Source organism: uncultured Sulfitobacter sp. (assembly GCF_964021855.1).
Taxonomy (GTDB): domain Bacteria; phylum Pseudomonadota; class Alphaproteobacteria; order Rhodobacterales; family Rhodobacteraceae; genus Sulfitobacter.
The window spans coordinates 740,264-794,986 of the sequence record NZ_CAXHZD010000001.1; the positions used below are offsets into that span (position 1 = coordinate 740,264).

Consider the following 54,723-nt stretch of genomic DNA (forward strand, 5'->3'; position numbering starts at 1 on the left):
CCGTATGGGGCAGATCGACGAGGAACCCTTGATCGCGGGTGGTCGTCAGACGTTTGCGGCGCAAGAAACGGTCATCATAGGTTAGAATGCAACTGTCATCTGCGTCGTCCCAATGGCCGCTGCGTTTGATACTATGGGCGGGGGAAAGATCGGTCATATCTGGGCCTTAAAACATGAAATAGCGTTGTGCCATCGGCAGGGTTTCGGCGGGTTCGCAGGTTAGCAATTCGCCATCCGCGCGCACCTCGTAGGTTTCCGGGTTCACCTCGACCTTGGGAGTGGCAGAGTTGTGGATCAGGTCAGACTTGCCGATGTTACGGGTGTTTTTGACGGCGATGGTTTGCTTGGACAGGCCAAGGCTGTCGCGCAGTCCGTTTGATTGTGCGGCTTCGGAAATGAACGTGACTGCACAATGCTGAAGCGCGCTGCCATAGGCCCCGAACATGGGGCGCGTGTACACGGGTTGCGGCGTCGGGATCGACGCATTCGGATCGCCCATCTGCGCCACAACGATCATGCCCGACATTAGCACCATTTCGGGTTTAACGCCAAAGAAGGCAGGGCTCCACAGCACCAGATCGGCCTTTTTACCAACCTCTATCGACCCGATCTCGCGGCTGACGCCATGGGCAATCGCGGGGTTGATCGTGTATTTCGCAATATAGCGTTTGACGCGGAAGTTGTCGTTGTCGCCGGTTTCCTCGGGCAGACGTCCGCGCTGTTTGCGCATTTTATCGGCGGTTTGCCATGTGCGGATCAACACCTCGCCCACGCGGCCCATCGCCTGACTGTCGGATGCGATGATCGAAAACGCGCCAATGTCGTGCAGGATATCTTCGGCGGCAATCGTCTCGCGCCTAATCCGGCTTTCGGCAAAGGCGACATCCTCTGGGATGGATTTATCAAGGTGGTGACAGACCATGAGCATGTCCAGATGCTCTTCCAAAGTGTTCACAGTGAAGGGGCGCGTCGGGTTGGTGGACGACGGCAAGACATGCTCTTCGCCGCAAATCTTGATGATGTCCGGCGCGTGACCGCCGCCTGCGCCCTCGGTATGGAAGGCGTGGATGGTACGGCCTTTCATGGCGGCCAATGTGTGTTCGACAAAACCGGATTCGTTCAGCGTATCGGTGTGGATCATCACCTGCACGTCCATGTCATCGGCGACACTTAGGCAGCAATCAATGGCGGCAGGTGTGGTGCCCCAATCCTCGTGCAGTTTCAGCGAACAGGCCCCGCCGTTCACCATCTCGACCAGCGCGCCGGGCTGGCTGGCGTTGCCTTTGCCCGACAGGCCGATGTTCATCACCACACCGTCCATCGCCTGCAACATGCGCCCGATATGCCAAGGGCCGGGGGTGCAGGTGGTGGCCAGCGTGCCATGGGCAGGGCCGGTGCCGCCGCCAAAACAGGTGGTCACGCCGGAATGCAGCGAATCCTCCATCTGCTGGGGCGCGATAAAGTGGATGTGGCTGTCGAACCCGCCTGCGGTCAGGATGCGCCCTTCGCCCGCGATAATCTCGGTCCCCGGTCCGATGATAATATCGACATTGGGCTGGGTGTCAGGGTTGCCCGCCTTGCCGATCCCTGCGATGCGCCCGTCTTTCAGCGCGACGTCGGCTTTGTAGATGCCGGAATGATCCACGATCAGCGCATTGGTGATCACGGTATCGACCGCCCCATTCGCCCGCGTAACCTGCGACTGCCCCATCCCGTCGCGGATTACCTTGCCACCGCCGAATTTAACCTCTTCGCCATAGGTCGTCAGGTCGCGCTCGACCTCGATAATCAGATCGGTATCGGCAAGACGCAGACGGTCGCCCGTGGTCGGGCCATACATGGCAGCATATTCAGAGCGGGGCAGTTTGGTGGTCATGGTGGATATCTTTCCTTGTTGCGCGTTAAAGCGCGCCCATCACAGCGGCGTTGAAACCGAAAACTTTGCGGTCGCCTGCTAGCGGGATCAGGTTCACTTCGCGGCGCTGGCCGGGCTCGAACCGGACGGCGGTGCCAGCAGCGATGTCCAGTCGGCAGCCGTGAGCGGCGGTGCGGTCGAAATCCAGCGCGGGGTTGGTTTCAGCGAAATGGTAGTGGCTGCCGACTTGCACGGGGCGGTCGCCGGTGTTGGCCACCATCAGGGTGATTGCGTCGCGCCCGTCGTTCAGGGTGATGTCCCCCTCGGCGCAGAAAACTTCGCCGGGGATCATTTGCGGGCCGCCGTTTTGGCTTTGACGCGGGCGCGCAGGGCGACTGCGGCGGCGGTGCCGATTACGGCAAGCCCCATGAATACCGGCATCCATTCGGCACCGTGCGGGGCGACGTGCAAACCGGAATGCGCCACCGCGGGAGAGGCCAAAAGCAAAGCGGGCAGGATCATCAGTTTCTTCATATCGGGGCCTTTCTAGCGGATAGGGTTGTGGACGGTGACCAGCTTGGTGCCGTCGGGAAATGTGGCTTCGACTTGAACGTCGTGGATCATCTCGGGGATGCCTTCCATACAGTCGTCGCGGGTGATGACTTGGGCACCCGCCTGCATCATGTCGGCAACGCTGCGGCCATCGCGCGCGCCTTCGACCACGGTGTCGGTGATCAGGGCGATCGCTTCGGGGTGGTTCAGCTTTACACCACGGGCAAGGCGCTTGCGCGCAACCTCGGCTGCCATTGCGATCAGCAGTTTGTCTTTTTCACGGGGGGTTAGCTGCATGTCAAAGCATCCATGTTTTAGGTGGGGCCGCGCCGTGCAGGCGGGCAATAATAGGCACCAGTGACTGGCGCAGGATGTAGCTGTCGGGGGAGAGAATACGCGCATAAAGCACGCCGGGCCGGATCAGGCTGGCACCGGCGGTCGCGGGTAACAGCGCACGCAACGGGCCAAGCAGACCTTCGGCATCGGCGGCGGCATAGATCACGCTGGCCATGGCGAACTGGCCCGCTGCGGTGGCAGGGCCGGACATTTGCGCGGCGATATCACCGGACAGGCGTACGGCATCTGCAAAGATCGGGTGTCCGTCGCGGCGGATGGTGATGTTGTCGGCAAAATGGCCCTTGGTCAGGGTTTCACCCATCGACACGCGCCCGAACACGAGCGGTTCAACCCCAAAGAAGGTGGCATCTGGTGCCAGATCAACCTCAAGCCGGCGCTTCAGGGCGGCACCGTTGAACAGGATTGTTTCTTGGGGCAGCCAGTCAATACGCGCCGCGTCAGCGACGCGCAGGGTTGTGGTGAACTGCGCGGGCGGGCCGGGTTGGGCAAGGTACACACGCTCTGCTGCTTGGGATGTCAGGGTTAACCGGCTATTTGGCCCGGCATCGGCGCGGATCGTCAGGCGATCGCCGCCTGTCATCCCGCCGGATGTGTTCAGAAAAACGCCCGTAAGACCCGCCGCGTTGGCACGCGGGAACAGCGCTTTGAGGCATCCGGATTGATACAAGTCGCCCAGCACCGACGCATCACCATATGTCTTGCTGGCCACAGACAGATCACCCAAGGCGCGGGGTTGTGACGGTGCATTTGGCACAAGGTCGATATGTGTCGCGATGTTAATGGGCCCCTCCCGTCGTGGCGCTAAAAGCCTGAACATGGATAGCGGGATTCGCGGCCGGAGCGATGGCAAACGGCCCGTTTCGGGCAAATATCAGGCTGAGTTTCTGCCTACTGCCCAATTTTTAAGCAAGAGAGCGAGCTATGACTGGGTGACAAATCGCTGACGATAGACTGACGGCGTTTCTTGTTGGACAGCCCGAAACCGCCGCGAGAAATAGGATGGGTCGGCAAATCCCAGCCTATATCCGACCTCGGCCACGGAAAGCTGGGTAAAGGCCAGCAGGCGGCATGCCTCTTGGATGATATGTGCCTCGATATAGGCCGAGGCGGACAACCCGTTTGCGGCGCGGCACAGACGGCTAAGGTGTCCCGTGCTCAACCCCATTTCTGCGGCGTATTCCTGTACGCGCCATCCGGCGGTTTGCGGATCGCTGATCAGCTGATCAAGGCGCGTAAGCCTGCGATCCCGCTTGGTGCCAGCACCCCCTTGGGGGGTGGGGTTCAGGGTGGCGGTCATTGATAGAACCGCATGCGCCAGGCCCAGGGCCGTTTGCGCTCGGTACGGGCTGCCATCCTCCAATGCGGCATCCAGCATTGCCATCAATGTCAGCAATTTTTGGTCAGGCGTCGTGACAAATGGCACCGACAGCGCGCGTGCAACATCATCAGTGGCGGGCGCAATGCTGCGCAGCACAGAGAGGGGAAAGGATTGCACCATCCCTTGGGTGTTCGGGGCGAAAGCAAAACTGTGAACGGCCTGCGCCGGCACATAGAACAGTTGGTTATCGGCAAGCTCGAATTCCTGCCCGTCAACGACTGACGTCGCATGGCCCGTTTGGATAAAGAACACCTGCGCCAATTGGGCATGCCGATGTGGCGCGATCCGCCAGCCATGATCGGGCGCGCGGTCCTTGATATGTTCGCAATGTACCACATCGGGAAAGGCGTCTGTTTCGCCATATAGCATGTAATCAGGGATGCGGGATAGATGCGTCATGCACGGATAGTACCAGCGAATGCGCTGCCGGTCCATTCACGCAATGCCCCAAGCCCCCTAGTTTCCCATCAACATCACGAAGGGAATTAGGCACGTTATGAAAACAGAGGTCGTCATCGTCGGGGGTGGTCCTTCGGGTTTGCTGTTGTCGCAACTGCTGAACCGCGCGTGCGTCGACACCATTATTATCGAACGGACATCGCGCAAGCGTGTGTTGAACCGAATCCGGGCAGGCGTGCTGGAGAGTGGCACCGTGCAGTTGCTGCGCGAGGCAGGCGTTGGTGACCGCATGGACCGCGAAGGTATCCCCCACGAAGGCTGTTACCTGACCGATGATGATCTGATGGTGCGGATCAACTTTCACGAACTGACGGGCAAAAAAGTCATGGTTTACGGCCAGACCGAAGTGACCGCCGATCTGTATAACGCCCAAGACGCGATGGGCACGCGTATCATTCACAACACCGAAGATGTGGTGATCAATGATGTCACGACGGATGCGCCTTATGTGGAATACACGGTCGATGGCGAACGCCAGCGCATTGACTGCCAGTTTGTGGCGGGGTGCGACGGGTTTCACGGTGTCAGCCGCCAGACGATACCCGCCGATAAACGCGAGGAGTTCGAACGGGTGTATCCCTTTGGGTGGCTGGGCATTCTGTCGCGCACCCCGCCCGCCAATCACGAACTGATCTATGCCAATTCGCGCCACGGCTTTGCACTGGCGTCGATGCGCAATGAAAACCTGTCGCGTTATTACGTTCAGGCCCCGCTGACCGACAAGGTCGAGGATTGGAGCGATGACCGTTTTTGGGAGGCCTTGAAGATGCGCCTGCCCAAAGAAACCGCTGATGCATTGGTGACCGGCCCGTCGATTGAAAAATCAATTGCGCCATTGCGGTCCTTTGTCAGTGAACCCTTGCGGTGGGGCCGCCTGTTTTTGGTCGGCGATTCCGCCCATATCGTGCCGCCGACCGGGGCCAAGGGGCTGAACCTTGCTGTGTCAGACGTGTATTATCTGCATGACGCGCTGATTGCCGCGCTGAAAAAGGGGGATCACGCGGGTGTTGATAGTTATGCAGATCGCGCCTTGGCGCGGATCTGGAAGGCTATGCGATTTAGCTGGCAGATGACCACAATGCTGCATCAGTTTGACGGCGAAGACAGCTTTGCCGCGCAGATGCGCAAGGCCACCCTGAGGCATCTTTCTCAAAGCGAAACGGCGCGGCGTGACTTGGCGGAAAACTATATCGGCCTGCCTCTTTAGTCAGGCGGCGATCCTCATGAAAAAGCCCGGCCTTTGATGAACTCAAGGGCCGGGTTTTGCGTGTTTTTGGCGTGGCAGATTAGCCGCGGATCATGACTTTGCCCGCGCGGCCCGGCGTCAGCGCCGCTTTCATCGCTTTGGCAACGTCATCCAGCGCAAAGACGCCGCCGTCTTCCAGCACCAGTTCGCCCTTGGCGACCAATGTCACCAGTTCAGTGATCAGGCGCTTACGCTCTTCGGGGTCCATATCTGCGCTGACGCGCGAGCCCCAGAAACCTTTTACGGTGATGTGCTTCATGATCAACGCACCCGAAGACAGCGGCATTGGTGCGCCTGTCGCGGTCCCGAACACGACCAGTTCGCCGTCCAAGCCCAGCAATTCAACCAGATCGGCGGATACGTCGCCGCCCACAGAATCGATTGCCGATGCGGCGCCGGCCTCACCAACGATATCACGGGCCTTTTGCACCCAATCAGCGTCGGATGTCGACAGCACATTTTCGATGCCCATGTCCGTCAGCTCTTTCACCGCTTCACCGCGGCGTACGAGGTTCAGCAGGTTGATGCCGCGCGCCTTGGCCAGCGTCACCATGATCTTGCCCACGGCACCGTTGGCGGCGGTTTGAATGATCCAATCGCCCTTTTTCGCCTTAAGCGTTTCGAGCAGTGAAATGGCGCTGAACGGCATCGCGATCAACTGTGCGCCCGCAACGTCGGAAATCATGTCGGGCAGGGGCAGCACGCCTGCGGCTGGGGCCACGAAATATTCGGCCCACGTGCCGTGAACACCTGCGATAGAGACGCGTTTACCGACCATTGCATCGTCAACGCCTTCGCCAACCGCCTCGACCGTGCCCAAGGCTTCCGAGCCGCCAATCGCGCCGGGCAATTCGGGCTTGTAGCCATAGTTGCCACGGATGGTCCACAGATCGTGGTTGTGGATCGGTGACAGGGTCATCTTGACCAACACTTCGCCCGCACGAGCGGTGGGTTTGTCGATCTCAACAGCGTTCAAAACGTCGATGGGTTCGCCGAATGTATCGTGAATTGCAGCTTTCATGTGTATTCTCTTCTTTGGGTTATGGTGTTGAAAGGGTTTTCTTTGTTTCGGAAAGGGCCTGCCTAAGCGGGGTTTCATTGCGTGCAAGTTTTGACAGAATCGCCGCACCTAACCATTTCGCATAGAGCATCTGTGCCGTGGCCTGCGGATCGTCGATGGTCACGATCGACCCGTCCTTGGCCCCTTGCACCAGCAATGCTGCGATGCGGTCGACCAGCGCGCCCACACCGGCATCAAGCACTTGGCGCATGTCTTCCGATAGGTCGGCCACTTCTGCGCCCAGCTTGACGACCAGACATTGGCTGGCAATGCCTTCGGCCTCTGCATGTGTCAGCCAAGCCGACCAAAAGGCGATCAATTTATCATGGGCAGACCCCGGACCATTTGAAAGGGCATCGACCCGGCCAAGATAGTCGGTGACGTAATCCGCCAGCAGTGCTTGGCCAAAAGCCTCCTTTGACGGGAAGTAGTAGTAGAACGATCCTTTCGGAACGTCGCTTTCCTTAAGAATACGCGCCAAGCCCACTGCGCCAAAACCATGCTGGCTGACCAGGCTACGCCCTGCTTGCAGGATTTTTTGACGTGTCAGGTCTGATTTCTTTTGCTCTGTCATGAGGGGTAGATAGGAAGTAATAGACCAGTCGTCTAGTGGCGGTCGCGAAATAGTTTATTGAGAAACGGCCCGGCGATACTTGCAGCACGGTTCAAAGTCGGAAGGAAAGCACACACGTGAAGGCCAAGTAACTTGGCGCTTGGGCGGTGCTGGAAAAAAGGGGGGTGGTTTGGTGGAGCCTAGCGGGATCGAACCGCTGACCTCCTGCATGCCATGCAGGCGCTCTCCCAGCTGAGCTAAGGCCCCATCGTGGATCAATGATCCGGTCGTCGTCGCAACCCGGGATGGCTGCTGCGCCGCTGAATAGGCGCAAGCGAAGGCGGGATCAAGGGGAAAATCCACTCCCGCCTTCGAAACTTCAATCAGTCGTCGTCGTTGGCCGCTACGTCCGCGATTTCTTCCAGCGGAACTGTATCTTCATCGTCGTCGTCATCGTCCAGAATATCGTCATCCAGATCCACATCAACGTCGTCGTCATCTACCAATACGTCGTCCTCAACATCACCTTTTTTGGCTTTTGCTGTGACGGCATCTTCGGCGTCGGCGGCGATCATACGGGATTTGGAGTTGTCGACCTCGACAACCTCACCGCTGTACGGGCTGATGATCGGGTTTTTGTTCAGGTCGTAGAACCGCTTGCCCGTTGTGGGGCACAGGCGCTTGGTTCCCCATTCTTCATTGGGCATCGAAGTCCCCTTTTTGAAAGTGTTGTTGCGTATAGATGATTCAGGCCAAGTGCCATATGAGATAGGAACTGTCAAAGGCAATCGCCACCCCGTATTCGCCCGAAAGCCCGAAATGCCCGATCCGTTCCTGCCCGGCAATCCGCCAATCCCGCTAATCCTGCGCCGTTCAGCGCAGGCCAAGCGTATATCTTTGCGCATTTCGCAGCTGGATGGCCGCGTCACCCTGACCCTGCCCAAACGCCTGAAAGAGGCCGAGGGCATCGCATTCGCGCGCGAGAAAGAGGAATGGATTCGCAAGCATTTGGAGGCGCGCGGCGCGGATATTCCCATTGGCATCGGTGCGGAGTTCCCCTTGGGCGGGCGCATGGTGCAGGTCATTCAGGGGCAGGGACGCCGCGTTCAACTGGGCGTTGATACAATCGCCGTGCCGGGGCGCGAAGACCGCGTGCCGGTTAGGCTTGCCGCGCATTTGAAAGAGCTTGCGCGGGACCGGCTGGCGGGGGCCTGCGATGACTACGCCGCCGCTTTGGGGCGTCCCTATAGCAAGCTGACCCTGCGCGATACGCGGTCCCGGTGGGGGTCGTGCACATCCGATGGCGGGCTGATGTTTTCGTGGCGCCTGATACTGACCCCGCCCGAGGTGCTGGATTATGTCGCCGCCCACGAGGTCGCCCATCTGGCGCAGATGAATCATTCGCCCGCCTTCTGGGCCGAGGTCGAACGAATCTATGGCCCCTACAAAGACGCACGCCGCTGGCTGCGCCAAAACGGCAGCGATCTGCACCGTTACCGATTTAACTAGAATAGTAGGTATCGGAGTTCTTGATACAGGATCTGGACGGCTATCTGCTTCGGTTCAGCCAGTTGATTGGCGATTGACCTGTCGCACCCGATCAAGCTTGACGTTGACGCGACCCAGTTTTGTGATCACAACGGTAATATGAACCTGAACCCTCGCCCCCTAGACGCAAATCCGCTTGCCCATGACCGAGTGTATCGGCAATTGCGCAGCCGTATTATGCATGGCGATTTGCCGCCGGGCCATGCCCTGACCCTACGGGGGATCGGTAAGGAATACGAAGTCTCCATGACCCCCGCCCGCGAGGCTGTGCGCCGTCTGGTTGCTGAAGGGGCGCTGACGATGTCAGCCTCGGGTCGTATCTCAACCCCGGAACTCAGCAACGAGCGGATCGAGGAGCTTGCGGCATTGCGCGCCTTGATCGAGGTGGAACTGGCCAGCCGCGCGCTGCCCCGTGCGCATTTCGCACTGATCGATCGGCTTCAGACCATAAACAACGCAGTGTCCGAAGCTGTCGCCCACCGCGATGCCGTCAGCTACATTCGCACCAATCTGGAGTTTCACCGCACGTTGTACTTGCGCGCGCAGGCCCCTGCGATGCTGGCAATGGCAGAAACCGTCTGGCTGCAAATGGGGCCAACCATGCGGGCGCTGTATGGCCGTTTACGCCGGACTGAACCACCACATTTCCACCGGTTGATTATCGCAGCGCTGCGTGCAGGTGACGAGCCGGGCCTGCGCCTTGCGGTCAGAACCGACGTCACCCAAGGGTTGCGCATGCTCGCGACCTGAGGCTGGATGTCAAAAAAGCACGACCCGTTTTCTTGCTAATAAAGGTTAGTCGCCTCGGCTTACGCCGCCAGACCTTTTGACCCCAAATCCATGAATTTGGCCCGCCGGTCAGCGATCAGCGCCTTGCTGTTCTTACCGCTCAAGTCCTTGAGCATGCCTTCAATCGTTTTGCCGACAGATTTGATGGCGCTGGCCGGATCACGATGCGCGCCGCCGCGTGGTTCGGGGATGATGCGGTCATTAACGCCCAGCTGTTTCAAATCTTGTGCCGTCAGACGCAGCGCCTCGGCAGCTTCGCGCATTTTTTCGGCGTCTTTCCACAGGATCGATGCGCAGCCTTCGGGGGAAATCACCGAATAAACGGAATGCTCAAGCATCGCGAGCCGGTTCGCCGTTGCAAATGCCACAGCCCCGCCAGAGCCGCCTTCGCCAATAACAACCGATACAAGCGGCACGCCGATTTGCAGGCATTTTTCGGTGGCGCGGGCGATGGCCTCGGATTGGCCACGCTCCTCTGCCCCTTTGCCGGGATAGGCACCGGGGGTGTCGACCAAGGTAATGACAGGCAAACCGAATTTACCGGCCAGATCCATCAACCGCACGGCTTTGCGGTATCCTTCGGGGCGCGCCATGCCGAAATTCCGTTCAATCCGCGACTTGGTGTCGTTACCCTTTTCATGGCCGATCACCACGACGGGCATGTCATTAAATCGGGCAAGACCGCCCATCACCGCCAAATCATCTGCAAAATTGCGATCGCCGGCCAGCGGTGTGTAGTCGGTGAACAAGGCCTCGATATAGTCCTTGCAATGCGGGCGGTTGGGGTGCCGCGCCACTTGGCATTTCCGCCATGGGGTCAGGGATTTGTACAAATCATCCAGCATCTGGTGGGCTTTTTGATCCAGCGCTTTTGCTTCGGCGCTGACGTCCATTCCTTCCGAAGACCGTGCAAGGGCGCGCAATTCTTCTGCTTTGCCTTCAATCTCGGCGAGTGGTTTTTCAAAATCCAGATACTGTGTCATCACATGCTCCGCGTTAGGTTATGCGCTATATGGCGTTGATTTGCAGCCTTTGCAACGCGGGCCTTTTAGCCCGCTGGCCAAAGTACCGGCAGCAAGGATGCAACCAGCAAAATTGCCATCGTCCAGTTAAATACCCGCAAACGCCGCGGGTTGGTCAAGAAACGCGCCATTTCCTTGCCCATCACGGTCCATAGTGTCACCGATGGAAACGCTGTCAGCGCCACGACACAAGCCGTAATCAGCAATGGGCCGAAATCCGCTGCGGGCACGTAAATCGTGATGATACTCAACCCAAAGGCCCAGGCCTTGGGGTTAACCCACTGAAACCCGGCCGCCTGAAGAAAGCTCATCGGGCGACCCGCTGCCGCTGTTTGCTGGGCAGGGCCAGCGGTTGCTATCTTATAGGCAAGGTAGAGCAGGTAAATAACGCTCAATACCTTGAGGATGATATAGATCACCGGAAACGCATTAAAAACGCGGATCAATCCAAGCCCGACCAGCAACAGCATGATCATAAAGCCAATCGTGACCCCCAGCATATGCGGGACCGTTCTGGCAAAACCGTAATTTGCCCCCGATGCCATCAGCATCAGGTTGTTCGGCCCCGGTGTGATGGATGTAATAAAGACAAATAGCGCAAGGGCCGAGAGTAGATCAAAAGTCATCCCCAACTGATGCCCGAACTCGGCACCCGCGCCAAGCCCCCCTTTTCTCTGGCTTGCAAATATCCTGGGGGGTGCGGGGGGCTGGCCCCCCGCGTGGTATGGTTAAATTAACGCGCCGCGATCATTTCCGACTGACGGACGATAACTTCGGCCTGTTTGATGCTGGCAATATCGACCAAGCGGCCTTTGTAAACGGTGGCACCCTCACCATTTGCCTTTGCGGTTTCCATCGCGGCGAGAATTTCGCGCGCTTCGGCAACGGCTTCCTCGGAGGGGGTAAAGACTTCGTTCGCAACGGCGATCTGCTTGGGGTGGATCGCCCATTTGCCGACCATGCCCAAAGTGGCGGAGCGACGCGCCTGCGCACGGAAACCGTCGTCGTCTGAAAAGTCGCCGAACGGGCCATCGACTGGGAGCACACCGTGGGTACGGCAGGCGGCAACAATGGCTGTTTGCGCCCAGTGCCACGGATCAGACCAATGTTTCACGCCATCATGAAGCATATAATAGTTTTCCTGCGTCCCACCGATGCCGGTGGTTTGCATGCCCATGGATGCTGCGAAATCCGCGGCACCTAGGCTCATCGCCTCAAGGCGCGGGCTGGACGCGGCGATCTCTTCGACATGGGCGATGCCCGCCGCCGATTCGATGATTACTTCGAACGCGATGGGCTTTGACCGGCCCTTGGCTGTTTCGATCGCAGTCACCAATGCATCCACGGCATAGACATCCGCAGCACAGCCAACTTTCGGGATCATGATCTGGTCCAGACGGTCGCCAGCTTGTTCCAGCAAATCAACGACGTCGCGGTACCAATAGGGGGTATCGAGCCCGTTGATCCGCACGGACAATGTCTTGTTGCCCCAATCAATATCATTGATGGCCCCGATGATGTTGGCGCGGGCGGTGTCCTTGTCTGACGGTGCGACGCTGTCTTCTAGATCAAGGTTGATCACATCAGCGGCCGAGCTGGCCATTTTTTCAAACAAGGCAGGGCGGGACCCGGGCCCAAACAGCTGGCAGCGGTTGGGGCGTGCGGGCGGCGTTGGCTGAATGCGAAAGCTCATGATCGGGTTTCCTTGGGTAATAATGTTACAAGTGGGTTGCTTGAGTTGGTATTAAATTACACAGCGGGTCGCAAGCCAGATTTCGCAGGTGCAGCATTGGCTCCCGTGGCGTCTTGCACAAATATTCGACGAAAAGATGAATATGCACATTAATCTCTCGCAATGACTTGTCATGGGGGCAGACTTGCAATCCCCTTGTCGCTAGAAACAGCGAAAATGACGCAAACCTATTTTGCCGGAGCACGTAGCGATGATTGAAACACCATATCTTCTTTTCCTGGGCGACGCGCCTGATCAACTGGCTGTTAAAGTCGCACAAGGCATCAAGGACTGGCGCCCGGACAATGCCGTGGCTCAGTTCCGTATGGACGGATGCAAGGCCGATCTGGGTCTGGCCGATATGACCTTGGCCGAGGCCAAAGAGGCTGGCGCAAAGACCTTGGTAATCGGTGTGGCCAACCGCGGCGGTGTGATCAGTGCCGCGTGGAAATCAGTGCTGCTTGAGGCACTGGATATGGGCTTTGATCTGGCATCTGGATTGCACAACCTTCTGCGCGACGAGGCCGATCTGGCCAGCGCGGCGGAAAAGAACGGCCGCGCCTTGCACGACGTGCGTATTGCGTCCGAACCATATCCCATTGCAACGGGCGTGAAGCGCAGCGGCAAGCGGGTGCTGGCGGTCGGGACTGATTGCTCTGTCGGCAAGATGTATACCGCTTTGGCGCTGGACGCAGCGATGCAGAAGAAGGGTATGAAAAGCACCTTCCGCGCGACCGGACAAACCGGCATCTTGATCACGGGCGAAGGTGTGCCCTTGGATGCTGTTGTCGCCGATTTTATGGCCGGATCGATCGAGCATCTGACGCCGGATAATGACGATGACCACTGGGACGTGATCGAAGGGCAGGGCAGCCTGTTCCACGTGTCCTTCTCTGGTGTGACCCTAGCCTTGATCCACGGCGGCCAGCCTGATGCGTTGATCTTGTGCCACGAGCCGACGCGCAAAACCATGCGCGGTTTGCCGGACTACACCTTGCCAAGCCTCGAAGCGGTTCGCGATACTGCGTTGGCGCTGGCAAAGGTGGCGAACGCTGGTTGCAAGGTCGTTGGCATTTCGATCAACACGCAGCACATGTCGGAAGCGGAGGCTGAGGCCTATCTCGCTGAGGTGGAAACACGGCTTGGCTTGCCCGCTGTTGATCCCTTCCGCCAAGGGGGCCATAGATTGGCAGACGCTTTGGCAGCTCTCTGACCGGCCCTTCGGGGAGAGTTTATTTGGCAAAATGAAGGAACGGGTATGCGTATTGAGGTAAGCCGTGATGTGTTTCGGCTGGCGCAGGTATTCACGATCTCACGCGGGTCGCGCACCGAGGCGCAGGTGCTGACCGTGCGGATTTCGGATGGCGGCGTGACGGGTTGGGGCGAATGTGTGCCCTATGCCCGTTATGACGAGACGCTTGAGAGCGTGACCGCCGAGATCAAGGGGTTGCCGTCATCGTTCGGGCGAGCAGATCTGTATGATCTTTTGCCAGCGGGTGCTGCGCGCAATGCGATCGATTGTGCGTGGTGGGATCTTGAGGCCAAGCAGACCGGCAAGCGGGTTTGGGAATTGGCCAGTTTGTCAGCGCCGGGACCCGAGATTACGGCCTATACCCTATCGCTGGATACGCCAGAAAAGATGCAGGCGCAGGCGGCACTGCATGCGCATCGGCCCTTGCTTAAGATCAAGCTGGGCACGCCAGACGATATGCCCCGGCTTGAGGCCGTGCGCGCCGGGGCCCCTGATGCGCAAATTATAATTGATGCGAATGAGGGCTGGTCCGCGCAGGTGTATGCCGATCTGGCACCGCATCTGGTGCGGCTGGGTGTGTCGCTTGTCGAGCAGCCGTTGCCCGCAGGTGAGGATGATGCGCTGATCGGGATGGACCGGCCGGTGCCGGTTTGTGCCGACGAAAGCTGCCATGATCGGGCCAGCCTGCCCAAGTTGAAGGGTAAGTATGATGTGGTGAACATCAAGCTGGACAAGACCGGTGGGCTGACAGAGGCGCTTGCCCTGCGCGATGCGGCGCTGGCCGAGGGCTATGACGTGATGGTTGGCTGCATGGTTGGATCGTCTTTGGCGATGGCCCCGGCCACCCTGGTGGCGCAGGGTGCAAAGGTTGTTGATCTTGACGGCCCGCTTCTTCTGGCCGAAGACCGTCAAAATGCTTTGATATTTGACGCAGCCGGGGTGCATCCGCCCACGGCCAAGCTTTGGGGATAAGACATGCGGACTGTTTACGTGAACGGCGAATACCTGCCTGAGGATGAAGCCAAGATTTCGATCTTTGATCGCGGGTTTCTGATGGCAGACGGGGTGTACGAGGTAACCTCGGTTCTGGATGGCAAGTTGATTGATTTTGAAGGCCACGCCATCCGTCTAAGCCGTTCGCTGAACGAGTTGGAGATGCGCAACCCGATCTCGAAAGATGATCTGCTTGAGGTTCACCGCGAGTTGGTGCGCTTGAACGAGATCGAGGAGGGGCTGATCTATTTGCAGGTCACGCGCGGGTCTGACGGCGACCGCGACTTTGCCTTTCCTGACCCCGAGACGACCGAGCCGACGATCGTGTTGTTCACGCAGTCCAAGCCCGGTTTGGCCGACAGCCCTGCCGCGAAAAAAGGTGCCAAGATCATCAGCATCGAAGATATCCGCTGGGGCCGTCGCGACATCAAAACGGTGCAATTGCTGTACCCGTCGATGGGCAAGATGATGGCCAAGAAAGCCGGTTGCGATGATGCGTGGATGGTCGAGGATGGTTTCGTCACCGAAGGCACCAGCAACAACGCCTATATCGTCAAGGGTAACAAGATCATCACCCGCGCGCTAAGCAACGATATTTTGCACGGTATCACCCGCGCCGCCGTTCTGCGTTTCGCCAAAGAGGCGCAGATGGAAGTGGAAGAACGCAACTTTACCATCGACGAGGCGAAGGCTGCAGACGAGGCGTTTACCACATCCGCCAGCGCGTTCGTGATGCCTGTGGTCGAGATTGACGGCGTTATGCTGGGCGACGGCACGCCGGGGCGGATCGCGCCACGCCTGCGCGAGATTTATCTGGACGAGATGCGCAAGGCGGCTGTTTAGGTAGGACCGGCGGAACGGGGCGTATAATGCGCTGAGCATTGCGCCCCCCCCCCTTTCACCCTCAAAATCAGCATTTAAAACTTAATGCGGCATCAATCAGGTGCCGCAATTGGCGACTGTGCATCTTTGCGTCGGCATTGGCCATTCCCGGCACCTGTAGTGAGTATCGGGTGATGGACGCCCCGACGATGACAGCGATGAACATGGCCAGACGCTCTTTGACGTGGGTGCCGTCCATTCGGGCCTCAAGCGGGTCAATCAATTTATCGAACAGGGCGGTGCGCACGCGTTCGCCGACAATGGGGTCATCCGCGTTTAGGATAATCATCCGCGTCGTGGAGAATTTGTGATCCTCCGACGTGGGGTCGGTGAATTTTTCAATGGCTGTTTCAATTGGGTCCTTGGCTGGGTCAAGCAGCTCTGGCCAATTAAGGCATTCTTTGAGGCTTGCATCAAACAGGCCCAGCTTGCCGCCGAAGTAGCGCGAGATTAGCGCGACATCGACACCGGCCTGCCCGGCGATTTGACGTAAGGATGCATTGGAATAGCCGAACTCCCCAAACTGCCGAGTGGCGGATTGTAAAAGCGCGCTGCGTGTATGTTCTGACTTGCTCATGATTTCCTATAGGTCGCTCAACATTTGTCAACAAGTGTTGACATGAGGCGCATGCGTCCCTACCTCCATTGTCAACGATTGTTGACTTATGGGGAAAACACATGTCCAACACGGCACTTATCACAGGCGCATCTTCTGGCATTGGTCGCGAATTTGCGCGGTATCATGCGGCGAAGGGGGGTGATTTGATCATCACAGCACGTCGGGGGAACAAGCTTAACGAACTAAAGGACGAACTTGAGAACAAGCACGGCATTAAGGTGAAAACGATACCGCTTGATTTAGGGGCGCACGGGGCAGCCAAGGCGCTTTATGATGCCACACAGGGTGCGCAGATTGATATCTTGATCAATAATGCCGGTTTTGGCGGGCATGGTACATTCTTGGACCGCGGACCTGAGGCAGACATGAGCATGCTTGATCTCAACGTCGCGGCGTTGGTGCAGCTGTGTCACTTGGTTGGCAAGGATATGGTCGCGCGCGGCAGTGGCAAAGTTCTGAACGTCAGTTCGACCGGGGCGTATCAACCCGGACCATTACAGGCGACGTATTTTGCGACCAAAGCTTTTGTGAGTACCCTTTCCCCCGCGCTTGATTTTGAATGGCGTCCCTACGGGGTGACCGTCACGACGCTAGAGCCCGGATTCGTTGATACGGAGTTTGCACAATCGGCCGCGATGGATCAGCTGTCGATGACACAGGATAATCCCGCAGCGCCCGAAAATGTCGCCAAGTTCGGCTATGATGCCATGCTGAAAGGTAAACTGCGGGTTATTAATGATCGGAAAATGCGGTTCATGTTGAACTGGCTCGTTCCACTTTTGCCGCGCCGCATGGTGATGAAAATGGTTTATGACATGCAGACGAAATAAGGCGTTATGGGCGGCGGATATTTCGCGTCGGCGAACAAGATGCGACGTATATAGATGCCGCAATGGCCCTGCATAGGTGGCCATTGCGGCATTGTATCAGAGCGTGCTGATTGGCAGAGCCTAAGGCGAGGTTACGCTAGACCGCTTAGCAAGAGCGCTTCTACCCCTTCCCGACATTCTCCTCGAACGCGACCTTGAACGCCTCTTGCTGGTCGGGCTTGGCGTCTGTCTGATAGTTGGCTTTCCACTCATCCATAGTCATGCCGTAAAACAGCTCGCGGGCTTCTTCTTTGCCCATCTCGATGCCGCGTTCATTTGCGGCTTCTTGATACCAGCGTGACAGGCAGTTCCGGCAAAAACCGGCGAGGTTCATCATGTCGATGTTCTGCACATCGGTGCGGTCTTGCATCAGGTGGTGTTGCAGGCGGCGAAATGCGGCGGCTTGCAATTCGATCTCGGTCTGTGTGGGCATGATGTCTCTCCTGTTTGAGATCAAATTTGGGTTCGGGCCAGCATGGTGTCAAGGATAGGCCCTGCGGCACCGGCGGTCAGATCATGGCGCAGTTCGCTGGAAAAGGCGATGCCGGTCATATTGCTGAAACCATTTGCCGTATAATTCCGGGTGTTGGGTATGCTGGCCCGCGTCGTGCGATTGATGTTATCGCTAACGCATTTACTATCCACTCTGAGCGATACCCGTGCTAAAGAGGGGTAAGTTTGGATGAATTTGGGGCCGATGACCGGCCCAACTGACGAAGGAAGACGTAGAGTATGAAACGCACACGCAATGTAAAAGTAGTCGCTACTTTGGGGCCTGCCTCTGATACCCACGAGATGATCTCGGCTTTGCATGCGGCGGGTGCGGATGTGTTTCGCCTGAACATGAGCCACGGCAGCCATGATGAAATTCGGGTCAAGCACGACATTATCCGCCAGATCGAAAAGGAAACCGGATCGACCATCGGTATTCTCGCCGATCTTCAGGGCCCAAAGCTGCGCGTTGGTGTGTTTGCAGGCGACAGTGAGCTGTTGGTCGAAGGCGCACCCTTCCGGTTGGACCTGGACGAGGCCGAAGGCAATGCAAGCCGCGTATGTCTGCCCCACCCCGAGATTTTCGCGGCGCTGGAACCCGGCGCGAGCCTTTTGGTTAATGACGGCAAAATCCGTCTTAAGGTAAAAGACTGCGGTCCCGATTTCGCCAACTGCGAAGTGGTGATCGGGGGCGTGATTTCGAACCGCAAAGGTGTGAACGTGCCGGATGTGGTGCTGCCCCTTGCCGCGCTTTCCGACAAAGACCGGGCCGATCTTGAGTTTGTTTGCGATCTGGGTGTCGACTGGCTTGCGCTTAGCTTTGTGCAGCGCCCCGAAGATGTTCTTGAGGCGCGCGAGCTGGCCAAGGGGCGGGCGGCGCTATTGTCCAAGATCGAAAAACCATCTGCCGTTGCCCGTTTTGAGGATATTCTTGAGGTCAGCGACGGCATTATGGTCGCGCGCGGTGATCTGGGGGTCGAACTGCCGATCCAGAACGTGCCACCGATCCAGAAACGTCTGGTTCGCAAATGTCGCGCGGCAGCAAAGCCGGTGATCGTCGCAACGCAGATGTTGGAATCGATGATCGAAAGCCCCATGCCCACCCGCGCCGAAGTGTCGGACGTGGCGACCGCGATCTATGAAGGGGCCGATGCGGTCATGTTGTCGGCAGAATCCGCGGCTGGATCGTATCCAATTGAAGCGGTCCGCACGATGGACAACGTCGCCACCGAGGTCGAGCTTGACCCGACATATACGCAAATCATCGAAGCATCGCGTGCCGCTGACCGTATGACCGTCGCGGATGGTATCGTTGCCGCCGCCCGAGAGATTGCGGAAACCACAAATATCAAGGCGATCTGCTGCTTTACCCAAAGCGGCACAACTGCCCTGCTGATTGCCCGCGAACGTCCACGGGTTCCAATCATCGCGCTCACGCCGCTGGCCAAGACTGCGGGCCGGCTCACGCTCAGCTGGGGCACCAATTGTATCGTTACCGAACGGCTTGACCGGTTCAAAAAGGCTGTGGTCAGCGCCGTGCGTGCCGCCCGGGACGAGGGCTATGCCAAGCCGGAAGATATGGTGGTTGTGGTGGCGGGCGTGCCATTCAACGTCGAGGGGAGCACAAACATCCTGCGCGTCGCGCCTTGCGATGAAAGTTTGATTTTCAGCGCTGATCCGGACTAATCTGCGCCATCAGGTGAAACGAATTCGGTAAGGGCAACTATTCCATGGACACCGATCTTGCTTTGGTTCTGGGTCTTGCCCTTGCTGTGCTGTCGATCCCATCCATCGTATCGGCGTTTGCCGACAGCCGTCCGCCGCGCGTTTCGATCGTAACGGTGGTCATCGCGGCGGGTTTGGTTGTATACGCTTTCCTTGCCCACCCCGACGGGTACAGCCTGAGCGATATTCCCAATGCGATCGTGAACGTGATCGCCCGGTATAAATTCTGGTAACGCTTTTCTGCTTGCCATATTTCCCGGTCCGACCTATACGCCAGCTTCGTTCCGCGCGTCCGGCCCACGTGGCATGCCGAGTCGCGCATCTACCGAACTCAAGTCAAGGAGACGGAAATGCCCAAGATGAAGACCAAGTCGAGCGCTAAGAAGCGCTTTAAAGTATCGGCGACCGGTAAGGTCATCGGCAGTCAGGCCGGCAAACAGCACGGCATGATCAAGCGGAGCAACAAGTTCCTGCGCAACGCACGTGGCACGACAGCATTGTCTGCGCCAGATGCAAAGATCATCAAGGGCTTCATGCCCTACGACCGCTAAGATAGGAGAGCCGATATGTCCCGTACAAAAGGTGGTGTCGTCACCCACGCCCGTCACAAAAAGGTAATTAAAGCAGCCAAAGGTTACTATGGCCGCCGCAAGAATACCTTTAAGGTCGCGCGTCAAGCCGTCGACAAAGCAAACCAATATGCAACCCGCGACCGTAAGAATCGCAAGCGCAACTTCCGCGCATTGTGGATCCAACGGATCAACGCTGCTGTGCGCAGCTATGACGAAGCGCTGACATACAGCCGCTTTATCAATGGTCTGTCCCTTGCAGGCGTCGAAGTAGACCGTAAGGTTCTGGCCGATCTGGCCGTGAATGAACCAGACGCGTTCGGTGCAATTGTTAAGCAAGCACAAGACGCACTGGCCGCGTAAGCGCCTTTCGCCTCTTAGGAATACCAAAACGCCGCTCCGGTCTCGGGGCGGCGTTTTACGTTGTGGGGCTGGGGTTTTTGCCGCGCCGCCTTGTATTCGGGCGCAATTCTGGTAGCACCAGCTCGAACATAAGACATGAGGCCGATATGGACGACCTGAAAGCGAAATATCTGGGCCAGATCGCTGGTGCCGCCGACGAAGCAGGGCTGGAAGACATCCGTCTGGCCGCCGTGGGTAAAAAGGGCGAAGTCGCGTTGAAAATGCGCGAGCTGGGCAAAATGACCCCGGAAGAACGCCAGACCGTTGGCCCCGCGCTGAATGCCCTCAAGGACGAGATCAACTCGGCCATTGCTGCCAAAAAGGCCGCCTTGGGCGATGCCGCGCTGGATGAACGTCTGCGCAGCGAATGGCTGGACGTGACATTGCCGAGCCGTGGCACGCGTCAAGGCACTATCCACCCCGTCAGTCAGGTGACGGAAGAAGTGACCGCGATCTTTGCTAACTTGGGTTTCTCGGTCGCCGAAGGGCCGCGCATTGATACCGATTGGTATAACTTTGACGCGCTGAATATCCCCGGCCACCACCCCGCCCGCGCCGAGATGGACACATTTTACATGGCCCGCGCCGAGGGCGACAACCGCCCGCCGCATGTGTTGCGCACGCATACCAGCCCCGTGCAAATCCGCACGATGGAGGCCCAAGGCGCGCCCCTGCGCATCATCTGCCCCGGAGGTGTGTACCGCGCCGATTACGACCAGACCCACACGCCGATGTTTCATCAGGTCGAAGGTCTGGCGATCGACAAAGACATCTCGATGGCGAACCTGAAATGGACGCTGGAAGAATTCTTTGCCGCGTTCTTTGAGGTCGACGGCATCAAAACCCGTTTCCGCGCCTCGCACTTCCCCTTCACCGAACCATCGGCCGAAGTCGACATCCAGTGTTCATGGGTCGACGGTCAGCTGCGCATTGGCGAAGGTGACGATTGGATGGAAGTTCTGGGCTCCGGCATGGTCCACCCCAAGGTGCTGCAAGCAGGCGGGATCGATCCGGCTGAATGGCAGGGATTTGCCTTTGGCATGGGCATAGACCGCATCGCGATGCTGAAATACGGCATCCCCGACCTGCGCGCGTTCTTTGATTCAGATCTACGCTGGCTGCGCCACTACGGCTTCGCCAGCTTGGATCAGCCTAACTTGCATGGTGGCTTGAGCAGGTAAGCAACACCCGCGTTATTGGAGACCTTGAAGTGAAGCTTTTTCGTCATAGTAACCGCGAGTCATCAGATGCCAGCCGAACCGTCTATGCGCGGTTCGAACTGGTCTACACCTTCGTTGATTTCATGGCTGCGTTTTGCTTCATTATCGGCTCTATTCTGTTCTTTTTCGAGACAGAGCAGATTCCCGCAACGTGGTTTTTTCTGATCGGGTCATTTCTGTTCGCGGCCAAGCCGACATTGCGGTTGATGCGTGAAATCAAGCTGTATCGGATGGGCGATGTCAAAGACCTTGCCAAGCGAGCCGAGTAAGACCGCCGCAGATTTGACGGGTTTGGTGATTTTCAAAATTGGGCTGCTTTCATGATCCGCTGGCTGTTGTGTGTCTTCCTTTTACTGCAAACTCCCACTGCCCCCGCCACCGCCCAAACCTGCGGCGGCGACATCCCCTGCAAACTCGACAATCGCGAATATAACATCCTGCTGCCCGATGATTGGGACGGCACTTCCCCCCTTCCGGTGATGATGCATTTCCACGCCTTCCTGCGGCGCGGCAAGACGGTGGTGAACCATCCGCGTATCGGTATTGAAACCAGACCGCGTGGGGTCATGCTCATCGCGCCCACCGCCCAAAATCGGGCGTGGCGGTTTTGGCAGGATGATCCTGCCGACATCGACTTTGCAGATGCGGTGTTGGCCGATGTGGCGGCGCGCTATCCGGTGGACCAAAGCCAGATATACATCTCGGGGTTTTCATTCGGGGCGGCGATGGCGTGGCGTTATGCCTGTGCGCGGGGCGACCGGATTGCCGGGTTGATGACCATGTCGGGCACAATCCCGCAAGCGACCCCGTGTCCTAACCCGCCCGATCAAGTGCGCCATGTGCATGGGTTGAAAGACATCTGGATGAGCTTGCCGCGCGGTCCCGGCCATGATGCCACCAACGCGGTTGCCCTGTGGCGCAAAACCTTTCGCTGCGGGCAGGGCCGGATAACCCAACATTGGCTGATCCGCGCCAATACCGAAGCGACGAACATCGTCTGGGATCAGTGCAGCCAGGGCCGCAAGGTGACGCTGGATGTGCATACCGGCGGGCATTTTATTCCCGAACATTGGCTGGGCACGCAATTGGATGATCTGATGGCGCGTGAATGACGCGCTAACCGCATTGAACCCGCGCAGATTAAGCGGTACGCCCTAGCCCAAGCATTTGCACGAGGATTGACCCGATGAAATTCACACTCTCTTGGCTAAAGGATCATCTCGACACCACGGCGTCGGTTGATGAAATCACCTATGCGCTGACCGATCTGGGCCTTGAAGTTGAAGGCGTTGAAGATCGTGGTGCCAAGCTGGCGGATTTTACCTTGGGCTATGTGAAGTCAGCGGAAAAGCACCCCGATGCCGACCGTCTGCGCGTGTGTCAGGTTGAAACCGACGAGGGCGTTCAGCAGATCATTTGCGGTGCCCCCAACGCCCGCGAAGGCATCACCGTGGTTGTGGCCAAGCCGGGCGTTTATGTGCCGGGTATTGATACAACGATTGGTGTTGGCAAAATCCGTGGCATCGAAAGCTTTGGCATGATGGCGTCCGAGCGCGAGCTGGAGCTGTCCGAAGAACATGACGGCATTATCGAATTGCCATCGGGCAATGTCGGCGATCGCTTTGTCGATTGGCTGGCTGAAAATGACCCGGCCAAGGTTGATCCTGTGATCGAAATCGCGATTACCCCGAACCGCCCTGATGCCTTGGGCGTGCGTGGCATTGCGCGCGATCTGGCGGCTCGTGGTTTGGGCACGCTGAAAAAACGCGACACCCCCGCGGTCGAGGGGACATTTCCCTGCCCGGTCACAGTGTCCATCGACGAAGATACGTTGGATCAATGCCCCGTCTTTTACGGTCGTGTGATCCGCGGCGTTAATAACGGCCCGTCGCCCGAGTGGCTGCAAGACGCGTTGCGCGCCATTGGCTTGCGCCCGATCTCGTTCCTTGTCGATGTGACCAACTTTTTCACTTATGACCGCAACCGGCCTTTGCACGTCTTTGACGCCGATAAAATCGCGGGCAACACATTGCGCGTTCACCGTGCCAAGGGTGGCGAGACTTTGATGGGTCTGGACGACAAAGAATACACATTTACCGAAGGCATGACGCTGATTTCTGACGCTGAAAAGGTCGAAAGTATTGGCGGTGTCATGGGCGGTGCCGAAACCGGCTGTTCCATGGACACCGTGAATGTGTTTGTCGAGGCGGCTTATTTCGATCCGGTCCGCACGGCGTATACGGGCCGCGCGCTCAAGATCAATTCGGATGCGCGGTACCGGTTTGAACGCGGGATCGACCCTGAATGGACACCCTACGGGATCGAACATGCCACGCGGATGATCCTTGATATCGCGGGCGGCGAAGCGTCCGAGGTCGTGGTGGCAGGCAAGGTGCCTGACTTCTCGCGCGCCTATAAGCTGGATGCCGCGCGGGTGCAGTCGCTGGTGGGGATGACCATTTCCGAGGCAGATCAACGCAAGACGCTGACCGCGCTTGGCTTCCGTCTGGAAGGGAACATGGCGCACGTGCCCAGCTGGCGCCCCGATGTTCAGGGCGAGGCTGATCTGGTCGAGGAAGTCGCACGCATTGCGTCGCTGACCAAGCTTGAAGGACGCCCCTTGCCGCGTCTGACAACTGGCATCCCGAAACCGATCTTGTCGCCTATGCAGCGCCGCGAGGCTGCGGCCCGCCGTGCCTGTGCCGTGTTGGGCTATAATGAATGCGTTTCCTACAGCTTTATCGATCAACCCTCTGCCGCGCTGTTTGGTGGCGGTACCGACGAAACCCGTCTTGAGAACCCGATCAGCAACGACATGAGCCACATGCGTCCGGCTTTGCTGCCAGCGCTGTTGCAGGCCGCTGCGCGCAATCAGGCGCGCGGTTTCCCTGATATGGCGCTGTTCGAGGTTGGCCCGGTGTTCACGGGTGGCGAACCTGGCGAACAACACATGCAGGTCAGCGGTGTTCTGATCGGGCGCACGGGCCCCAAGGACGTGCACGGCGCGTCCCGGCCCGTTGATCTGTTTGACGTCAAAGCTGATGTCGAGGCTGTGCTGTCGGCCATCGGTGCGCCTGCCAAGGTTCAGATCAACCGCAATGGCGCTGAATGGTGGCATCCGGGGCGTCATGGTCAAATCTGCCTTGGCCCGAAAAAGGTGTTGGGCGTGTTTGGTGAAATCCACCCCCGCGTATTGGCCGCTTTGGATGTGAAAGGCCCCGCAATGGGCTTTACCATCTGGCCAGCCGAGGTGCCTATGCCGCGCAAATCAGGTGCAACACGTCCGGCACTGAAAACCAGCTCATTGCAAGCCGTTGAACGCGATTTCGCCTTTGTGGTGGATGCCAATGTCGATGCGATGACGTTGGTAAATGCCGCAATGGGCGCGGATAAGGCGCTGATCGACGACGTGCGCGTATTCGATGAATTCATCGGCGGGGCGTTGGGCGAGGGCAAGAAGTCCCTTGCGCTGACCGTGCGGATGCAGCCGGTCGAGCAAACCTTGAAAGATGCCGATATCGAAGCAGTCGGTGCCAAGGTGGTCGAGAAGGTCACCAAAGCCACCGGCGGTGTGTTGCGCGGATAACGGGGAGAATTGATATGACCTTAACTGTATATCTATCCGGTGAAATTCACACCGATTGGCGTGATCAGATTATCAAAGGTGCCGCCGATCTGGATGTCAGCTTTGACAGCCCGGTGACGGATCATGCCGCCAGTGACGATTGCGGCGTGGCCATCATGGGGGCCGAAGCGGACAAGTTCTGGCATGATCGCAAAGGCGCGCAGCTGAACGCGATCCGCACGCGCAAGGGCATTGAAATGGCCGACGTGGTCGTTGTGCGGTTCGGCGATCAATACAAGCAGTGGAACGCGGCGTTTGATGCGGGATATGCTGCGGCCTTGGGTAAATCATTGGTCATCTTGCATGGCCCAGATCACGCCCACGCGCTGAAAGAGGTGGACGCCGCGGCCTTGGCTGTTGTCCAGGAACCGGCGCAAGTTGTTCAGATCTTGCAGTACGTGTTAACCGGAAAACTCCCCAATTAAGCCCTTAAGTGGGGTGAAATTGCCATTAAGCGTATAAATTACGCGATTTTGCGTGTTTTTCGAAAATAAATGCTCGTAATTGGTGCAACCTGTGCTAACGGGCTGCCACGCGTGGTTAACACACGTAAAAGCTTACGCTTAAAATAACATGAGGGACATACTATGCTTCAAGAATTCAAGGACTTCATTGCCAAGGGCAATGTTATGGATCTGGCCGTTGGTATCATCATCGGTGCCGCATTCACCGCGATCGTAGGCTCGCTGGTAAGCGACCTGATCAACCCGATCATCGGTCTGGTTTTGGGTGGTGCAGACTTTACCAGCCTTTATACTGTTTTGTCGGGTGACGTACCTGCAGGCGTCGGCCTTGATGCCGCACGCGAAACAGGCGCTGCGATCTTTGCTTATGGCGCGTTCATCACTGCATGCATCAACTTCCTGATCATCGCATTTGTTGTGTTCATGCTGGTCAAAGCCGTCAACAAACTGAAAGCTTCTGCCGAGGCACCAGACGATGTTGCACCAGAAGTCGACACCGGCCCATCCGAGCTGGACGTGTTGCTGCAAATCCGCGACTCGCTGGCCAAGACCAAGAAGTAATTCTGTCTTACCCAATGAACCAAGAAAGGCCCGCAGTCACTTGCGGGCCTTTTGCATTAAAGAGGGTATCAGTTACCCCGCTATGGCTTCGTCGGCGGTGATGCTGCCCATGCCAAGCGCTTCGGCGACGGCCGCATAGGTCAATTGACCCGCGTGAACGTTCAACCCCGCCTTAAGGTGCGGATCGTCTGCGCAGGCTTTTTTCCAGCCCTTATTTGCCAGTGCCAGCATGAACGGCATCGTCGCATTGCCAAGGGCAATCGTTGATGTCCGCGCAACGGCACCGGGCATGTTGGCCACGCAGTAATGCATGATGCCGTTGACCTCATAAATCGGGTCATGGTGTGTGGTGGCTTTGGAGGTTTCAAAGCACCCCCCTTGGTCAATGGCCACATCAACCAGCACGGCACCGGGCTTAAGCTCGGACAGTTGCGCGCGGCTGATCAGTTTCGGTGCGGCGGCACCGGGGATCAGGACGGCACCGATAATCATGTCTGCCTCGCGGGCCAGTTCAATCGTGTTGCCAGCAGACGCATAAGACGTCTTAAACGTGCCACCATAGATATCATCCAGATACCGCAAGCGGGGCAGGGACCGGTCGAGCACGGTAACATCCGCGCCCATACCCGCCGCAATCCGCGCCGCATGGGTGCCCACAACGCCGCCGCCGATGACAACGACCCGCGCGGGGCCAACGCCCGGAACGCCGCCCATCAAAACGCCGCGACCGCCATTGGCCTTTTGCAAGGTCCATGCGCCAACCTGCGGTGCCAAACGGCCCGCAACTTCGGACATGGGGGCCAGCAAGGGCAGGCCGCCACTACGGTCAGTGACAGTCTCATAGGCGATGCAGGTCGCACCAGAGGCGATTAGGTCTTTGGTTTGATCGGGGTCGGGGGCAAGGTGCAGATAGGTGAACAGAATTTGCCCCTCGCGCAGCATCTTGCGCTCGACCGCTTGGGGCTCTTTGACTTTCACGATCATATCCGCGTCTGCGAAAATCTCGGCGGCGGTGGCGATGATCTTGGCGCCTGCCTCGATGTAATCGGCATCTTCGAAACCGGCACCAGTGCCTGCGCCAGTTTCGATGATAACCTCGTGGCCATTCTTCACGGCCTCGAACGCGGCATTTGGCGTCATGCCAACGCGAAATTCCTGTGGCTTGATCTCTTTCGGGCAACCGATTTTCATGGGTTTTGTCCTGTGTGGGTGAGTCTATGCGGCAAAATACGCCCGCTAAATTGAAATTAGGCACCGATTATGGGTCGCCTTGAGGTCATAAATTGGAATAATCTGTCGCAAAATTTGGATTAAGTGAGAAAGTATTGCGCGCATGAGCCTTGATGACATTGATCGCCGTATTCTGACCGCCCTGCAACGCAAGGGGCGGATGTCGAACTCGGATCTATCCGAGCAGGTGCACCTGTCGCCATCTGCCTGCCACCGGCGCGTTCAAAGCTTGGAAAGCGAAGGGTACATCCAAGGGTATGTCGCCCTGCTGAACGCGCGCAAGATGGGTGTGCCGACCACTGTCTTCGTTGAAATCACCCTGCAAGGGCAGGCGGACGAGGTGCTGGATGCCTTTGAAAAGGCCGTGGCCCGGATACCTGCTGTGCTTGAATGTCATCTGATGGCGGGGTCGGCTGATTATCTGCTTAAGGTGGTTGCCGAAAACACCGAAGATTTCGCGCGCATCCACCGTCAGTTTCTGGCTCGCTTGCCCGGCGTCGGGCAGATGCAATCCAGCTTTGCGTTGCGGACTGTCTGCAATACCACGGCGTTGCCCGTGTGAATAAGACGCGTTGATCTGGATCAACGCCCGGCGTCAGGCGTTCCCTTAAAAAGACGGCGTACTCTAAGGGAGAAAAGCAATGATCGAGGTCCAATCTGGAACGCAGGAAAACCTGCTAGAGGTGCATATGAAGGCACCGATTACTGATAAAGATTATAGTGACGTTTTGATGCCAGCGATGGATGCCGCGCTGGCCAAGGGTGAAAAGCTGAAGATGTTAGTGGTGATGAACGCCGATCTGACAGACTTTACCATGGGCGCGCTTTGGGATGATGCGAAAATGGGCATCGGCAACTGGAGCGGCTTTGAAAGAATTGCCATCGTGACCGCGAACACCGCGATGACACGTCTGGTACGCGCGTTTTCAATTTTGATGCCATGCCCCGTGGCGGTATTTGGCAAATGGCACGAGGACGACGCCCGCCTGTGGCTGTTCGAATCGCTGGGTGCCATTCACCAGACCGACTTGGGTGGCGGCGCGCTGCATGTCGAACTGCTGGGTAAAATCGATGCGGATGTATATGCGTCCGAGACCGAAGACCTGAACGCCTTTATCCGCAAGAGCGACCGCTTTCGTTTACTGTTGGACATCAGACGTTTTGATGGCTGGCAGGGGCTAAGCGCGATGGCTGCGCATTTCCGGCTGGTGCGGGACCATGTTGGCCAATTGGACCGTGCCGCAGTGGTGGGCGATTCAAAATGGGAAGCAATGGTCGTGCAGATCGTCAAACGCTTGATTGGCAAAGACGCGCGGTATTTCGACAAGAACGACTTTGAAGCGGCCCAAGCCTGGATCACCGCTGACTGAACCGCGTTAGGCAAAATAAAACCCCCGGCACCTAGTGGTATCGGGGGTTCGTATTCTTATGCGTCGCTTGGTATGATTTACATCATGCCTTCGCGTTGCAATTTTTTCCGCGCCAGTTTCCGGGAACGGCGGATCGCTTCGGCTTTCTCGCGTGCTTTTTTCTCGGAAGGTTTCTCGAAATGCTGCTTAAGCTTCATTTCACGAAACACACCCTCGCGCTGAAGTTTTTTCTTCAGGGCGCGCAGCGCTTGATCGACGTTGTTATCGCGAACACTAACCTGCATGTGGTTTTCACCACCTTTCTAGTTTGAAGTTGCAAGGATTTGCAGGAAGTGGCCATATAGCAAGCACGACCTATATTGTCTAGTGCCAAGCCATTGACCGCACAGGAGGCCCGCCATGACCGAAATCAGCCAAAACCCCAAAGAACAACTGCTGGACGCCGCATTGATGCATGTCCCCTTTGATGGGTGGTCGGAAACCACATTTCAAGCGGCCATTGCCGATACAGGCATCGATTCGACGGTCGCCCGTGCTGTGTGCCCCCGTGGATCGGTTGATTTGGCGGTTGCCTATCACAAGCGGGGCGATGCCCTGATGATTGACCGGATGAACGCCGAAGACCTGAGCGAGATGAAGTATCGCGATAAAATCGCCGCGATGGTGCAGTTCAGGCTCGAGGCAGTAACCGACAAAGAAGTGGTGCGCCGTGGGACAACCTTGTTTGCCCTGCCGCAACATGCATCCGACGGGGCCAAACTGGTTTGGGGTACCTGTGATGCGATCTGGGATGCTTTGGGCGATACATCCGATGATGTGAATTGGTACACCAAGCGCGCAACGCTCAGTGCGGTGTATTCGTCGACCGTTTTGTACTGGTTGGGCGACACCAGCGACGGGCATCAGGCCACGTGGGAGTTTCTGGACCGGCGCATCGATAACGTGATGCAGATCGAAAAGGTAAAGGCGCAGGTCAGAAACAGCCCAACCCTAAGCAAGCTGCTGACCGGGCCGAACTGGTTGCTATCCCATGTCAAAGCGCCATCGCGCGTGCCGAAGATGGATTTGCCGGGCAGTTGGACCAGCCCGCGCCGCTAGGTTGGCTTCACTCTGACAATCAGACCTGCTAGCCACCGACGGGCCGCAATCTTCGCGGGCCTGAAACGTTGGTGCTGAATACGATGTCCGATCCTTTAATTGACCTAAATGCCGTCTCTTTTACCCCCAATGGTGCGGCGGTTTTGGATAATGTGTACTTGCAGGCAAACGAGCGGCGGATCGGTGTCGTGGGGCGCAACGGGTCCGGTAAAACATCGCTGGCCCGTATCTTGGCCGGGTTGGTGGCCCCAACATCGGGGCAGGCGCGCATCGCGGGTATTGATGTCGCAAAAGACCGTAAGGCTGCCCTGCGCAATGTGGGCATCCTGTTTCAAAACCCGGATCACCAGATTATCTTTCCCACAGTGGAGGAGGAAATCAGCTTTGGCTTGACCCAGCTTGGCCAATCCAAGGTCGAGGCCGCGCATAACACCGAAGCGATGCTGGCGCAGTTTAACCGCGCCCATTGGGCAAAAGCGGCAATTCATCAGTTGTCGCAGGGACAACGCCAACTGGTTTGCCTGATGTCGATCCTTGCGATGCAGCCCCGGCTGATCATTCTGGATGAACCCTTTGCCGGCCTCGATATCCTGACGACGCTGCACCTAGGCCGCGTGTTGTCGCAACTGGATGCACATTTGGTGCATATCACCCACGACCCGCAATATCTGTCGGATTACGACCGCGTGATCTGGATCGACGAAGGGCGGATCGCCCAGGATGGCCCGGCCGCAACGGTCACCAAAGCCTTCGTAACCCGCATGCAGCAACTGGGAGAGCAAGATGATTTCACTCACCTCTCCGGTTAAAACGCGCGCACATGGATGGCCCGCTGGGGCCAAGCTAGCCGCGCTATGTGCGGCCACGCTGATCCTGTTCAGTTTCACAGCGCTTTGGTTTCAGCTGTCGATGCTGACGGCGACGCTGATCCTATATGCGCTTCCCAGATGGCAGTTTTTCAAGACGGGGATGGCCCGGCTGCGGATTTTGTGGCCCTTTATGGCGCTGATCCTGATCTGGCATGTCGCCACGAATGACTTGGAAAACGGTGCAGTGATTGCATTGCGCATGGTTTGCGCCGTGGCCATCGCCAACCTGGTCACGATGACCACCAAGCTGTCGCAGATGGTGGATGTGGTGACATGGTTGACGACCCCCCTGCGCAAACTCGGGCTTCAGACCCGCAGCCTTGAATTGGGCATCGCATTGGTGATCCGCTTTATCCCAGTTCTGGTGGAGAAAGGTCAGATGCTGGCACAGTCTTGGCGGGCACGGTCCGCCAAGCGGTTGGGGTGGCGGACGATCATCCCTTTTGCGGTGCTTGCGCTGGATGATGCCGAACATGTGGCCGAGGCTCTGCGCGCCCGTGGGGGCCTATAACTAGTTTCCTGACAAACATCAGTTCGCGCTGTACGTCCTCACCTGTTGGCTTATGTTATGCGCAACACAGACCCCAGAGGAGGCCCAACATCATGTCAGACACCATGCGCGCAATTGAAATCACCAAACCCGGCGGACCCGAAGTTCTGCAACCGGTCGAGCGCCCAATTCCAGAACCCGCCCATGGGCAGGTGGTGATCAAGGTCGCCTATGCTGGTGTGAACCGCCCCGACGCGCTGCAACGTGCAGGCATGTACGCCCCACCGCCAACAGCCAGCGACCTGCCGGGGCTTGAAGCCTCGGGCGAGATTTCCGCGATCGGAGAAGGTGTGACGGGCCTGTCTATCGGCGACAAGGTCTGCGCATTGCTGCCCGGCGGCGGGTATGCTGAATATGTGGCCACGCCAGCGGCGCATTGCCTGCCGGTGCCCAAAGGTATGGGAATGAAGGAAGCCGCCTGCCTGCCCGAGACATTCTTTACCGTGTGGTCCAACGTCTTCATGCGCGGTGGCCTCAAGGCGGGCGAACGTTTCTTGGTGCACGGCGGATCGTCCGGTATCGGCACGACAGCGATCCAGTTGGCCCGTGAATTTGGCGCGCGTGTGTTTGCAACAGCCGGAACCGACAGTAAATGCGACGCCTGTGCAAAACTGGGGGCCGAGGCTGCGATTAACTATCGTGACACAGATTTCGTGGATGTGCTGAAAGCCGAAGGCGGGGCCGACCTGATCCTTGATATGGTGGGCGGCGATTACATCCCGCGCAATTTGCAGGCTTTGGCGGAAGATGGCCGTTTGGTTCAGATTGCATTTCTAAGCGGGCCTAAGGTCGAGGTGAATTTTGCGACCTTGATGACCCGCCGTCTGACCATGACAGGCAGCACCCTGCGCCCGCAAAGTGACCTTGCCAAAGCTCGCATCGCAGAGCAACTGCGCGAACAAGTCTGGCCGCTGCTCGATGCCGGAAAAATCTCGCCCGTGATGGACAGCGAGTATGCGTTTGAACAGGCCAGTGACGCCCATGCGCGGATGGAAACCAGCGGTCACATCGGCAAAATTGTTCTGAAGGTGAACGGCTGAACAAGCGCCGCTTATGCGTCGCTGCCTCCGGCGGGGATATTGAAAAAGCCAGAGAAGAGTAGGACCGCTTGTCTTCTCTGGCTCTTAAATATCCCCGCCGGAGGCAATCGCTCAAAGAGCGATATTTTTATCTGATTGGCGTGAAGAGCGCGTCATCTAGCGTGCAATCTTTGATCACGTCACGTCCGCAGGGGACCGGGTCAAGTGTTTTGGACAGACATATCCGGACTTCTTGGATGTAGCGGCTTTTGCAGGTCACCGTAACGCCGTTCGCCGACAGTGCTGGATTAGCTTTTAGAAACGCGGCCTCAACCACCGACGCTGGCAGGGTGATATCCTTGGTCAGTTTTCTAAAGACGGCGGGACGTTCGATAACTTCATACGCTGCGCGCGACGTCGCGTAGTAGTCGGTCGCCGACAGTCCCGTACAGCTACCGTGTTTTTTCCACTGATGCCATGCAAGGCCGGGGGTGCCCATAACATCGGCCATTTCGGCGGTCATGCTGCGCGACGGGGGGCGCTGTACTGTGTGGCAATATGACGGGTAACCGCGATGAAATTGCGGCCACAGCCCGTGCATGATCCATCCATGGTCTTCGCGGCTATCGCATTGGGGCGATCTGCGTGCATCGCCTTCGAGCGCACACCAGTTAGGCGACCAGCTGAGCGCCAGCACATAATAGTCGAACCGCCCTGCTATTTCCCCTTTTGCCGCGGCATCGCGTGGGGCAAGCGTAAGAAGTGTTATAAGGCACAGGATCAGCAAACGCATTGGGGTCTTTCCTTATTCAGTGCGGATCATTATATAGGCTGCAAGTTCCCCCACAATGGAAACCGTTCTGCCCCGGTAGGACAGCCAGTTTCAGGCGACGGGGAAGGTGTGTTTTAAGGAGAGACCGACATGGCAAAACCAATTATGGCCCGCGCGACTGCCGTTTGGCTGGTGGATAACACGACCCTTAGCTTTAAGCAGATCGCGGATTTCGTTGAGATGCACGAGCTGGAAGTTCAAGGCATTGCAGATGGCGATGTGGCCCAAGGGGTTAAGGGGTTTGACCCGGTTGCCAACAACCAGCTGACCGAAGAAGAAATCGAGAAAGCCCAAGCTAACCCGCTGCACAAGCTGGCGCTGAAGTTTAATGCCGCAGCCCAAGGCGAAGAGAAGCGCCGCGGCCCGCGTTATACGCCCTTGTCCAAGCGTCAGGATCGGCCTGCGTCGATCTATTGGCTGGTCAAATTTCACCCGGAATTGTCTGACGGTCAGATCAGCAAGCTGGTGGGTACAACCAAGCCGACAATCCAGGCGATCCGCGAGCGGACGCATTGGAACATCGCAAACATCCAGCCCATCGACCCTGTCGCACTTGGCCTGTGTAAGCAGTCCGAGCTAGACGCAGCCGTTCAGAAAGCCGCAGCCAAGAAGGCAGCCGAAGGCGGATTGATGAGCGACGACGAGCGCCGCCGTCTGGTGAGCACAGAACAATCGCTGGGCATGGATCCAGAATCCAAAATTCCGTCGGCCATCGAGGGTCTTGAGACATTTACCCTGTCTGGCAATCCGGCCGAGGATGATGATCGTGATCGCGGTGATTATTCCGACGCCGACAGCTTCTTTAAGTTGCCCGAGGGCGACGCCGAAGACAGCAGCGACGACGACAGCAAGTAAGTCGGTAGACACAACCCGCTTTGTCGCAATCGGGGCAAAGTGGAACAAAACGACCAACGAGAGGTTGGGTATTGGGCGGTTGGGTTATCCCTTCCGCCCAATGATGTTCTAATAGGTCAGAAAAGGTCCAAGTCAGATGCTCTTGTTAATAACGCTGTTCTGGTTTGGTGTCGCCTTCTTGGTTCTGTCGAGCATTCTGCCCTTTAGCAAAATTGCCCATGGGGCCGTACGCGGTATCGCCTTCCCCCGGGAGCAGTTTTTCGTTCTGAGCTTGGTGATGATCCTGTTGTCGTTTTTTGTGCTGGAACCGCAGCCTAGGTTGTGGGCGATTTGCGCGTTGGGTGTCGTCGCCGCGATCCACGTCGGGTATATCGTGAAATTCACGCCGATCTGGACCAAACAATCGGTCGGTGCGAGCGAAGCTGAGCAGGCGGACACAAACACGCATGTCACGCTGATTGCCGCAAATGTGAAGCAATCAAACCGTGACTATCACCAGCTTGTCGATCTGATCAAAGAAGAACAGCCGGATATTGCCACCGCTCTTGAGGTGGATCAGGACTGGGTGGAGGCGCTGTATGATGGGCTGAAAGACGACTACGAGCATTGGGTCAAAGTCCCCAAAAGCAACTCATACGGCATGGTTTTGATGTCCAGATTGCCGCTGTCCCAGACGCAGGTACGTGAACTGCTGGTGGACGAGGTGCCGTCGATCCGCACGCGGGTGCAGACCAGATCGGGTCAGAGCTGGCGCTTGTATATCATTCATCCCGAACCGCCTGTGCCCAACCACGATACCAAAGGCCGCGATGGCGAGATCGCGATGACGGGGATCGAGGCGGGCAAAGATGATTTGCCTGTTGTCGTTACGGGCGACCTGAACGACGTTGCATGGTCCGCCCCGACGCGCCGGTTTCAAAGGTTGTCAGGCCTGCTGGACCCGCGTGTGGGCCGAGGGTTTTACAACACGTTTCATGCAGGTATTCCGCTGTTGCGTTGGCCGCTTGATCACCTGTTCCACAGTTCCGAATTTCGCCTGATCCGCATGGATCGGTTGCGTCACATCGGGTCTGATCACTTTCCGATCTTGTTTTCGCTCGCTTTGACCGGCACCAAAAAGGCGAATTCGACACCCGAACCAAGCGACGCCGAAGAACGGGATGAAGTCAAAGAGATCGTAGAAGAAGAACGTCAAAAGGACAGAGAGGCGATCGGCACGGATTGGGAAAACGATTAGCCGAAAACCAAGAGAATGTGACCGCGCGACCCTGTGAGGTGACTAATATTCACTGGCGATAATTTGGTTCTTGCACGAATCTTAAAACACGCTAGATGCGCGTTCACAGACGCCAACGCACGCGCAGCTGGCTCATCAGGTTTTCTGATTGTCCCGCGTTTATGCAGCGACGGTAACGTCTCTTAAAACGACAGTTTGGGGTGCTCCCGCCCCGCCTTGCTCTTTGGAGATGACCATGACCGCTTCCACCACTGCCGCCCTATCTATGCCCGTAACGTCCAATTTTGACGAAGCTGCGGACTATATCTGGAACAACAGCTTTGACAGGCCGACCCTTGTGGTCAGCCTTGCGCGCGTTGGCGAACAATATGACGCGTTGAACGCCGGCCTTGGCACTGCAAACATCCACTATGCCGTCAAAGCGAACCCGGCACCGGAAATCATCCGCCTGTTGGTTGAACGGGGATCCGGCTTTGACGCCGCATCGCGTCAGGAAATCGAACTCTGCCTGTCCCAAGGGGCGGACCCCGCCAAAATTTCGTTCGGGAATACCATCAAACGCGGCGTTGATATCGCTTTTGCCCATTCCATCGGCGTGACGCTTTTCGCCGCCGATTGCGAGGCCGAGCTGGACAAAATCGCAACCCATGCCCCCGGCGCACGGGTTTACATCCGCTTGATCGTTGAAAATTCACTGGCTGACTGGCCGTTAACCCGCAAGTTTGGCTGTGCTGACACCTTGCTGCCATCCCTGCTGGATTATGCTAAATCCCTAGGCTTGGTGCCATATGGCCTGTCGTTCCACGTTGGGTCGCAAACCCGCAAAGCCGAATACTGGAACCCGGTTCTGGATCAGGTTGCGCCGCTATGGCACGCAGCCAAGGCCGCCGGTCACGATCTGCAATTGCTGAACATCGGCGGTGGTTTCCCCGCCTATCATGGCGATCCGGTTGACGCGCCACGGGGGTATGCCGCCGCCGTTATGACGGCTGTCAAAGAACGCTTTGGCGACGTCCCATATGTGATGGCTGAACCGGGGCGCGGTATGGTTGCCGAGGCGGGTCATATCGCCGCCGAAGTCATGCTGGTATCGCGCAAATCGACCGAGGCATTGCGCCGTTGGGTGTATCTGGACATCGGCCGTTTTTCCGGTCTGGCCGAAACCGAAGGCGAGGCTATCCGCTATGAATTTGTCACAGCGCATGATGGCGGCGCTGTGGGTCCTTGCGTGCTGGCGGGGCCGTCTTGCGATTCTGCGGATATTCTTTATGAAAAGAACCCTGTTGATTTGCCGCTTGAACTTCGCGATGGTGACAAAATCATGATCAAGAATTGTGGCGCCTATACCAGCTCCTACAGCTCGGTTGGCTTTAATGGATTTCCGCCGCTTGATGTGTTGGTTCTGTAAAGAACGCAAAACGTCGCGCGGGAAGGACCGCCTGCTTTGGGAGGAGCAGGCGGTCTCATTGTTTTTAGGCGGGCGATAGCCGCAAGAATGGCGCTATTTTACTGGAAAGTCTTGACTTCCCCGGCCCCAAACGGTGTACCTGCCACGAACAATTTCAGCCCTAGGAAGGGACCCGTCATGCACGCATATCGCAGCCATACATGCGCCGATCTGGACAAATCAAACGTGGGCGACAAGGTGCGCCTGTCAGGTTGGGTACACCGCGTGCGCGATCACGGCGGCATCCTGTTTATCGACCTGCGCGACCATTACGGCATGACCCAAGTGTTGTGTGACCCTGATTCCGCGGCCTTTGCTGACGTGGAAAAAGTACGCTCAGAATGGTGCATTCGCATTGATGGCGAAGTGAAAGCGCGTGCAGATGATCTGGTGAACTCCAAAATCCCGACGGGCGAGATCGAAGTTTTCGTGCGTGAGATCGAAGTGTTGGGCGCGTCGAAAGAACTGCCTTTGCAGGTATTTGGCGATCAGGAATACCCCGAAGAAACACGTCTGCGCTATCGCTACCTCGATCTGCGCCGTGAAAAGATGCAGAATAATATGATCCTGCGTTCTGACGTGGTTTCCTCGATCCGCAAGCGGATGTGGGATCAGAACTTTAAGGAATTCCAAACGCCGATCATCACCGCGTCATCCCCTGAAGGCGCGCGCGATTTCCTTGTGCCGTCGCGTTTGCACCCCGGCAAATTTTACGCGCTGCCCCAAGCGCCGCAGCAGTTTAAACAGCTGTTGATGGTGTCCGGCTTTGACAAGTATTTCCAGATCGCGCCGTGTTTCCGTGACGAAGACCCGCGCGCCGACCGGTCGCCCACAGATTTCTATCAACTCGACCTCGAGATGTCGTTTGTCGAACAGCAAGACGTGTTTGACACCATCCAGCCCGTGCTGACCGGCATTTTTGAGGAATTCGGCGGTGGCAAGGCTGTCGATCAGGAATGGCCGCAGATTTCCTACAAGGACGCGGCGCTGTGGTATGGCTCGGACAAGCCCGACCTGCGCAACCCGATCAAGATGCAAGTGGTATCCGAACACTTCGCCGGATCAGGCTTCGCCATCTTTGCAAAACTGCTTGAGCAGGAAGGCACGCAGATCCGTGCAATTCCGGCCCCGACCGGTGGCTCGCGCAAATTCTGCGACCGCATGAACGCCTTTGCGCAAAAAGAAGGGCTGCCCGGAATGGGCTATATCTTCTGGCGCGAGAAAACCGCCGACAGCGTCGCGCAAGAGCTGGGTATTCCAGTGAAGGAAGCCCAAGCCAAGCTGAAATCCGGCGAAGTTGAAGGCGGCATGGAAGCGGCAGGCCCACTGGCCAAGAACATCGGACCAGAGCGTACCGAAGCGATCCGCCAGCAGCTGGGCCTGACGGTCGGCGATGCGGCGTTCTTCCTTGGTGGCAAGCCCAAAGCATTCGAAGGCGTCGCAGGGCGTGCGCGCAATGTGATCGGTTCCGAACTGGGTCTGACAGATGAAAACCGCTTTGCCTTTGCATGGATCGTCGATTTCCCGATCTACGAAAAAGACGAAGAATCCGGCAAAATCGACTTTGAACACAACCCGTTCTCAATGCCTCAAGGCGGCATGGACGCGTTGATGGGCGACCCGCTCGAAGTGCTTGGCTATCAATATGACTTGGCCTGTAACGGCTATGAGCTGGTGTCGGGCGCGATCCGGAACCACAAGCCAGAGATCATGTTCAAGGCGTTTGAAATCGCAGGCTACGGCAAGGACGAAGTCGAAAAGCGTTTCGGCGGTATGGTTAACGCGTTCCAATACGGTGCCCCGCCCCACGGTGGCTGTGCCGCTGGTATCGATCGCATCGTGATGCTGCTGGCGGAAGAGGCGAACATTCGCGAAGTCATCCTGTTCCCGATGAACCAACGCGCCGAAGACCTGATGATGAACGCGCCAAACGACCCGATGCCCGATCAATTGATGGAACTTGGCCTGCGGGTGATCCCGCAAGACTAAACAAGCAATATAGACCTGCAAAAGCCCGCCACCGGAATGCCGATGGCGGGCTTTTTTGTGCATTCCGAGGCTGAAAATACGAGGGGCATTTAGAATAGCGCCGTGGCGATCTGGAGCGTCTCAGTAGTCGCATGGTCTGTGATGCGGGCGTGGATAAATGCCAGCGCAACAAGGGCCATCCCCACCAGATCGGCCGCCAAAACCACCCAGTCCATGCGCGTTTCTTCGCGGTACACCCGGCACGCCGCTTTGACATTGACCAGCATATGTCGGGCTCCTTTAACGCCAAGCGGGTTCAGTGACGCCAATGGTGCTGGGGCTTTGTGTCCAAACTTTGGTGAGACTAAGGGCTGCGCCTGACAAGATGCGCGAATTTTACAGGCTTGGCCTTCGTATCGCTTGGCCCTAACGTGATGCTTATGAATGATAATGCTTCCAACTCTACGCCGCTCGGATTTCCTGTGCCGGGTTTTGTCGCGCCCCCTTTGCCACCGCGCGAAGGGATGTTGGGGAAGTACGTAAAACTCGAACCACTTACCGCCCGTGATCATGCGGCGGTTCTGTTCAACGCGTTCGAAGGGCAGGATCATTTGTGGCATTATATGTATGATGGCCCGTTTTCATCCTCGTCGCAGTTTCACCGCTGGGTGCGCGACACTGAAACACGCGATGACCCGTTCTTTTACGCGATCAAAAACCTTGAGACTGGACGCTGGGAAGGCGTTGCAAGTTATCTGCGCATCGCCCCCGCTGCCGGCTCGATCGAGGTCGGATCGATCACCTTTAGCCCCGCGTTGCAACGCACGCGCGCCGCGACCGAGGCGATGTATCTGATGATGGAATGGGCGTTCAACGCGGGATATCGGCGCTATGAATGGAAGTGCAATGCGCTGAACATGCCATCGCGCCGGGCCGCGCAACGGTTGGGCTTTAGCTACGAGGGTATCTTTCGCCAAGCGGCTGTCGTGAAAGGGCGCAACCGGGACACGGCATGGTTTGCGGCAATTGATACGGAATGGCCCGGCCTGAAAGAGGCTTTTGGCACATGGCTTGCGCCCAGCAATTTTGACGCAGATGGCCAACAACGCGAAAGCCTGTCAGACCTGACCCGATTGGTGCGCGTGGCCAGCGACCCGGCCATCTAAGACTGTCCGATTTAGATGGCGATGCGCTGCGACAGGCGGTTCTGGACCAGCCCCGCAATGGTGGCCCGTTCGGTTTCCGCCGGTTGCCCCAATGCACGTTTTTCGGCCAAGGCAAGGGCGGCCTGTTCCAGCGCTGTGTCAGATGCGCTGCGCGCCACGCCGCCCAGAAACTGCGCGACATAATCCAACGTCACTGAATCACCGCTGTCATCCAGCACGTCTGCAATATGGGCCATGTCATCCTGATAGGCGATTTCGTCCGGTTCGACGGTTTCATCGACCACGGCCCGCACGCCCTTGGGCTGCCGGTCAGGGGGCAGGACCGATAGAACACTTTGCTGGAACTGCGCCAATGACGTCAGCGGCTTTTCAATAAACCCGTCGGCCCCTGCTGCAATCGCATCTGGGGCCAGATGCGTATCGCCGGAAATGGCAAGGATTGCATCGACCCGGTTTTGGGCGCGCGAAAGCTCGTGAATCAGGTCAATGCCGTTGCCGTCGGGCAGGCCCAGATCGGCAATCACCACGGACGGGCGATAGACCTGTAGATGGCGGCGCGCGGCGCGCATGCAATCGGCCCGCCTGATCCGTGCGCCGGAACGCAAACACAACAGGCGCATCGCCTCGCACGCATAACGGCTGTCTTCGATCACCAGAACCGTTAGACCCAACAAGGGCCGTTCTGCCGTGGGGGTGGGAAGGGTGTCTGTTTGAAGGCCCAATTTGTCCATTTCATCATTCTCCTAACTGTCCCACGACCCTGATGGCACTATGGTTAGGCTTGCTTGGCTAATAGGGCGTTAACGTGACGCATTGCTCTTGGCCCCAACCCAGCCCATAAACTGTCAACCTTTAAGAAAGCAGGAGAAGTAAGATGATCGGCCGTCTCAACCACGTAGCAATTGCCGTGCCAGATTTGGAAGCCGCTGCAGACCAGTACCGCAATGCGCTTGGTGCCAATGTGGGCCCCGCCCAAGATGAACCCGACCATGGCGTGACCGTCATCTTTATCGAGCTGCCAAACACCAAGATCGAGCTGCTATATCCCTTGGGCGACGACAGCCCGATCAACGGCTTTCTGGAAAAGAACCCGGCGGGCGGCATTCATCACATCTGCTACGAGGTCGATGATATCATCGCGGCGCGTGACCATCTGAAAGCAACCGGCGCACGCGTTCTGGGGAACGGAGAGCCCAAGATCGGCGCCCACGGAAAACCCGTTATCTTCCTGCACCCCAAAGACTTTAACGGCGCGCTGGTCGAGCTGGAGCAGGTGTAAACATGGGTGTTACATCAGCCCTCGTTCTGTTTGCCGTTATCTGGTCCATGATCTTTATGATTGCGCTGCCGATCCGCGTGAAAACCCAAGGCGATCTGGGCGAGATCGTAGAAGGCACGCATGCAGGCGCGCCTGAACATCACCACCTCAAGAAAAAGGCATGGTGGACGACAGGGATCACGCTGGCGCTTTGGACATTCACTGTCTGGTTCATCCTGTCCGGCATCGTCACCGTGGCGGATATTGAATATTGGCTGCATGGGGATCTGACACCAATTGGTGGAACAGATGGGTAAAGGTCGCCGCGCCTAAGACCGGGATCACAAGGTTCAGCAGGGGCACAGACAGCGGCATCGCCATCAACACCCCTGCGGCCCAGATTGTTGCCATATGTTTGCGTCTGAGCAGTTTTGCCTGGGCACGGCCCACACGGCGGATCGCGGCCAGCGTGAAATATTCACGCCCCAGCAAAAATCCGTTCACCGCCCAAAAGATCAGCGGCGCAAGCGGGGCGAAAAGGATGTAAAAGATCAGCGCGATGATGTTCACGCCAATCAACACCCCCATGAAATTCACCGTGTCCCGCAGCGCATCGCCAAGGGACACCTGGTTTGCGGGGGGCAGATGCGGATAATGTTCGGCCTCTACGGCATCGGCCACGTCATCCAGAAACAGTGACGTAATCGCCGATGCGACGGGGATCATCAAAAAGACCGACAGCCCCATCAGCAGCAAGCCGGCACCCCAGCTGAATAGATCATCCAGCCATGTAACCTCGCCCAGCAATGGGATCGACGTCATGTCACCGGTCAGCCATCCGACAAACCAGACAAAGGCTGCGGCGATACCGATCAGCAAAAGCAGTGCCAGCCCGATACCTTTGACGAATACCTTGCGAAACCGCGGGTCGGTCAGTTGGCCAAGGGCAAGGCCAACCGCCTGAAATATCTGCGCTATAGCCATGTGGTTATTGCGGAAACGTCGGGGCGTGGACGCTCTGGCGGGGCAGCTGTTTCGGTGCCGATATGGATGATCCCGGCGATGCGTTCGTTTTCAGCCAAGCCAAAGCCTTGTTCCATAAAGACGCGATCGTGGCTGATCCAGCCGCTGAGCCAGTTCGCCCCCCAACCCGCAGCAAGTGCGGCGTTTGTCAGGGCAAGGCATACGGCACCGGCGGAATAGGTTTGTTCAAGCGGGGGCACCTTTGGCGATGGTTTTTGCACCTCGACCACGACAACGGCCAGGTGGCCCTGATCGAACTGGCCGCGCCCTTTCATGACTTGCATCGGGTCAAGGTTCAGGGCCTCACCACGGGCTTGCGCGATATCTGCCAGACGGCCCATCGCAGGCTTGTCGATCACGATAAAGCGCCACGGTTCAAGCTTGCCATGATCAGGGGTGCGCGCGGCGGCTGTCAGCAGGGGCAGCAACGTGTCCCGGTCTGGTACAGGGGTGGTCAGCGTCTTGGCCGGGCGGGACCGGCGGGTTTGCAGGAAATGCAGCGCGTCTGGGTTAGGTGTTGGCATGGAAGTCTCTCTTATCAGTTCAGATCTTGCGCCATTGCATTAATGGCATCGCGCAGGACGGCGTCAAATTTTGGGGCTGGGCTGGCGGTTTTGAATATTCTCCGCATGCGGATCTGGCACGATGGTATCACGGTCTGCATAGGCTGCAATGGTGGCGTGGCCACAGAACGGGACATGGGTCACTAGATAGGTAGCTTCGGCAGCCAGTACCAGCGTGCCGCTCAAAGTTTTCGCGAGTTTATGACTGGTCGTGAGCGCCTGATCGGGATGCCAAGCCAGCAGATGACCCGCGTGCCCCTATCAGGACACGCGTAAATCCGTGCTTCCCGAGGCTAAGACGTTTAGCCGACCATCCCGACGATCTCGTAGGTTTTCTTGAGGATCGGCGCGGTGATTTCCCGCGCTTGTGTCGCGCCATGGGCAAGGATGCGGTCAATCTCGGCGGTGTCGGCCATCAGTTCGGCCATACGTGTGCTGATCGGTGACATCTTGGCCACGGCAAGCTCGGCCAACAGCGGTTTGAAGCTGCCGAACTGCTGCCCGCCCACGTCGGCAAGCACCTGTTCAACCGTTTGATCGTTCAACGCGGCATAGATGTTCACAAGGTTCCGCGCCTCTGGCCGGTCCTTGAGGCCCTCGACCTCGGAGGGCAGTGCATCGGGGTCCGTTTTGGCCTTGCGGATTTTCTTGGCAATCGCATCGGCATCGTCGGTCAGGTTGATACGGCTGGCGTCGGACGGGTCAGACTTTGACATCTTTTTCGATCCATCGCGCAAGGACATGACGCGGGTCGCGGCCCCTTCGATCACAGGTTCGGTCAGCGGAAAGAAATCAACGCCGTAGTCATGGTTGAACTTGGCCGCGATGTCGCGGGTCAGTTCTAGGTGCTGTTTCTGGTCCTCGCCCACCGGCACATGGGTGGCGTGGTAAATCAGAATATCGGCGGCCATCAACGCAGGATAGGCGAACAGGCCCAGCGATGCGGTTTCGGCGTTTTTGCCGGCCTTGTCTTTCCACTGGGTCATGCGCCCCATCCAGCCCATGCGCGCCACGCAATTAAAGATCCACGCAAGCTGCGCATGTTCGGGCACTTGGGATTGGTTGATCAGAATGGATTTGGCCGGATCGATCCCGGCCGCGATAAAACCAGCCGCCAGTTCACGCGTGTTGTGGCGCAAGGTGGCGGGGTCTTGGAATTTCGCGGTGATCGCGTGCAGGTCCACCATGCAATAGACGGTCTGGTATGATCCTTCGTCTTGCATGTCGACGAAACGCTTCATCGCGCCCAGATAATTGCCTAGCGTCAGACCACCGGACGGTTGAATGCCCGAGAACACGCGCGGGGTAAATTGGGTGTCGGTCATGGCAACGCTCCGATAAGGCTGGAAAAGACGGCACGATGGGCTTACCCATGCGCACCAACCCCGTCAAGGAGGCCCCATGACTGATCCTGATTTTCAACCGCCCGTCAATCCGATGCCCGCTGCTGTGACACTGCTTTTTCTGGCCATCGCCGGGATTGAGGCAGGCCTGTCTTTGGCCGAGGCCGGTATCATCGGTGGCCCCGGCGCCGTCGGCTGGCGCTTGGCGTTGGTGCGCGACTATGGGTTTTCAAACGAGGTGTTTGACTGGATGATCGCGAACTGGCGGTTCCCCGCGTCCGAGGTCTTGCGCGTCGTAAGTTATTCCTTTGTCCATCTGGGCTTCACCCATGCGGTTTTCGCCATGGTTCTTTTACTGGCGCTTGGTAAAATGGTGGCCGAGGCCATGGGTCAAACGGCGGTTGTGCTAATCTTTTTTGCCGCCGGGATCATGGGGGCGATTTTATACGCGCTGGTGCTGGATGATCCGATCTGGCTGGTGGGGGCATACCCTAATGTCTATGGGCTGATCGGTGCCTATTCCTTTGTCATGTGGCGCAAGTTGGCCAACCATGGCGAACCGCAATACCGCGCATTTCTGCTGATCGCGCTTTTGATGGGCATACAGCTGTTGTGGGGCGTGTTTTTTGAGGCGGGAACACAGTGGTTGGCGGACCTGTTTGGGTTCTTTGTTGGCTTTGGACTGTGTTTTGTGTTGGCCCCCGGTGAATGGGCCAAGCTGCGGGCGCGTGTACGGCATCGTTGATTTTTCACGCGAGGCAGGGGGGCCAGCCCCCCTGACCCCCCGGGATTTTAGACCATTTGGAAAACGGGGATTAGCCGCGTTTTAATGCGCTTTTGAATTCACTTAATTTAAAGGCACCGATCAACTGGCCCGTGCCGAAATAGACAACGTTGCCAAGAGCGACCAAAATCACCAGCCCAATGCCGCGCCACCATGGCTGGCCAAGCAATGTTTGTAGCGCGACATTTGCAAACCAGATCGTAACACCCATAACAGCTGACGCGGCCAGAATGCGCCAAATGCGTTTGTGAAAGCGCGCGTCGAATTTCGCCGCGAGGCCAAAACCGCGTGCGCCAAAGGCGAGTAAGCCGAACATGGCCCATCCCGCAAGCGTGGTGGCGATGGCGGGGGCGATCCAGCCGATCACGGGGCTGAGGCCCACGGCCAGCACCACATTCACGACCATCGCCACGACGGCAAAGCAGAACGGGCGTTTGGTGTCTTCGCGGGCGTAATAGAGCGGTTGCAGGATTTTTTGCAGAACGAAAGCGGGCAGGCCAAGACCGTAGATGGCCACCGCCATTGCAATTGCCGCAGCATCGTCAACGGTTGTCGCACCCCGTTGGAAAAGCACAGAGGCCAATGTGAAGGGGATAACCATCAAGGCGACGGCAGACGGGATTGTCAGGGCGAGTGATACTTCGGCAGCGCGGCTGATTTGGGTGTGGGAGCCCTGTTCATCCCCAGCCTTAAGGCGGCGGGACAGGTCAGGCAGCAAGACCACGCCAACGGCAATACCCACCACGCCCAGTGGCAGTTGATACAGGCGATCAGCGTAGTTGAGCCAAGCAACGGCCCCTTCATAAAAGCTGGCCACTTGGCGGCCGACGAGCAGGTTGATCTGCATCACACCACCTGCAAGGGCGGCCGGGGCTGCAATGATGGCCAGACGCTTCAATTCAGGCGTCATGCGCGGCCTGCGGCTGAAGCCGAGGGTGAAGCCCGCGCGTTTGGCTGCCCACCAGACCAACGCCAGTTGCGCGATGCCAGCAAGGGGCACAGACAATGCCAGCGTATCACCGATTTGAATGCCAAGGGCTTTGTCGATGCCAACGCCCAATACGTCGGAGCCTTCACGGCCAAGGGCGGCACCGATTAGGACCGCAATGATGAAAATGATGTTCAACACCACCGGAGCGGCGGCTGCTGCCATAAACCGGCCCGTGGCGTTCAGAACGCCCGACACAAGTGCGGCGAGAGAGATGAAGAGAATATAGGGAAAGGCAAGCCGCCCATATTCAACAGCCAGATCAAACCTGGTGTCGCCCGCAAAACCCGACGCCATCAGCAACACCAAACCGGGCATCGCAACGATGCCAATGACGGTGAATATGGTCAGGATAAACGCCATTCCGACAAAGGCATCTTGGGCGAACTCTTCTGCGCCGTCACCGCTTTCTAGCTTTTTCGCGAACATTGGCACAAAGGCCATGTTGAACGCGCCCTCGGCAAAGAAACGGCGAAACATGTTGGGCAGGGAAAAGGCGACCAAGAACGCTTCGGCGGCGGGGCCCGAGCCAAGGTATGCCGCAACCATCATGTCGCGGATAAAGCCCATAATGCGGCTTAGAAAGGTCCAGATACCGACTGTGAAAAAGCCAGACATCAGTCGGATTGGTTTCATTTGAATGCGTGCCCTGTGACTGCGATGCAAATGGCGTATCGTTTAGCGTCGCATTGCGCAATTGTTGATATGAGGGCGCGCTAGGCGGCAAACGGAAAACCGCCGACCCAGATTGATCCCTCAGGCATGCCGCATATCACTCGTCCTGCGCGCGCTCGATCCCTTCTGCGATGGCGAGGCGCAGGCGTTTCTCAAGACCTTTTTGCTTGCTTTCTGAGTGGTACTTTAGCCCGAACATGTCTTTGACATAGAAGGTATCAACCACCTGTTCGCCGTAGGTCGCGATAACCGCGTTTGCGATATATACGTTCGCCTCGGCCAAGCTGCGCGTCAGATCATAGAGCAGCCCCGGGCGGTCGCGGGTGTCGACCTCGATGATGGTATAGATTTCGGAACCTTCGTTATCAAAGGTGATATGCGTGGGAACCCTGAAGGCGCGCTCGCGTTTCTTGACCTTGTCGCGGGATTTCAATTCCTCGCGGGCAAGGATTTCACCCTTGAGCGTTTTCGAAATCATCTGCCGCAAGCGCGGCAGGCGGGCGGCGTCATAGGGGTTGCCATCAGAATCCTGAATCCAGAATGCATCGGTCACATAGCCGTCTTTGGTCGTGTAACTGCGGGCATCAACCACATTCGCACCAACCAGCGCCAAGGCACCGGCAAGCCGTGCGAATATACCTGGGTGGTCCGCCATCACGAAACACGCGCGCGTGGCATCGCGGTCGTCATCAGGGTGCAGGTCGATCCGAATTTCGCCGTCTTTAATGTCGCGCAGCTGTTGGGCGAACACCACATGGGCCGTGACGTGCAGACCCTGCCAATAGGGCGGATAGTGACGCGCGGTTTCGATCTGCAAATCCTTGCGCGGCCAATCGGCAAGCGCGGCGCGCAGGGTCTTTTTCGCCTCGTTCCCGCGATTTGCGCGGTTTAGATCTTCAAGACCGGTTTCAAGGGCGCGTTTGGTCTGGCGGTATAGGCCGCGGATCAGCACGGCCTTCCAGTTATTCCACGTGTTTGGCCCTACGCCACGAATGTCGCAAACGGTCAGCACACATAACAGATCAAGCCGCTTGACCGTTTGCACGGCCTTGGCGAAATCACGCACGGTACGGGGGTCAGCAATGTCACGTTTCTGGGCCATGTCAGACATCAACAGGTGATAGCGGACCAACCATTCAACCGTGTCGACTTCGGCCTTGTTCAGACCCAGCCGTGGGGCGATCTTGCGGGCCATTTGCGCGCCAAGGATCGAATGGTCTTCGGGGCGGCCTTTTGCGATGTCATGCAGCAGCAGGGCCACATAAATGACTTTGCGGTTCACCCCGCGTTTCAGGATATTCGAGGCAACCGGCAGGTCTTCTTCCAGCTCGCCCTTTTCGATCAGTGCAAGGTTGGTGATGCACTGGATCGTATGCTCGTCCACCGTATAGCTGTGATACATGTTGAACTGCATCATCGCGACGATGTTTTCAAATTCGGGGATAAAGGCGGATAGAACGCCCAATTCGTTCATGCGGCGCAGCCCGCGTTCGGGGTTGCCATGCTTGAGCATCAGATCAAGGAAAATGCGCTGCGCTTCGGCATTGTTGCGCATGTCGTCGTCGATCAAGTTCAGGTTCAGCTTTACCAGACGCATGGCATCAGGATGGATCAGCATCCCGGTCCGCAATGCCTCTTCAAAGATGCGCAACAGGTTTAGTTTGTCGGCGATAAAGGCGGCGTCATCCACAATGGCCAACCGGCCGCCGACGACGTGATAGCCGTTGCGCATTCTGGGACGACGGCGAAAAATCCGCTCCAGCAGGGGTTCAGCCTTGATGTGGATACTTTCCAGCTTGGTCAGAAAGATGCGCGTTAGCTCGCCCACTTGGGTGGCATGGCGGAAATAGTTCTGCATGAACACTTCGACGCCGCGCCTGCCGCCAGTGTCCGCATATCCCATCGCTTCGGCGACGGCGACTTGCATGTCAAAGGTCAACTGCTCTGTCGCGCGCCCTGACAGCAAATGCAGATGGCCGCGCACCGCCCAAAGGAAATTCTCGGCGGCGACAAATGTTTTGAATTCTTCTTCTAGAAAGATGCCGCGATCGACCAGATCAGCGGCTGTTTCGACGCTGTAGATACGTTTGGCGATCCAGAACAACGATTGCAGATCGCGCAGACCGCCCTTGGCTTCCTTAACGTTCGGCTCAACCTGATAGCGGAGGCCTTGCTTGCGATGACGCACCCCGCGCTCTTGCAGCTTGGCCTCGATAAAGCTGCGCCCCGAGCCTGAAAAAAGATCGGTTTTCAGCGCTTCGTCCAGGTCGGCGGTCAGATCAAGGTTTCCGGCGATAAAGCGGTGTTCAAGCAGGGCGGTCTGGATTGTGTAGTCTTCGGTGCCCAGACGGATACAGTCGCGTATGGTGCGCGTGGAATGGCCGACCTTCAGCTTTAGATCCCACAGCATATAAAGCATGGATTCAATAACGCTTTCGGTCCAGGCGGTCGCTTTGTAGGGGATCAAAAACAGCAGATCGACGTCAGAGAACGGGGCCATTTCACCCCGGCCATACCCGCCAACGCCAATCACGGCCAGCCGTTCGCCGGATGTGGGGTTGGGTTTGGGATGCAGGCGTTGAACAGCGATCTGTAACGTGGCGCGCACCAGCTGATCGGTCAGAAAACAATAGGCGGATGTCATTGCGCGGGCATCGAAAGGGGTCGCGGCAAAGGCGCGCGCGATCTCGGCCCGGCCTGCTTTTTGTGCGTCGCCCAGAATACGCACGGCAGCGGCGCGCACCTCGCTGCTGTCTGTGACGCCTTCGAATGCAGCCGTCAGGGCGTCTGAAACCGCATCTTCGTCAAATATCAATTCGGGTGCGCTGATCAGGTGAAGCGCAGTTGCCTCACCTGATTCAGCCTGTGCAACTAATGGTTTTACCACTTAGTGTCCTTTAGAAACCGGCCCCGCCAAAAGCCTTGGGGGCGGGGTCAATGATCACAACGGAATTATTGCGCACCGTTGCGACGGCCAGACCGTGTTCGGTTGTGCCGTCTGCTTTGAAGCGGAACACACCGCTGGCGCCGCGAAAGCCTGCGCCTTGGGTCAGGCGGGCAGCAGACAGCGCATCTGAATGGCCGGATTTGACCAATGCACCGACAGCAGCGATGCCATCAAAGGCGAGACCCGCAATCGGGTTTGGCAACGCGCCATAGGCCTGGGTGTAGCGTTGCGAGAACGCAGTCGATGCCGATGGGTCAGGCAGTGCGAACCAGCCGCCCTGAACGCCGGGCAGGGACAGGGTCTGGGCTGGAATATCCCAACGGGTCAGCCCGATGTATTGGGTTGTCGCAACGGGCAGGCCAGCTTCGGGCAACAGCTGCGTAAACAGCGGCAGCGCGCTGGCCGATGATGTGGTCAGGAAAATCGCGTTGGCACCATTTGCGGTGACCGCTGCCTTGACGCGGGGGACTGCTGCAATAACAGCTTCTTGGCTTAGCGCGTAATCGACAACGCCCGCAGATTTAGCGCCGTTTGCTGCGATGGCTTTCTGGATCGCGTTGCGGCCCAATTGCCCTGCCACGTCATCGCCATGCAGGATCAGGATTTTATCTTTCCCTCTGGCCTTGGCATAGCCCACCAGACGGTCTGCAGTGTCACCGAACCCTTGGCCCATCACAAAGACGTTGCCCCCCGCAATGCTGGGGTTGTTTGAGAAGGCCAGAACATTGACGCCTTTGCCAGAAACGGCCTTGCCCGCCGCATTCGCGGCTTCACCATAAAGTGGTCCTATAATGATTTGCGCCCCTTCGTTGACGGCCTGCGCCGCAACTTGGGCCGCCATGGCAGCGTTGCCGCCGGTGCCATAGACGCGCAGATCAATCTGCACACCCGAAAGATCGCGGATCGCAAGCAGCGCCGCATTTTCAAGATCTTGTGCCAGCAGGTTATCGCTGTCCGAACCGCCGCGTGGAATAAGCAGGGCAACCGGAACGGGCTTGCTTGCATCAATGCGGGGGCCATTGTTTGACCCGATACCGGTCATTCCGCCCGGCTCGCATGCCGCCAGAACAAATGCCACAAGGGGCAGGATCAAAAGCCGCAGTGGCTTGCGAAGGGTGTCGAAAACGGCGAACATAGCGGGGTCACTCCATTGGTGGCATGTCGGCGGCAATAGCCCGTGAACAGATGCTTTAATCATAGTGCGTGCGAAAGGCGGGTCCAGCTTGAATTACCAGAAGGTACCGCTCTCAGCGGGGCTTTACTTTGTCGGCGTGCCAATTGGAACAGCCCGCGACATCACTTTGCGTGCGCTTGATGTATTGGCCTCGGCTGATGTTCTGGCGGCCGAAGACACCCGTAGCATGCGCCGGTTGATGGAAATCCATGGTGTTCCGCTTGACGGGCGCAAGGTGCTGGCATTGCATGACCATTCGGGCGCAGGTGTCCAAGACAAGCTATTAGCTGCTATTCGGGATGGAAAATCCGTCGCTTACGCGTCCGAGGCGGGTATGCCGCTTATTGCCGATCCGGGGTTTGAGCTGTCCCGCGCGGTGTCGCAAGCCGGGCTAATGGTGACCTGTGCGCCGGGGCCGTCTGCGGTGTTGACCGCGCTGGCTTTGGCTGGGTTGCCGACGGACGCATTTTTCTTTGCCGGATTTATGCCAAATGCGAAATCGGCCCGCCTGACCGCAATTCAAAAGCTGAAAGACGTCCAAGGGACGTTGGTATTCTACGAATCGCCCAAACGCGTGGGGGCCATGTTGCGGGATGCCGCACAGGCGTTGGGCGAAGACCGTCCCGCCGCCGTTTGCCGCGAATTGACGAAAAAATTCGAGGAAGTCCGCCGGGGCACCTTGGCAGAACTGCAAGAGCATTACGCCGACAAAACCCCCAAGGGCGAGATTGTGGTTCTTATCGACCGGGGGCGTTCACAATCTGTTAGCCAGAGTGACCTAACCTCTGATCTGGCTTCGGCGTTAGAGAATATGTCGATGCGCGATGCGGTCGATATGGTGGCACAGGCGCATAATCTGCCGCGCCGGCAGGTGTATCAGGCCGCGTTGGAGCAGGGCAAAGGGAACGGTTAATCATGTCAGCGGCAAAGCAAATTCAGGGGTCGGTCAGCTATTACGCAGGTCAGGCCGCTGAAAATGCCGTCGCGCAGGATTACGTTTCGCGCGGATATACCCTTGCCCGTGAAAGATGGCGGGGCAAGCGCGGTGAAATTGACCTGATCATGCGCAGCGATGCCGATTTGATTTTCGTTGAGGTCAAGAAAAGCCAAAGCTTTGAGCGCGCCGCCTTGCGGGTGTCCCGCCGCCAGATCGACAGGATTATGGGGTCAGCCGAAGAATTCCTTGCTGGGGAGCCAAACGGCGCGCTGACGAATGTGCGATTTGACGTCGCCTTGGTCGACCAAACCGGGCAGTTGCGCATCGTCGAAAACGCGTTTGGCCACGACTGACCCATTGCACCCCGCGCCGTGCTGCGTCATCTAATGTTGAACAGTACGGAGATCTGGTATGAAAATCGCCTTTCAAATGGACCCGATCGGGGCCGTCAACATCAATGCCGACAGCAGCTTTCGCATCGCCGAAGAGGCGCAGGCGCGTGGGCATACGCTCTTTTATTACCTGCCTGACAACCTTGCGTTTCAAGAGGGTCGGATCACGGCAAAAGGGTATGATCTGACGGTTCAGCGCGTGCAGGGCGACCACGCGACGCTTGGCCCGCTGCGCGAGGTTGATTTGGCAGATTTCGATGTGGTCTGGCTGCGCCAAGACCCGCCATTCGACATGCATTACATCACATCGACGCATCTTTTGGACCGGATCAAAGAAACTACGCTGGTTGTGAATGATCCGTTTTGGGTGCGCAATTACCCGGAAAAACTGATGTGCCTCGATTTTCCCGATCTGATCCCGCCGACCACAATTGCGCGTGATCTTGATACGATCAAGGCGTTCAAGGCCAAGCATGGCGATGTGATCTTAAAGCCGCTGTATGGCAATGGCGGGGCCGGTGTGTTCCGGCTTGACGAAAACGACCGCAACCTTGGATCGCTGTACGAGCTGTTTACCGGTTTCTCGCGCGAGCCGTTGATCGTGCAAAAATTTCTGCCAGCCGTGTCCAAAGGCGACAAACGTGTGATTTTGGTGGACGGGGAGGCTGTGGGCGCGATTAACCGTGTCCCCGCAGCGGGTGAAACACGGTCCAACATGCATGTTGGCGGCAGGCCTGAAAAAGTCGGCCTGACCGACCGCGACCTTGAGATTTGCGCGGCCATCGGCCCTGTGCTCAAGGAAAAAGGCCAGATATTTGTCGGCATCGATGTGATCGGCGACTACCTGACCGAGATCAACGTCACCTCGCCAACCGGTATCCAAGAGCTTGAGCGTTTTGACGGCACCAACATCGCGGCCAAAATCTGGGAAGCGATTGAAGCGCGCCGCGCATGAGCCTGATACGTCCCGCGCTGAACACCTATTTGCGGCTGGTGGAAAAGCGCAAGATGCGCCGCGCCAAGACGCCGCAGAAGCTGCGCCAGAACCTTGAGCTAAGCGCGCGACTGCTGTTTCACGCACCGCGCGGGACGACGATTGAGAAGACGACATTGCCGGGTGACATTGATGTGCTGACGGTGACGCCAAAGCATGTCACGTCCGACATCGTTATTTTCTATATCCACGGCGGCGGTTTTGTCTTTGGCAGCCCCGAAACCCACGCGGCGATGCTGGGCCAATTGGCGGCGCGGGTGGGCGCACGGGTTGTGATGCCACGCTATCGGCTTGCACCTGAGTTCAAGTTTCCCACAGCCGCGGACGATGTGGAAGCCGCCTATCGCGCGGTGATTGCGTCAGGCGTGAGCGCGCAGAATATCGTGGTTGGCGGTGATAGCGCGGGCGGCGGGCTGGCCTTTGGTCTGCTGTCAGACATTCTGGCCAAAAAGCTGCCAGCACCGCGTGGCGTTTTCGGTTTCTCGCCCTTCGTGGATTTCACACGCCAAGGGGCCAGCGTGGTTGAAAATGCCGACCGAGAGGCCGTGCTCCCCTCCGACCGTGCGGGGGAGTTGCTGGATATGTACTTGGGCGATGCGGATCGCTCTGATGCGCGATTGAACACATTAAGCGCCAATTTTCGCGGTGCCCCGCCCGTGTGGTTATGTGTGGGTGATACGGAAATTCTGCGCGACGATGCGCGCGCGTTGAACCAGCATTTGAAGTCCTGCGATGTAGATGTTTCTTTTCACGAGGAGTACGATCTGCCGCATGTTTGGCCGCTTTTTCACAACATTCTGCCCGAGGCCCGTCAGACCTTGGACACCCTTGCCGGATGGATCAAAGCGCTGCCGACGCCGGTATCCGAAAGCTAAGCGCCTCGGCCAGATGGTGTTTTTGGACGGTCTCGGCCTGGTCCAAATCTGCGATGGTGCGCGCGACACGCAACACGCGATGATAGCCACGCGCCGACAGGTGAAACCGCTCCGCGGCCTGCAGCAATAGCGCGCGGGCATCTGCATCAGGTGTTGCGATGCTTTCCAATAAATCACCCTCGGCGTCTGCGTTCAAATGCGCGTCCGGTGCATCGGTAAAGCGGGTCTCTTGGATCTGGCGCGCCGATGCGACGCGTGTTGCGACATCTGCCGACCCTTCGCTATCGCCGGGCAAATCCAGATCGGTAAAAGCGACGGGGGGCACATCGACCCGCAGATCAAACCTGTCCATCAAGGGGCCGGATATGCGGGCCATGTAGTCCTCGCCGCAGGCGGGAGCGCGGCTGCAAGCGCGCGCAGGGTCGCTGAGATATCCGCATTTACAGGGGTTCGCGGCGGCGACGAGCATGAATTCACACGGATATCGCACATGCGCATTGGCGCGGGCGATCATAACTTCGCCTGTCTCGACGGGTTGGCGCAACGTCTCAAGCACCATGCGGGGAAATTCGGGAAATTCATCCATGAACAGGACGCCATTATGCGCCAAGCTTACCTCGCCGGGTTTGGCCTGCCGCCCGCCGCCGATGATCGCGGCCATCGACGCGGTATGATGCGGTTCGCGAAACGGGCGTGTGCGCGATATCCCTCCTTCTATCAGCAATCCCGCGAGCGAATGGATCATCGAGGTGCTCAATGCCTCGCGCGGGGTGAGCGGGGGCAAGATCGATGGAAGCCGCGCGGCCAGCATGGATTTTCCTGACCCCGGCGTGCCCACAAACATCAGATGATGACGCCCTGCGGCAGCGATTTCCAACGCACGTTTCGCGCGTTCCTGCCCTTTG

63 protein-coding genes and 1 tRNA gene (2 of these 64 only partly in view) are annotated in these 54,723 nt (G+C 57.7%); 35 read left to right on the forward strand and 29 right to left on the reverse strand.

The annotated features are described in order from the left end of the window. From AADJ11_RS03600 to AADJ11_RS03630, 7 genes are all read right to left on the reverse strand, one after another. A protein-coding gene (locus AADJ11_RS03600; RefSeq protein ID WP_341233184.1) for an urease accessory protein UreE crosses the window boundary here: on the reverse strand, positions 1-157 show its beginning. 296 nt of this gene lie to the left of the window's left edge; the window shows 157 of its 453 coding nt (coding positions 1-157); its start codon is at positions 155-157; its stop codon lies beyond the left edge, outside the window. A 9-nt stretch (positions 158-166) separates the two neighbouring features. Continuing rightward, a complete protein-coding gene (ureC, locus tag AADJ11_RS03605; protein WP_341233185.1) occupies positions 167-1,876 on the reverse strand; it encodes an urease subunit alpha in 1,710 nt (569 codons plus the stop codon). 25 nt (positions 1,877-1,901) lie between these two features. Beyond that, complete coding sequence (locus tag AADJ11_RS03610; RefSeq protein ID WP_341233186.1) at positions 1,902-2,207, reverse strand: urease subunit beta; 306 nt, start codon at positions 2,205-2,207, stop codon at positions 1,902-1,904. Further along, on the reverse strand, positions 2,204-2,389 hold the full coding sequence (locus tag AADJ11_RS03615; RefSeq protein ID WP_341233187.1) for a hypothetical protein: 186 nt from the start codon (positions 2,387-2,389) through the stop codon (positions 2,204-2,206). The genes AADJ11_RS03610 and AADJ11_RS03615 overlap by 4 nt, the downstream gene beginning before the upstream one ends. A 12-nt stretch (positions 2,390-2,401) precedes the next feature. After that, positions 2,402-2,704, reverse strand: coding sequence for an urease subunit gamma (locus tag AADJ11_RS03620; protein ID WP_341233188.1), 303 nt, complete (start codon positions 2,702-2,704; stop codon positions 2,402-2,404). Between the two features lies 1 nt (position 2,705). Beyond that, positions 2,706-3,581 carry an urease accessory protein UreD gene (locus tag AADJ11_RS03625; RefSeq protein WP_341233189.1) on the reverse strand — a complete coding sequence of 292 codons (876 nt, stop codon included), beginning with the start codon at positions 3,579-3,581 and terminating at the stop codon, positions 2,706-2,708. Positions 3,582-3,683: 102 nt separating this feature from the next. Further along, positions 3,684-4,541: a helix-turn-helix domain-containing protein gene (locus AADJ11_RS03630; RefSeq protein WP_341233190.1), complete on the reverse strand. Its 858-nt coding sequence runs from the start codon at positions 4,539-4,541 to the stop codon at positions 3,684-3,686. Positions 4,542-4,638: 97 nt separating this feature from the next. Here AADJ11_RS03630 and pobA point away from each other — a divergent pair, with 97 nt between their 5' ends. Further along, positions 4,639-5,808: a 4-hydroxybenzoate 3-monooxygenase gene (pobA, locus tag AADJ11_RS03635; protein ID WP_341233191.1), complete on the forward strand. Its 1,170-nt coding sequence runs from the start codon at positions 4,639-4,641 to the stop codon at positions 5,806-5,808. Between the two features lie 79 nt (positions 5,809-5,887). On the opposite strand, the gene AADJ11_RS03640 is transcribed toward pobA, so the two are convergent. The 4 genes from AADJ11_RS03640 to AADJ11_RS03655 form a co-directional block, all read right to left on the reverse strand. Then, a complete protein-coding gene (locus tag AADJ11_RS03640) occupies positions 5,888-6,868 on the reverse strand; it encodes a zinc-binding dehydrogenase (RefSeq protein ID WP_341233192.1) in 981 nt (326 codons plus the stop codon). A 19-nt stretch (positions 6,869-6,887) separates the two neighbouring features. After that, on the reverse strand, positions 6,888-7,481 hold the full coding sequence (locus tag AADJ11_RS03645; protein WP_341233193.1) for a TetR/AcrR family transcriptional regulator: 594 nt from the start codon (positions 7,479-7,481) through the stop codon (positions 6,888-6,890). Positions 7,482-7,651: 170 nt separating this feature from the next. Further along, positions 7,652-7,727 (reverse strand) — tRNA-Ala (locus AADJ11_RS03650). Between the two features lie 116 nt (positions 7,728-7,843). Then, positions 7,844-8,167, reverse strand: coding sequence for a TIGR02300 family protein (locus AADJ11_RS03655; RefSeq protein WP_341233194.1), 324 nt, complete (start codon positions 8,165-8,167; stop codon positions 7,844-7,846). A gap of 112 nt (positions 8,168-8,279) precedes the next feature. On the opposite strand from AADJ11_RS03655, the gene AADJ11_RS03660 reads away from it, so the two are divergent. Further along, positions 8,280-8,969, forward strand: a complete 690-nt coding sequence (locus AADJ11_RS03660; RefSeq protein WP_341233195.1) for a SprT family zinc-dependent metalloprotease — start codon at positions 8,280-8,282, stop codon at positions 8,967-8,969. A gap of 138 nt (positions 8,970-9,107) precedes the next feature. Continuing rightward, complete coding sequence (locus AADJ11_RS03665) at positions 9,108-9,758, forward strand: GntR family transcriptional regulator (protein WP_341233659.1); 651 nt, start codon at positions 9,108-9,110, stop codon at positions 9,756-9,758. Positions 9,759-9,817: 59 nt separating this feature from the next. Here AADJ11_RS03665 and AADJ11_RS03670 read toward each other — a convergent pair whose 3' ends face one another. From AADJ11_RS03670 to AADJ11_RS03680, 3 genes are all read right to left on the reverse strand, one after another. Further along, positions 9,818-10,780, reverse strand: a complete 963-nt coding sequence (locus tag AADJ11_RS03670) for an acetyl-CoA carboxylase carboxyltransferase subunit alpha (protein WP_341233196.1) — start codon at positions 10,778-10,780, stop codon at positions 9,818-9,820. Between the two features lie 65 nt (positions 10,781-10,845). Then, positions 10,846-11,445 carry a LysE family translocator gene (locus AADJ11_RS03675; protein WP_341233197.1) on the reverse strand — a complete coding sequence of 200 codons (600 nt, stop codon included), beginning with the start codon at positions 11,443-11,445 and terminating at the stop codon, positions 10,846-10,848. A gap of 107 nt (positions 11,446-11,552) precedes the next feature. Beyond that, entirely contained in the window at positions 11,553-12,512 is a 960-nt protein-coding gene (locus AADJ11_RS03680) for an L-malyl-CoA/beta-methylmalyl-CoA lyase (protein WP_341233198.1), read from the reverse strand. Between the two features lie 250 nt (positions 12,513-12,762). On the opposite strand from AADJ11_RS03680, the gene dgcN reads away from it, so the two are divergent. The 3 genes from dgcN to AADJ11_RS03695 are packed head-to-tail and all read left to right on the forward strand — an operon-like array spanning position 12,763 to position 15,639. Further along, positions 12,763-13,764, forward strand: coding sequence for an N-acetyltransferase DgcN (gene dgcN, locus AADJ11_RS03685; protein ID WP_341233199.1), 1,002 nt, complete (start codon positions 12,763-12,765; stop codon positions 13,762-13,764). Between the two features lie 45 nt (positions 13,765-13,809). Next, positions 13,810-14,775 carry an N-acetyl-D-Glu racemase DgcA gene (gene dgcA, locus AADJ11_RS03690; RefSeq protein WP_341233200.1) on the forward strand — a complete coding sequence of 322 codons (966 nt, stop codon included), beginning with the start codon at positions 13,810-13,812 and terminating at the stop codon, positions 14,773-14,775. Positions 14,776-14,778: 3 nt separating this feature from the next. After that, on the forward strand, positions 14,779-15,639 hold the full coding sequence (locus AADJ11_RS03695) for a D-amino-acid transaminase (protein WP_341233201.1): 861 nt from the start codon (positions 14,779-14,781) through the stop codon (positions 15,637-15,639). Positions 15,640-15,706: 67 nt separating this feature from the next. On the opposite strand, the gene AADJ11_RS03700 is transcribed toward AADJ11_RS03695, so the two are convergent. Then, positions 15,707-16,255 carry a TetR family transcriptional regulator gene (locus AADJ11_RS03700; protein WP_341233202.1) on the reverse strand — a complete coding sequence of 183 codons (549 nt, stop codon included), beginning with the start codon at positions 16,253-16,255 and terminating at the stop codon, positions 15,707-15,709. Between the two features lie 101 nt (positions 16,256-16,356). Here AADJ11_RS03700 and AADJ11_RS03705 point away from each other — a divergent pair, with 101 nt between their 5' ends. Further along, positions 16,357-17,127 carry an SDR family oxidoreductase gene (locus tag AADJ11_RS03705; protein WP_341233203.1) on the forward strand — a complete coding sequence of 257 codons (771 nt, stop codon included), beginning with the start codon at positions 16,357-16,359 and terminating at the stop codon, positions 17,125-17,127. A gap of 160 nt (positions 17,128-17,287) precedes the next feature. Here the strand turns inward: AADJ11_RS03705 and AADJ11_RS03710 are convergent, their stop codons facing one another. Beyond that, on the reverse strand, positions 17,288-17,599 hold the full coding sequence (locus tag AADJ11_RS03710) for a DUF1244 domain-containing protein (RefSeq protein WP_341233204.1): 312 nt from the start codon (positions 17,597-17,599) through the stop codon (positions 17,288-17,290). Between the two features lie 299 nt (positions 17,600-17,898). On the opposite strand from AADJ11_RS03710, the gene pyk reads away from it, so the two are divergent. The 10 genes from pyk to mscL all read left to right on the forward strand — a co-directional run bounded on the left by pyk (position 17,899) and on the right by mscL (position 26,224). Next, positions 17,899-19,344 (forward strand): pyruvate kinase, encoded by a 1,446-nt coding sequence (gene pyk, locus AADJ11_RS03715; protein WP_341233205.1) that lies wholly within the window; start codon positions 17,899-17,901, stop codon positions 19,342-19,344. A gap of 44 nt (positions 19,345-19,388) precedes the next feature. After that, complete coding sequence (locus AADJ11_RS03720; RefSeq protein ID WP_341233206.1) at positions 19,389-19,616, forward strand: hypothetical protein; 228 nt, start codon at positions 19,389-19,391, stop codon at positions 19,614-19,616. A gap of 117 nt (positions 19,617-19,733) precedes the next feature. Beyond that, entirely contained in the window at positions 19,734-19,934 is a 201-nt protein-coding gene (gene rpmI / locus AADJ11_RS03725) for a 50S ribosomal protein L35 (RefSeq protein ID WP_008228149.1), read from the forward strand. Positions 19,935-19,949: 15 nt separating this feature from the next. Beyond that, entirely contained in the window at positions 19,950-20,315 is a 366-nt protein-coding gene (gene rplT / locus AADJ11_RS03730; RefSeq protein ID WP_093916655.1) for a 50S ribosomal protein L20, read from the forward strand. A 146-nt stretch (positions 20,316-20,461) separates the two neighbouring features. Further along, entirely contained in the window at positions 20,462-21,535 is a 1,074-nt protein-coding gene (gene pheS / locus AADJ11_RS03735; RefSeq protein ID WP_341233207.1) for a phenylalanine--tRNA ligase subunit alpha, read from the forward strand. Positions 21,536-21,564: 29 nt separating this feature from the next. Beyond that, complete coding sequence (locus AADJ11_RS03740; protein WP_341233208.1) at positions 21,565-21,843, forward strand: YrhK family protein; 279 nt, start codon at positions 21,565-21,567, stop codon at positions 21,841-21,843. 51 nt (positions 21,844-21,894) lie between these two features. Then, positions 21,895-22,686, forward strand: coding sequence for a polyhydroxybutyrate depolymerase (locus AADJ11_RS03745; protein WP_341233209.1), 792 nt, complete (start codon positions 21,895-21,897; stop codon positions 22,684-22,686). A gap of 74 nt (positions 22,687-22,760) precedes the next feature. Continuing rightward, positions 22,761-25,160, forward strand: coding sequence for a phenylalanine--tRNA ligase subunit beta (gene pheT, locus AADJ11_RS03750; protein ID WP_341233210.1), 2,400 nt, complete (start codon positions 22,761-22,763; stop codon positions 25,158-25,160). Between the two features lie 14 nt (positions 25,161-25,174). Next, entirely contained in the window at positions 25,175-25,624 is a 450-nt protein-coding gene (locus AADJ11_RS03755) for a YtoQ family protein (protein ID WP_341233211.1), read from the forward strand. A gap of 162 nt (positions 25,625-25,786) precedes the next feature. Next, positions 25,787-26,224 carry a large conductance mechanosensitive channel protein MscL gene (mscL, locus tag AADJ11_RS03760; protein ID WP_341233212.1) on the forward strand — a complete coding sequence of 146 codons (438 nt, stop codon included), beginning with the start codon at positions 25,787-25,789 and terminating at the stop codon, positions 26,222-26,224. 72 nt (positions 26,225-26,296) lie between these two features. Here mscL and ald read toward each other — a convergent pair whose 3' ends face one another. After that, positions 26,297-27,415 (reverse strand): alanine dehydrogenase, encoded by a 1,119-nt coding sequence (gene ald / locus AADJ11_RS03765; RefSeq protein WP_341233213.1) that lies wholly within the window; start codon positions 27,413-27,415, stop codon positions 26,297-26,299. A 142-nt stretch (positions 27,416-27,557) separates the two neighbouring features. On the opposite strand from ald, the gene AADJ11_RS03770 reads away from it, so the two are divergent. Both AADJ11_RS03770 and AADJ11_RS03775 read left to right on the forward strand, forming a co-directional pair. Next, entirely contained in the window at positions 27,558-28,016 is a 459-nt protein-coding gene (locus AADJ11_RS03770; protein ID WP_093916662.1) for an Lrp/AsnC family transcriptional regulator, read from the forward strand. Between the two features lie 79 nt (positions 28,017-28,095). Beyond that, on the forward strand, positions 28,096-28,824 hold the full coding sequence (locus tag AADJ11_RS03775) for an STAS/SEC14 domain-containing protein (protein WP_093916663.1): 729 nt from the start codon (positions 28,096-28,098) through the stop codon (positions 28,822-28,824). A 77-nt stretch (positions 28,825-28,901) separates the two neighbouring features. On the opposite strand, the gene rpsU is transcribed toward AADJ11_RS03775, so the two are convergent. Continuing rightward, on the reverse strand, positions 28,902-29,108 hold the full coding sequence (rpsU, locus tag AADJ11_RS03780) for a 30S ribosomal protein S21 (RefSeq protein ID WP_005851231.1): 207 nt from the start codon (positions 29,106-29,108) through the stop codon (positions 28,902-28,904). Positions 29,109-29,223: 115 nt separating this feature from the next. Between rpsU and AADJ11_RS03785 the strand changes: the two genes are divergently transcribed. From AADJ11_RS03785 to AADJ11_RS03800, 4 genes are all read left to right on the forward strand, one after another. Next, complete coding sequence (locus AADJ11_RS03785; protein ID WP_341233214.1) at positions 29,224-29,922, forward strand: COQ9 family protein; 699 nt, start codon at positions 29,224-29,226, stop codon at positions 29,920-29,922. A gap of 83 nt (positions 29,923-30,005) precedes the next feature. Then, complete coding sequence (locus AADJ11_RS03790) at positions 30,006-30,731, forward strand: ABC transporter ATP-binding protein (protein ID WP_341233215.1); 726 nt, start codon at positions 30,006-30,008, stop codon at positions 30,729-30,731. Further along, positions 30,706-31,302: an energy-coupling factor transporter transmembrane component T gene (locus tag AADJ11_RS03795; protein WP_341233216.1), complete on the forward strand. Its 597-nt coding sequence runs from the start codon at positions 30,706-30,708 to the stop codon at positions 31,300-31,302. Before AADJ11_RS03790 ends, AADJ11_RS03795 begins: the two co-directional genes overlap by 26 nt. Positions 31,303-31,394: 92 nt before the next feature. Further along, a complete protein-coding gene (locus AADJ11_RS03800; RefSeq protein ID WP_341233217.1) occupies positions 31,395-32,381 on the forward strand; it encodes an NAD(P)H-quinone oxidoreductase in 987 nt (328 codons plus the stop codon). Between the two features lie 127 nt (positions 32,382-32,508). Here AADJ11_RS03800 and AADJ11_RS03805 read toward each other — a convergent pair whose 3' ends face one another. Further along, positions 32,509-33,153, reverse strand: coding sequence for a ribonuclease T2 (locus AADJ11_RS03805; protein WP_341233218.1), 645 nt, complete (start codon positions 33,151-33,153; stop codon positions 32,509-32,511). A gap of 129 nt (positions 33,154-33,282) precedes the next feature. On the opposite strand from AADJ11_RS03805, the gene AADJ11_RS03810 reads away from it, so the two are divergent. From AADJ11_RS03810 to aspS, 4 genes are all read left to right on the forward strand, one after another. Then, positions 33,283-34,047, forward strand: a complete 765-nt coding sequence (locus AADJ11_RS03810) for a DUF1013 domain-containing protein (protein WP_341233219.1) — start codon at positions 33,283-33,285, stop codon at positions 34,045-34,047. Positions 34,048-34,183: 136 nt separating this feature from the next. Then, a complete protein-coding gene (locus AADJ11_RS03815; protein WP_341233220.1) occupies positions 34,184-35,284 on the forward strand; it encodes an endonuclease/exonuclease/phosphatase family protein in 1,101 nt (366 codons plus the stop codon). Between the two features lie 229 nt (positions 35,285-35,513). Then, positions 35,514-36,692, forward strand: coding sequence for a type III PLP-dependent enzyme (locus tag AADJ11_RS03820; protein WP_341233221.1), 1,179 nt, complete (start codon positions 35,514-35,516; stop codon positions 36,690-36,692). Positions 36,693-36,869: 177 nt separating this feature from the next. After that, on the forward strand, positions 36,870-38,720 hold the full coding sequence (gene aspS, locus AADJ11_RS03825; RefSeq protein ID WP_341233222.1) for an aspartate--tRNA ligase: 1,851 nt from the start codon (positions 36,870-36,872) through the stop codon (positions 38,718-38,720). A gap of 89 nt (positions 38,721-38,809) precedes the next feature. Here the strand turns inward: aspS and AADJ11_RS03830 are convergent, their stop codons facing one another. Further along, entirely contained in the window at positions 38,810-38,986 is a 177-nt protein-coding gene (locus AADJ11_RS03830; protein WP_341233223.1) for a hypothetical protein, read from the reverse strand. A gap of 153 nt (positions 38,987-39,139) precedes the next feature. On the opposite strand from AADJ11_RS03830, the gene AADJ11_RS03835 reads away from it, so the two are divergent. After that, positions 39,140-39,865, forward strand: a complete 726-nt coding sequence (locus tag AADJ11_RS03835; protein ID WP_341233224.1) for a GNAT family protein — start codon at positions 39,140-39,142, stop codon at positions 39,863-39,865. 11 nt (positions 39,866-39,876) lie between these two features. On the opposite strand, the gene AADJ11_RS03840 is transcribed toward AADJ11_RS03835, so the two are convergent. After that, positions 39,877-40,596 carry a response regulator gene (locus AADJ11_RS03840; protein ID WP_341233225.1) on the reverse strand — a complete coding sequence of 240 codons (720 nt, stop codon included), beginning with the start codon at positions 40,594-40,596 and terminating at the stop codon, positions 39,877-39,879. Positions 40,597-40,739: 143 nt separating this feature from the next. On the opposite strand from AADJ11_RS03840, the gene mce reads away from it, so the two are divergent. Both mce and AADJ11_RS03850 read left to right on the forward strand, forming a co-directional pair. Beyond that, positions 40,740-41,144, forward strand: coding sequence for a methylmalonyl-CoA epimerase (gene mce / locus AADJ11_RS03845; protein WP_093916674.1), 405 nt, complete (start codon positions 40,740-40,742; stop codon positions 41,142-41,144). 2 nt (positions 41,145-41,146) lie between these two features. After that, entirely contained in the window at positions 41,147-41,440 is a 294-nt protein-coding gene (locus tag AADJ11_RS03850) for a DUF1467 family protein (RefSeq protein WP_341233226.1), read from the forward strand. On the opposite strand, the gene AADJ11_RS03855 is transcribed toward AADJ11_RS03850, so the two are convergent. The 4 genes from AADJ11_RS03855 to trpS form a co-directional block, all read right to left on the reverse strand. After that, positions 41,373-42,107 carry an EI24 domain-containing protein gene (locus tag AADJ11_RS03855; protein ID WP_341233227.1) on the reverse strand — a complete coding sequence of 245 codons (735 nt, stop codon included), beginning with the start codon at positions 42,105-42,107 and terminating at the stop codon, positions 41,373-41,375. The two genes, AADJ11_RS03850 and AADJ11_RS03855, sit on opposite strands and share 68 nt — an antisense overlap. Beyond that, on the reverse strand, positions 42,098-42,670 hold the full coding sequence (locus tag AADJ11_RS03860) for a nitroreductase (RefSeq protein WP_341233228.1): 573 nt from the start codon (positions 42,668-42,670) through the stop codon (positions 42,098-42,100). The genes AADJ11_RS03855 and AADJ11_RS03860 overlap by 10 nt, the downstream gene beginning before the upstream one ends. 63 nt (positions 42,671-42,733) lie before the next feature. Further along, entirely contained in the window at positions 42,734-42,895 is a 162-nt protein-coding gene (locus AADJ11_RS03865) for a hypothetical protein (RefSeq protein WP_341233229.1), read from the reverse strand. A gap of 116 nt (positions 42,896-43,011) precedes the next feature. Then, on the reverse strand, positions 43,012-44,034 hold the full coding sequence (trpS, locus tag AADJ11_RS03870) for a tryptophan--tRNA ligase (RefSeq protein WP_341233230.1): 1,023 nt from the start codon (positions 44,032-44,034) through the stop codon (positions 43,012-43,014). A 76-nt stretch (positions 44,035-44,110) separates the two neighbouring features. Between trpS and AADJ11_RS03875 the strand changes: the two genes are divergently transcribed. Then, positions 44,111-44,797 (forward strand): rhomboid family intramembrane serine protease, encoded by a 687-nt coding sequence (locus tag AADJ11_RS03875; RefSeq protein ID WP_341233231.1) that lies wholly within the window; start codon positions 44,111-44,113, stop codon positions 44,795-44,797. 70 nt (positions 44,798-44,867) lie between these two features. Here AADJ11_RS03875 and murJ read toward each other — a convergent pair whose 3' ends face one another. The 3 genes from murJ to AADJ11_RS03890 form a co-directional block, all read right to left on the reverse strand. Further along, a complete protein-coding gene (murJ, locus tag AADJ11_RS03880) occupies positions 44,868-46,460 on the reverse strand; it encodes a murein biosynthesis integral membrane protein MurJ (protein WP_341233232.1) in 1,593 nt (530 codons plus the stop codon). Positions 46,461-46,596: 136 nt separating this feature from the next. Next, positions 46,597-49,386 (reverse strand): [protein-PII] uridylyltransferase, encoded by a 2,790-nt coding sequence (locus AADJ11_RS03885; RefSeq protein WP_341233233.1) that lies wholly within the window; start codon positions 49,384-49,386, stop codon positions 46,597-46,599. A 10-nt stretch (positions 49,387-49,396) separates the two neighbouring features. Then, on the reverse strand, positions 49,397-50,581 hold the full coding sequence (locus AADJ11_RS03890; RefSeq protein ID WP_341233234.1) for a penicillin-binding protein activator: 1,185 nt from the start codon (positions 50,579-50,581) through the stop codon (positions 49,397-49,399). Positions 50,582-50,669: 88 nt separating this feature from the next. On the opposite strand from AADJ11_RS03890, the gene rsmI reads away from it, so the two are divergent. From rsmI to AADJ11_RS03910, 4 genes are read left to right on the forward strand one after another with little or no spacing between them, the layout of a single operon-like run. Beyond that, the gene (rsmI, locus tag AADJ11_RS03895; protein WP_341233235.1) at positions 50,670-51,533 is read left to right on the forward strand and encodes a 16S rRNA (cytidine(1402)-2'-O)-methyltransferase; all 864 of its coding nucleotides are present in this window, start codon (positions 50,670-50,672) and stop codon (positions 51,531-51,533) included. A 20-nt stretch (positions 51,534-51,553) separates the two neighbouring features. Then, on the forward strand, positions 51,554-51,910 hold the full coding sequence (locus AADJ11_RS03900) for a YraN family protein (RefSeq protein ID WP_341233660.1): 357 nt from the start codon (positions 51,554-51,556) through the stop codon (positions 51,908-51,910). 58 nt (positions 51,911-51,968) lie between these two features. Continuing rightward, positions 51,969-52,904, forward strand: coding sequence for a glutathione synthase (gene gshB, locus AADJ11_RS03905; protein WP_341233236.1), 936 nt, complete (start codon positions 51,969-51,971; stop codon positions 52,902-52,904). Next, on the forward strand, positions 52,901-53,818 hold the full coding sequence (locus AADJ11_RS03910; RefSeq protein WP_341233237.1) for an alpha/beta hydrolase: 918 nt from the start codon (positions 52,901-52,903) through the stop codon (positions 53,816-53,818). Before gshB ends, AADJ11_RS03910 begins: the two co-directional genes overlap by 4 nt. Here the strand turns inward: AADJ11_RS03910 and AADJ11_RS03915 are convergent. Beyond that, positions 53,784-54,723, reverse strand: the 3' portion of a protein-coding gene (locus AADJ11_RS03915; protein ID WP_341233238.1) for a YifB family Mg chelatase-like AAA ATPase. Its footprint extends 575 nt past the window's final position; only the last 940 of its 1,515 coding nucleotides appear in the window; its start codon lies beyond the right edge, outside the window — the gene reads right to left on this strand; its stop codon occupies positions 53,784-53,786. The genes AADJ11_RS03910 and AADJ11_RS03915 overlap by 35 nt on opposite strands.

Bases quoted from the DNA above. Each gene is read 5' to 3' on its own strand.
- ureC (WP_341233185.1), bottom strand. From the start codon at position 1,876: ATGACCACCAAACTGCCCCGCTCTGAATATGCTGCCATGTATGGCCCG.
- AADJ11_RS03610 (WP_341233186.1), bottom strand. From the start codon at position 2,207: ATGATCCCCGGCGAAGTTTTCTGCGCCGAGGGGGACATCACCCTGAAC.
- AADJ11_RS03615 (WP_341233187.1), bottom strand. From the start codon at position 2,389: ATGAAGAAACTGATGATCCTGCCCGCTTTGCTTTTGGCCTCTCCCGCG.
- AADJ11_RS03620 (WP_341233188.1), bottom strand. From the start codon at position 2,704: ATGCAGCTAACCCCCCGTGAAAAAGACAAACTGCTGATCGCAATGGCA.
- AADJ11_RS03625 (WP_341233189.1), bottom strand. From the start codon at position 3,581: ATGTTCAGGCTTTTAGCGCCACGACGGGAGGGGCCCATTAACATCGCG.
- AADJ11_RS03630 (WP_341233190.1), bottom strand. From the start codon at position 4,541: ATGACGCATCTATCCCGCATCCCTGATTACATGCTATATGGCGAAACA.
- pobA (WP_341233191.1), top strand. From the start codon at position 4,639: ATGAAAACAGAGGTCGTCATCGTCGGGGGTGGTCCTTCGGGTTTGCTG.
- AADJ11_RS03640 (WP_341233192.1), bottom strand. From the start codon at position 6,868: ATGAAAGCTGCAATTCACGATACATTCGGCGAACCCATCGACGTTTTG.
- AADJ11_RS03645 (WP_341233193.1), bottom strand. From the start codon at position 7,481: ATGACAGAGCAAAAGAAATCAGACCTGACACGTCAAAAAATCCTGCAA.
- AADJ11_RS03655 (WP_341233194.1), bottom strand. From the start codon at position 8,167: ATGCCCAATGAAGAATGGGGAACCAAGCGCCTGTGCCCCACAACGGGC.
- AADJ11_RS03660 (WP_341233195.1), top strand. From the start codon at position 8,280: ATGCCCGATCCGTTCCTGCCCGGCAATCCGCCAATCCCGCTAATCCTG.
- AADJ11_RS03665 (WP_341233659.1), top strand. From the start codon at position 9,108: ATGAACCTGAACCCTCGCCCCCTAGACGCAAATCCGCTTGCCCATGAC.
- AADJ11_RS03670 (WP_341233196.1), bottom strand. From the start codon at position 10,780: ATGACACAGTATCTGGATTTTGAAAAACCACTCGCCGAGATTGAAGGC.
- AADJ11_RS03675 (WP_341233197.1), bottom strand. From the start codon at position 11,445: ATGACTTTTGATCTACTCTCGGCCCTTGCGCTATTTGTCTTTATTACA.
- AADJ11_RS03680 (WP_341233198.1), bottom strand. From the start codon at position 12,512: ATGAGCTTTCGCATTCAGCCAACGCCGCCCGCACGCCCCAACCGCTGC.
- dgcN (WP_341233199.1), top strand. From the start codon at position 12,763: ATGATTGAAACACCATATCTTCTTTTCCTGGGCGACGCGCCTGATCAA.
- dgcA (WP_341233200.1), top strand. From the start codon at position 13,810: ATGCGTATTGAGGTAAGCCGTGATGTGTTTCGGCTGGCGCAGGTATTC.
- AADJ11_RS03695 (WP_341233201.1), top strand. From the start codon at position 14,779: ATGCGGACTGTTTACGTGAACGGCGAATACCTGCCTGAGGATGAAGCC.
- AADJ11_RS03700 (WP_341233202.1), bottom strand. From the start codon at position 16,255: ATGAGCAAGTCAGAACATACACGCAGCGCGCTTTTACAATCCGCCACT.
- AADJ11_RS03705 (WP_341233203.1), top strand. From the start codon at position 16,357: ATGTCCAACACGGCACTTATCACAGGCGCATCTTCTGGCATTGGTCGC.
- AADJ11_RS03710 (WP_341233204.1), bottom strand. From the start codon at position 17,599: ATGCCCACACAGACCGAGATCGAATTGCAAGCCGCCGCATTTCGCCGC.
- pyk (WP_341233205.1), top strand. From the start codon at position 17,899: ATGAAACGCACACGCAATGTAAAAGTAGTCGCTACTTTGGGGCCTGCC.
- AADJ11_RS03720 (WP_341233206.1), top strand. From the start codon at position 19,389: ATGGACACCGATCTTGCTTTGGTTCTGGGTCTTGCCCTTGCTGTGCTG.
- rpmI (WP_008228149.1), top strand. From the start codon at position 19,734: ATGCCCAAGATGAAGACCAAGTCGAGCGCTAAGAAGCGCTTTAAAGTA.
- rplT (WP_093916655.1), top strand. From the start codon at position 19,950: ATGTCCCGTACAAAAGGTGGTGTCGTCACCCACGCCCGTCACAAAAAG.
- pheS (WP_341233207.1), top strand. From the start codon at position 20,462: ATGGACGACCTGAAAGCGAAATATCTGGGCCAGATCGCTGGTGCCGCC.
- AADJ11_RS03745 (WP_341233209.1), top strand. From the start codon at position 21,895: ATGATCCGCTGGCTGTTGTGTGTCTTCCTTTTACTGCAAACTCCCACT.
- pheT (WP_341233210.1), top strand. From the start codon at position 22,761: ATGAAATTCACACTCTCTTGGCTAAAGGATCATCTCGACACCACGGCG.
- AADJ11_RS03755 (WP_341233211.1), top strand. From the start codon at position 25,175: ATGACCTTAACTGTATATCTATCCGGTGAAATTCACACCGATTGGCGT.
- mscL (WP_341233212.1), top strand. From the start codon at position 25,787: ATGCTTCAAGAATTCAAGGACTTCATTGCCAAGGGCAATGTTATGGAT.
- ald (WP_341233213.1), bottom strand. From the start codon at position 27,415: ATGAAAATCGGTTGCCCGAAAGAGATCAAGCCACAGGAATTTCGCGTT.
- AADJ11_RS03770 (WP_093916662.1), top strand. From the start codon at position 27,558: ATGAGCCTTGATGACATTGATCGCCGTATTCTGACCGCCCTGCAACGC.
- AADJ11_RS03775 (WP_093916663.1), top strand. From the start codon at position 28,096: ATGATCGAGGTCCAATCTGGAACGCAGGAAAACCTGCTAGAGGTGCAT.
- rpsU (WP_005851231.1), bottom strand. From the start codon at position 29,108: ATGCAGGTTAGTGTTCGCGATAACAACGTCGATCAAGCGCTGCGCGCC.
- AADJ11_RS03785 (WP_341233214.1), top strand. From the start codon at position 29,224: ATGACCGAAATCAGCCAAAACCCCAAAGAACAACTGCTGGACGCCGCA.
- AADJ11_RS03790 (WP_341233215.1), top strand. From the start codon at position 30,006: ATGTCCGATCCTTTAATTGACCTAAATGCCGTCTCTTTTACCCCCAAT.
- AADJ11_RS03795 (WP_341233216.1), top strand. From the start codon at position 30,706: ATGATTTCACTCACCTCTCCGGTTAAAACGCGCGCACATGGATGGCCC.
- AADJ11_RS03800 (WP_341233217.1), top strand. From the start codon at position 31,395: ATGTCAGACACCATGCGCGCAATTGAAATCACCAAACCCGGCGGACCC.
- AADJ11_RS03805 (WP_341233218.1), bottom strand. From the start codon at position 33,153: ATGCGTTTGCTGATCCTGTGCCTTATAACACTTCTTACGCTTGCCCCA.
- AADJ11_RS03810 (WP_341233219.1), top strand. From the start codon at position 33,283: ATGGCAAAACCAATTATGGCCCGCGCGACTGCCGTTTGGCTGGTGGAT.
- AADJ11_RS03815 (WP_341233220.1), top strand. From the start codon at position 34,184: ATGCTCTTGTTAATAACGCTGTTCTGGTTTGGTGTCGCCTTCTTGGTT.
- AADJ11_RS03820 (WP_341233221.1), top strand. From the start codon at position 35,514: ATGACCATGACCGCTTCCACCACTGCCGCCCTATCTATGCCCGTAACG.
- aspS (WP_341233222.1), top strand. From the start codon at position 36,870: ATGCACGCATATCGCAGCCATACATGCGCCGATCTGGACAAATCAAAC.
- AADJ11_RS03830 (WP_341233223.1), bottom strand. From the start codon at position 38,986: ATGCTGGTCAATGTCAAAGCGGCGTGCCGGGTGTACCGCGAAGAAACG.
- AADJ11_RS03835 (WP_341233224.1), top strand. From the start codon at position 39,140: ATGAATGATAATGCTTCCAACTCTACGCCGCTCGGATTTCCTGTGCCG.
- AADJ11_RS03840 (WP_341233225.1), bottom strand. From the start codon at position 40,596: ATGGACAAATTGGGCCTTCAAACAGACACCCTTCCCACCCCCACGGCA.
- mce (WP_093916674.1), top strand. From the start codon at position 40,740: ATGATCGGCCGTCTCAACCACGTAGCAATTGCCGTGCCAGATTTGGAA.
- AADJ11_RS03850 (WP_341233226.1), top strand. From the start codon at position 41,147: ATGGGTGTTACATCAGCCCTCGTTCTGTTTGCCGTTATCTGGTCCATG.
- AADJ11_RS03855 (WP_341233227.1), bottom strand. From the start codon at position 42,107: ATGGCTATAGCGCAGATATTTCAGGCGGTTGGCCTTGCCCTTGGCCAA.
- AADJ11_RS03860 (WP_341233228.1), bottom strand. From the start codon at position 42,670: ATGCCAACACCTAACCCAGACGCGCTGCATTTCCTGCAAACCCGCCGG.
- trpS (WP_341233230.1), bottom strand. From the start codon at position 44,034: ATGACCGACACCCAATTTACCCCGCGCGTGTTCTCGGGCATTCAACCG.
- AADJ11_RS03875 (WP_341233231.1), top strand. From the start codon at position 44,111: ATGACTGATCCTGATTTTCAACCGCCCGTCAATCCGATGCCCGCTGCT.
- murJ (WP_341233232.1), bottom strand. From the start codon at position 46,460: ATGAAACCAATCCGACTGATGTCTGGCTTTTTCACAGTCGGTATCTGG.
- AADJ11_RS03890 (WP_341233234.1), bottom strand. From the start codon at position 50,581: ATGTTCGCCGTTTTCGACACCCTTCGCAAGCCACTGCGGCTTTTGATC.
- gshB (WP_341233236.1), top strand. From the start codon at position 51,969: ATGAAAATCGCCTTTCAAATGGACCCGATCGGGGCCGTCAACATCAAT.
- AADJ11_RS03910 (WP_341233237.1), top strand. From the start codon at position 52,901: ATGAGCCTGATACGTCCCGCGCTGAACACCTATTTGCGGCTGGTGGAA.